Source organism: Chryseobacterium sp. X308 (assembly GCF_020733145.1).
In the GTDB taxonomy this organism is placed as follows: Bacteria; Bacteroidota; Bacteroidia; order Flavobacteriales; family Weeksellaceae; genus Chryseobacterium; species Chryseobacterium cupriresistens.
The window spans coordinates 519044-575362 of record NZ_JAJFZH010000002.1 but is presented as its reverse complement, the minus strand read 5'-3'; the positions used below and the strand labels follow the sequence as shown (position 1 = coordinate 575362).

Sequence of the window (56319 nt, the reverse complement as noted above, 5' to 3'; positions counted from 1 at the left end):
TCTAAAAGGAATAAAGAAGTGAGGACATTTCTAAAGCACAATATACTTCCTGAGTTATTTAGCCAAAACTGTTCTCTCACCCCTTTTGCTTTGTATGTAAATTTATTCTTTTGCAAACATAGGAGCCCAAACTTAAAATAACCATAGCTTTAATATACCGGATAATGCATCGCCTTATCAATTTCAATCGGATTGTTGTATTTTCTGATGACCTCCTGCATGCTTTTGGCCTGGGTATTCAGTTCATCCACATTATGAATTTCCTTTCCGTTGATATTAATTCTAAGGTCATTATTGGATTTGCTGATATTATTTCTTTCAAAAGCAAAAGGATCATTATAAAACTCCATAAGCAGCTTATGTTTTTGCTTTTCGTTAATAGAGATTGCCTTATTGCCAAAGCTGGATTCCAGGAAATCTGAAGTAGAGGAGACTTCCGGAAGTTCTCTGCTTTTAACGAGAGTATATATGAAATTTTTCTTAGCATCTGATAGCTCAAAGATTAAACCAGGTAATCCACGCAGTTTAAATGGTCCTTCATTAAATGGAATGTCTTTACAGAACCAGGCCGTCCAGCTTCTCCCTCCAAATTTTGTAGTTGCTTTTTGTAAAGTATAGTTTTCTACCTTTTTTATCTCATCAGCAATCGTCCAATTGATCTTATCCGTTGTTTTAAATGTATAATATCCATTTTTAATATTGATGAAATTTTCATTATCAAAAGAATTGATCTTTCTTTTAACCACCTGTCCGGTCATATCAGTATAGCTGAAGTTCGTTCCGAATTTTTTATTCAGTGAGTCTCTGATGGCGAGATCTTTTCCATAGAATTTTACCTCCTTCGGGGTGATATCCAGGATCATATTCACTTTTTCATATCCAGCCTCGGTAGAATCCATTTTATACTGAAGCTCATAAATAAACCGGTGTGTCTGAGACTGCACCAAAGCTATTACAAGCAATGCTGTTAAAGTAAAAAAACTTTTCATATCATGTGATTGGTTGTTTTTTGTTACTGGTTTCCCAAAATCTTAAACCTTAAACCTTAAACCTTAAACCTTGAACTTTAAACTTTGAACCTTAAATCTCGCATCCCGAAATCTGTTCTTACAAAAAAGGTTTCATTTCATCTTCAATCTGCGTTCTCAGCTCCATCAGGCGTTTGGCATACATTTCAAGCTGTTTTTCTTCCTCTGTTTCCGGTGTCCATTTTGGAACAGGGAGTTTTTTTCCATTTTCATCCACAGCTACAAATACGATAATACAATGTGTTTTCTTCTCAAAGTTGGGCTGTTTTAAATTTCTTGAAAAAACATTGATGGCGATATGCATGCTTGAAGTTCCGGTATAGATCACCTGGGCATCTACTTTTACTACTTCCCCGATTTTGATGGGATCATAAAAACGGATTCCACCAACATAGACTGTAACAGAATAATTACCACTCCAGGTTGTCGCGCATGCATAACCGGCCTGATCAATCCATTTCATAACACTTCCTCCATGTACATTTCCTCCGTAATTAACATCTGAAGGCTCCGAAATAAACTGAAAAGTAATAGGCTTGTTCTGCATCTTTATAAAATTTGAATAAAGTTATTTAATAATTTCCAAATTTTTGGATTAAATCCTACTTTTGAAAGACGAAACTTTCAATGAAAGGGAATTTTAACCAACAACAGATTTAGAAAACGTAATGAAGAAAGTATTTTATCTCAATACATGTGATACCTGCAGAAAAATTTTATCTCAATTTGATCTTACTGACTGGGAACTTCGCGAAATTAAAAAAGAGCCCATCACGAAAGAGGAATTGGCAGAAATGCATAAGAAAACAAAATCGTACGAAGCATTATTCAGTAAAAAATCTACTCAGATCAAACTGAGAGGACTGGATGTAAAGTCTTTGACAGAAAAAGATTTTAAAGAATTGCTGCTGGACCACTATACTTTCCTGAAAAGACCTGTTTTTATTACAGATAAAGAGATTTTCGTGGGTAATGACAAAAAAAATGTTGAAGAACTGCAGAAGTTCTTTGGGGTAAATGAATAAATTTAACTGGAAACTAATTTTGCAAATAATAAACCTTATAGGTTTTTAAAACCTATAAGGTTTGGATATAAACCCAAAAGAGGCTGTGATTTGTTCACAGCCTCTTTTTACTATTTTTTTTCAATTATACAAAAGGAGCTTTCACCACTTTTGCAGGAATGTTCTTGTTTCTTACCTGAATAAAGATTTCAGATCCTAATTTGAAGTGAGGTTTGTCTACGTAAGCAAGACCTAATCCTACTTTTTTCATTGGAGACTGTGTCCCTGAAGTTACTTTTCCAATCACGTTTCCTTCAGCATCCACCACAGGATAGTCATGTCTTGGAACTCCTTTGTCTGTCAGTTCGAAGCCAACTAATTTTCTTGTAACTCCTTCTTCTTTCTGTTTTGCGAAAACATCTTTGGAAACAAAGTCTTTATCAAATTTAGTGATCCATCCTAAACCGGCTTCAATCGGAGACGTTGTATCATCGATATCGTTTCCGTACAGGCAGAATCCTTTTTCTAATCTTAAAGTATCTCTGGCAGCCAATCCGCAAGGAATAATTCCTTCTTCTTTACCAGCTTCCATTACGGCATCCCAAAGTTTTTCAGCACTTCCGTTATTGAAATAAATCTCAAAACCACCGCTTCCTGTGTATCCTGTGTTTGAAATAATCACATCATTTTCTCCGGCAACAGTTCCTACAGTAAAATGATAGTAAGGAATTTCTGAAAGATTTACGTCCGTAAGCTTTTGAAGAATTTCAGTAGCTTTAGGCCCCTGAACTGCCAATAATGACATCTCATCAGAAGCATTGGTCATTTTAGCCCCGAAAGTATTGTATTTTGAAATATGATTCCAGTCTTTGTCGATGTTGGATGCGTTGACTACTACAAAATATTTGTCATCTTCCATTTTGTAAACGATAAGGTCATCTACAATTCCGCCGTTTTCGTTCGGAAGGCAGGAATATTGAGCTTTTCCGTTTTCAAGTGCATCCACATTATTGGTAGTTACATACTGCAAAAGGTCTTTTGAACCCGGCCCTTCGATGAAAAACTGTCCCATGTGGGAAACATCAAATAAGCCTGCTTTTTCTCTTACTGCAAAATGCTCCTCTGTAACCCCTGAATATTGAACAGGCATTTCAAAACCTGCGAAAGGTACGATCTTAGCTCCCAAAGAAACATGTTTGTCGTACAAGGCTGTTTTCTTCATATTTAATTTTTATTTCTTTATTTTAAAACTGTTAAAAGTCTCATTGAATAGGGTCATATAGTTTCCGTTCCAGTATTTCTGGCCACAGTTGATGGAAACCAAATATAAGTTTTTATCTTTTTGAAAAGCTTTGGTTACCCAGAACAGCTTCTCTTTTTCATCGAAATGCTCATAAGAATATTCTGTATATCCTTTCTGGCTCTTTTTTTCTTTTACTTTATCCTCCGGGTCTTGTGATTGATAAAGTGCCAGCATAAATTTTTTTACCTCCTCTTTGGGAAGGGGAAGATCATGATATTCCGAAATGGTAACCGCGCCTATCTGGCTGGTAGGAAAAATATTAACAATTTCACTGTCGTTGGTAGATTTCCAGCCTTCAGGAACATTAATAGAATAATTGGAATTTTCATAGACCTTTGCTTTTTGGGCAAAAAACAGACTTCCCATCAAAAGTGCAGAAAAAAGCAATATTTTTTTCATCGTTAAAAATGGTGTTTATATTCTTCGAGGATGATTTTAAACCATTCCGTAAAGTTTTCAGGATGTTCAGAAATTTCCTTATCCAGATCTTCCATGGAAATGAATCTTACTTCTTCCACTTCTTCCTTATTCAAATTGAAATCAGTTTCATGATTTCCCACAAATACATGATCAAGCTCGTGTTCCCAAAGACCACCGCCTACGTCTGCCTTGTAAATAAAATTGAATTTTTCTGAAAGCTCTGCTTCAATTCCCAGTTCTTCCTTTAGTCTGCGTACCGCTCCTTGCTGATAAGTTTCCCCGTCACGTGGGTGTGAGCATACCGCATTGGTCCATTGGTTAGGAGAATGATATTTTCCTGAAGCTCTTTTCTGAAGAAGCATTTCTCCTTTACTGTTGAAAAGAAATACAGAAAAAGCACGGTGTAACAGGCCATTGATGTGAGCCTGCTGCTTTTCCATCAGTCCTAAAACCTCATCTTCAGGATTTACTAAAACAACATATTCTTCCATTCCTACAAATGTAAGAGTAATAAATGTATTTTGGAAATTTTTAGATAAACATCATGCTTTTTGTAATCATGGCAATGAAATTGAGGAAGTCAGAAAAGACTGGCAGGTAAATTTGTCCATTCACTGAGTAGTTGCTTTTCAGATCTCCACTTTATGATGTAAAAATAAAATGTGAAATGAAAATTTTTAACTAATTCGGCTTGAATGGTTGATAAAATATTGATATTATTCTTTGAAAACCAGTTTTTATAGTAAAATATTAATGTAAAGCAAGATTAATATGCCTGATAATTGTAAAAACGCTAACTTTGTTTTTTAATATTTAGTAATGGAATTAGAATACATTGAACACATTAGTCCTATTCTAAAGGATGGAATAAAAAATTACTTAATAGATATCGACGGAACCATTACCGATGACGTTCCCAATGAAGAGCCGGAAAGAATGGTTACCTGCGAACCCTACCCGGATGCTCTGGAAACGATCAACAGATGGTATGACGAAGGACATCAGATCTGCTTTTTTACTTCAAGAACCGAAAATCTGAAACAAATTACGATCGACTGGCTGGATAAGCATGGCTTCAAATACCACAGCGTGCTTTGCGGAAAACCAAGAGGAGGAAATTATCACTGGATAGACAACCACCTGGTAAGAGCTACAAGATACAAAGGAAGATTTACGGATTTGGTAGAAAAACAAGTGACCATTGAGGTATTCAAAGAAGACGGCGAATAAAAATATAATTCAAAGATTTAAAGATTAAATGTGAACCAGTACCTTTAATTTTTAAATCTTTCATTTTTTAATATACTTGATATTTTATGAAAGTTTTAGCAAACGACGGCCTGGATCAATCTGGAATAGATGCATTGACAGAAAAAGGCTTTGAGGTGATTACTACAAAAGTTCCCCAGGAATTTTTAGTAGATTATATTAATGAGCACAAAATCCGCACATTATTGGTGAGAAGTGCCACACAGGTAAGAAAAGATATTATTGATGGATGTCCGTCCATCGACATTATTGGAAGAGGAGGTGTTGGTATGGATAATATTGACGTAGATTATGCAAGAGAAAAAGGGATTCATGTGATCAACACTCCTTCAGCATCATCGGAATCTGTGGCTGAGCTTGTTTTCGCCCATTTGTTTTCCGGGGCGAGATTTCTTCAGGATTCTAACAGAAAAATGCCTGTTGTAGGAGATACAGAATTTGCAGGTCTTAAAAAAGCATATGCTGCAGGTATCGAACTGAGAGGAAAAACCATCGGTATTGTAGGAATGGGAAGAATCGGCCAGGAAGTGGCAAGAATTGCTTTAGGACTTGGGATGAGAGTGATTGCTGCTGATAATAACGTCGGAAGAGCAAGTATCAAAGTGAAATTTTACAACAACCAGTTCATCAATGTTGATATCGAAACAGAGCCGTTACAGGATGTTTTAAAACATTCAGACTTCATTACTTTACACGTTCCTGCACAGAAGGACGGTTATATGATCGGAAAGGATGAGTTTGAAATAATGAAAGACGGAGTAGCTGTTGTCAACTGTTCAAGAGGTGGAGTTATTGATGAAGCAGCTTTAATTCAGGCTTTGGATTCGGGTAAAGTACGATTTGCCGGTTTGGATGTTTTCATTAATGAACCCACACCATCCAAAGAGATCCTTACTCACCCTAAAATTTCTCTTACCCCTCACACGGGAGCTTCTACTCTTGAAGCGCAGGATAGAATAGGGCTTTCCCTGGCAGAGCAGATTTCAAGTATCTTACAGATTCAATAAGTTGAAAATGATCATAAATAAAGCACTCCAGCCTTAGACCGGAGTGCTTTTTTATTTTTAAAACTGTTGTTTAAAAGATTAGATATTTTTGCTTTTCAGCAAATCTCTGATCTCCATCAGTAATTTTTGATCTTCTGTAGGTCCGGCAGGAGCTGGAGCCTCTTTTTTGTTTACTTTATTGGCGAATTTAATGATCCAGAAAAGAACCATCGCAATACAAAGGAAACTGATTACTGCTGAAAGGAAATTTCCGTAAGCAACGCCATTCCAAGAAAGTTTTGCAATGTTTTCTGCACCGGCGGCTTTCAATGCCGGGTTGAGTATAAGAGGAGTGATTACATCTTCCACTAATGAGGAAACAATTTTACCAAATGCTGCCCCAATGATCACACCGACAGCAAGATCGAGAACATTGCCCTTAAAGGCAAACTCTTTAAATTCTTTTACAAATCCCATAATTTATATTTTTTTAATTAGTATATACACAAAAATATAATTAAAAAATGTAAAAAACACTACGTTTAATCGTTTTTTATTCCCAAAATATTGAAATTTACGCTCATTTCCTGCTAACAGTTTTAATTAATATTTCAGCATTGTAACAATACATTATGCCATTAATGATGACTTTTTATTTTTATTAATGAGGTGATAGCATAATGAAAAATCTTTTGTAATTTGCTTAAAAGTTTGTTTCACCTATGAAAATTTTCACCGCAGAACAGATACGAAGCTGGGATCAGTTTACGATTTCCCATGAGCCGGTTTCTTCTATTCAATTAATGGAAAGAGCTTCAATGGCTGCTACTCATTGGATTTCGGAACACTGTAAAAACCATAAAAAACTGGCTGTATTTTGTGGTAACGGAAATAACGGAGGTGACGGCCTGGCTGTCGCAAGGCTACTTTATCTGAAAGGTTTTGATGTAGATGTATTTGTTAGCGATTCCAAAAGGAAATTTTCAGAAGATGCTTCTGTTAACCTGAAAAGACTCCGCGATTTGTCGGGAATTTCAGTCAGAAAATTTGATCCCGAAGAACAGTATAATTTTGATGAGAAAACCATTATTGTAGATGCCCTTTTCGGAACGGGATTATCCAGACCGTTGGAAGGTGATTATAAAAAGCTTGTTGAACAATTGAACAGCAAAAAAAATAGTAAAATATCCATCGATATTCCTTCCGGATTGTCTGCAGATGAAATGTTTGATAATAATCCGGTTATTCTGAAAGCTGATTATACACTGACCTTTCAATGTTGGAAAAGAACCTTCCTTCATCCTGAAACAGGGAAATATACCGGAAAAGTAGTACAGCTGGATATTGATTTAAGCAAAATATACGCAGATACAACTGATTCTGATTACTCTGTAATTGATGATCAGCTGGTGGGATCGATATTTATTCCAAGACAGGAATTTTCCCATAAAGGCAGTTATGGTAAGGCAGCCATCATAGGAGGAAGCTATGGAAAAATAGGAGCGGCAGTGCTGGCAACACGATCAGCTCTCAAAACCGGAGCAGGGCTGACCTTTACACTCGCTCCGGAATGCGGATACAATATTTTGCAGACCTCATGCCCCGAAGCTATGTTTATAAAAGGAGGGGAGCAGTTTATCACAAATTTTGAAATGGACAAAGATGTTACCTGTGGTGCCGGTCCTGGTTTGGGAACGCATTCCGGTACAGAGAAAGGCTTTTTGAGTTTTCTTAAAAACTATTCTCAGCCATTGGTTCTCGATGCAGATGCATTGAATATTATTTCAAATGATCCAAAAAATTTGAAACTCATTCCCAAAAAATCAATCATAACTCCTCATCCGAAAGAGTTTGAAAGACTTTTCGGAAGTACAGATAATTCTTTTGAAAGACTTGAACTGGCAAGGAAAAAGGCAAAAGAACTTGATCTTTATATTGTCCTTAAAGACCACCATACCCAGGTTGTTACTCCGCAGGGAAAAGTATTCTATAATATAACCGGAAATGCAGGTCTTGCGAAAGGAGGAAGCGGAGATATTCTTACCGGAATTCTCACTTCGCTTCTGGCTCAGAAGTACTCTGAAGAGGAGACTTGTATTCTTGGGGTATGGCTGCATGGCAGAGCGGCCGATATTGCTTCAGAAAAACATTCAAAAGAATCGATGCTGCCTACTGATGTCATTGATGCCTTTGGGTCTGTTTTCGAAGAACTGAACAGAAAGGCGGAGAGAAATCTGTAAGTAAACAGCTAATAAAAAAGGCAAATCTGTATTTCTACAAATTTGCCTTTTTATTTTTCAGCTTAAATGGCTTATTCCGGTTTTTCGTTTTCTGCCTCAGTGATCTTAAATTTCTTGGAAACGATCATGATGACAACACCTGCAATCATAAAAGGAATCGAAAGAACCTGACCTGTATTCAGACCGCCAATCTGGATGAATTCATCTCCCTGTGGCTCCTTAAGAAACTCAACAAAGAACCTGATCGCCCAAAGAATGATGAAAAACAGACCGAATAACCATCCCTGCTGGTATTTTTTATTTGTTTTTCTGTACAATATCCATAGTAAAATGAAGAGAAGAACATATCCTACTGCTTCAAATAACTGGCTTGGGTAACGGGGTACAGTAAGACCATACTCACTGCTTTGTTGTGGGAAAAGCAAAGCAAACGGAGAATTCGGGTCAGCTGGTTTACCAACGATTTCAGAATTGAAAAAATTCCCCATTCTTACAAACGCTCCTCCTAAAGCTACGACAATACCTAGTCTGTCATATACCCAAAAAGGGTTTTTCTTAATGATTTTAAATGAATAATAAAGCGTGGTAAAGATCAGGGCAATCGTAGCACCGTGGCTCGCCAGTCCTGAAAAACCTGTGAATTTTAAACCGTTTTTTGTGCTTATCGGTAAAAATACACTCCAGAAATCCTCTTTAAATAGTTCCGGCTGATAAAAGATAACATGTCCTAATCTTGCTCCCAGAATAGTCCCTATCAATGTCCATGTGAACAGAGGTTCTAGGTATTTCTGGTTCACATTATCAATCTTAAAGATTCTCGTCATCAAAACATATCCGAATCCAAAGGCAAAAACAAACATCAAACTATAAAAGTGAAGCGTAAATGATCCGATGTGAATACCTTTTGAAGGATCCCAGATTTTAAATGAAGTCTTGAGTTCTACTTTATCAGAATCAGTGATAGGTTTTACAGTCTTTACTGCATATTTAAAAGTGGTGATATTTTCTTTGGTAACACCAGTATCAATCAACTTAAAGTTTTTATCAAAAAACTGATACCTGGAATCCTTATACTTTGCTAAAGTGGAAGCCCCATAATTGTAATAAGCAGGTTCAAAATTGGATTCATTAAGAATCACAACGAAAGACTGGTTCTTGTCTGATTCTCTGTCCGGAAAAGCTGTAAGGTCTCCCATCTCTGTGGTAGAATAGATTTTTACAGGAACATTACTTCCATTGATATCTAAAGTTCCGTCAGATAAACCTCCAGGGTATTCCTGTGCAAAAAGAAGCTGCGTGATGAACGCAAACAGCACAAGATAAATTCTGAAAAAGATAGTATTCATTTTTCTATTGATTTAATAGTTTGATTATTGACATTTATGTTTGGGGGGAACAGGATCATAACCGCTTCCTCCCCAGGGATGGCATCTTAAAATTCTTTTAAATCCCAGCCAGAAACCTTTAAAAACACCATGTACCTGAAGCGACTCAATCATATAGTGGGAACAGGTAGGTTCGTAACGGCAGTTTTTGGGAAGTAAGGGCGAGATGAACCATTGGTAAAATTTGATCAAAATTACCAGCGGAAATGTAATGATTTTATTGAATGTAAGTTTCAAAACAATGCAAAAATAGGGTAAAAAAATGAAAATTAGTTTAATTTTGTTATAAGTTTCGGAGATCGGAAATCCGGGACATTGATCTTAAAAAATAGAATTACTTTGAATCAAAATATCCCATTAGCTGAAAAATTAAGACCCAAAACCCTGAACGATGTTCTGGGGCAGGAGCACCTTACCGGCGACAAAGGAACAATCAGAAAGATGATTGAAAACAATACCCTGAATTCGCTGATATTCTGGGGGCCTCCAGGCACGGGGAAAACAACACTTGCTGAAATTATCTCTGAGCAGTCGGGGAGAAAGTTTTATAAGCTTTCTGCAGTTTCTTCCGGGGTGAAAGATGTGCGCGATGTAATTGAAGATGCCAAAAAGCAGAACTTATTTTCCGGAAAATCACCGATCTTGTTTATTGACGAGATCCACAGGTTTAATAAGTCGCAGCAGGATTCATTATTGCATGCGGTAGAAAAAGGTTGGATTGTTTTGATTGGCGCCACCACGGAGAATCCAAGTTTTGAGGTGGTTTCAGCACTGCTTTCAAGAAGCCAGATCTATGTTTTAAAAGCTTTGAGCTATGAAAAACTGGAAGAACTGATTGATATCGCATCAGACAGATACAATAAAGATGAAGGAACAGATTTTAAAATCCTTGAAAAAGAAGCTTTCATTCAGTATTCCGGTGGTGATGCCAGAAAACTGATCAATTCCGTAGAACTGGTTTTGAACCAATATAAAAATTCGGGTACAACGGAAATCCTGAATTCTGATGTTCTTGAAGTTCTTCAGGAAACGATGGCTTTGTATGATAAAAACGGAGAGCAGCATTATGATATCATCTCAGCTTTTATCAAGTCTATGCGTGGAGGTGATCCGAACGGAGCGGTGTATTGGCTGGCAAGAATGATTGCCGGGGGAGAAGATATTAAGTTCATTGCAAGGAGAATGCTGATTTTAGCTGCTGAGGATGTAGGGCTGGCTAACCCCAATGCTTTGGTAGTTGCCAATAATTGTTTTCAGGCGATCAATGTGATCGGTAATCCTGAGGCAAGGATTATCTTGAGCGAAACAGCGGTGTATCTTGCGGTTTCCCCTAAAAGCAATTCTGCGTATATGGCCATCAATGAGGCTCTGGCTTTGGTAAAACAGACGGGAAACCTGCCTGTTCCCCTTCATTTGAGAAATGCTCCTACCAAACTGATGAAAGACCTGGATTATGGAAAAGAATACAAGTACGCTCATTCCTATGAAGGAAACTTTGTAGAACAGGATTTTCTTCCGGAAGAAATCCGAAATGTGAAACTATATGAGCCGGGAAATAATTCTACTGAGAAGAAAATCTATGAAGAGCTCAAGAAAAAATGGAATAATAAATATTAGAATTGAAAAAGGATGCTGAAAAAACGGCATCCTTTTTATATTAAATCGGTTTTTTTAACCTATAACATTTCAGCTATTATAAAGTGAAAATGGTGGTAAATATTTTTAAACCATTAAGGAGACTGAAGAATTAAAGTATAGTTAAGATAAAACATGCTGATTTTAAGTTAAAGCGAAGCTTATCTTAATAATCTTAACAGCTTAATACGATCTTAATGTTTCAAAAAATCAAATTATTCGGTAGTGTAAATAAACAATGTTTTCTTACCGTTGTAATCTTTTGTTTCAGCTTTTTTCTTAATCTCAGGATATATCAAAGTATTGGTGTCCGTAAATTCATATCCTTCAATAAATACAGGGTTATCTGCCGGAATATTGTATTGTGCATTCATATTGGATAACGTCATTCTGTCAAGTACATTTTCTCCGTTTTTAAACTTATATTCAGTTACGCCTTTTGTAAAAACAGAACTGTATTTTTTTAAGCTTTGGGGAAGACTCGCTGGAGTATTGTATACTTTAGAAACCTGTAATACGTTCTTTTTTGTATTGAACAATTCTACTGTCCCAATGGCATTGTCAGCCACTGCAAACTTTACAGCAGGATTTTTTTGCTGGGCCAATAAAGTAGCAGAGGATAGAAGTAAAAAAGAATAGAATAGTTTTTTCATAATTGGAATATGTAACTGTTAAAAACGTGATAAATATAGTTATTTTTTATAAAATCTGAATAAAATCTTGAATTGTTTTACATTCTATTTATAAATAAAAACTTTTTTTCTGATTATCAGTCTGTGCTTTCATCTTTTTTATCCTTTTTATCTACCATATTTCTGATCATATTTTTCAGTCGCTGGAAAGTAAAAGAGCTTAATAATAAAATAACCCCGAGAGCAATAAAGGCACTGATTCTTGAGATATTATCCATTTGCCATACATCATAACCATAAAGTTTCAATACCATCAGGCCAACCAACGCAAAGCCAATCTTGTTATATTCCTGAATATTCTTTTTCAAACCGGTATAAATAAAAATGCTGGCAAGAATTGTCCAGATAACAGGCAGATAAAGAATATTGAAATGTTCACTTGCTTTATAAGAATGCGGGAGATCATTGGAAACCATTAAAATATAAGAATGATGCAGCTCGCAGCTTACAGAAATGATTAGTGCCAGAGCCTGTATCCAGTAAGAAATCTTTTGCTTATGAAACGCTGAAGTAGGAATAATTCTGTATCCTATATATATAAAAGGAATCCATTGCAGTAGATGAAGGAAATAAAAACTTAAATGGAGCTTTTTTGTTAAGACAGCGGTCACAACCGGAAGAGTCGAAACCGATGTATTTATTACGATCAGGAAAAAAAACAGATAAATCAGTAGGTTTTGAACATCATTTCTGATGCTCAGCAGTTTTCTGAAAAGCAATAAAATAAAAATATAATAAATACTGAATAAAAGTCCTGTGCTGGTAATGGCTGACCATGGCATTCCCGAAATATGATAAGTGATTTCAAGAAGAAAAGTAATATAGATAACCCCATAACTGATCAAGGTAATAAGATCTTCAAAAAAGTTATTGCTTTTTTCCTGTGTCTCTTTCACGGTATTCCTTAGCAAATACAGATTAATCATGATGGAAACAATAGTAAAGGAACTGGTGATGAATGGAGGATTGAATATGATATTGAAATCTTTTGTTCCAAAATATTCAGTCCAGGTTATAAGCTGGGCGATCATCACCAATGGAAACAGGATATAAAAGAAAGTTTTGAAAATCTTATGACCTGTTTTTTTCCAGATAAAAAGAAGGAGGGTGGTTTCTATGGCCCAGATGCTGGTGATGAGATGCGTTTTAAACTGAATAGCAATCGCAATGGTTATAAGGCTGGTAACAAGCCCTGCAAATACAGAGTAAGCTACTCCAAAGCTTTTGCGGGTATATTCTCTGAAAAGTAAAATAGCATTTACAGCAGCAAAAATAAGCGGGAAAACAATCGGGGGTTCATATTTTAATGTATCAAAAATGTAAAGAAGCCCCAGAATACTTGAAAAATTAGCGAGAGCAAGTATTAAAATATCAGAGGTTGAAAGGATATTTCTTCTGAAGTAATCATACAGAGCAAAAATGTAGAAAATCGCATAACTGATCAGATAAAAAGTAATGCTTAAAAGCTCCGGGCTTTCATGGGTCCAGAATAAAAGGTAGCCTGTTGTAAAAATATAAGCTGTCCATCCCACACTTTTCCAGTGCTGCAGAAAAGAGGCTGCCAGCATTCCCGTATTTAAAAGAGTAATATAAATAAAAAGGAAAAGATAATTACTTTGTCCTGTACTGATCATGAAAGGAGCTGCAAAACCTCCTATCAGTGAAAATATAATCAATACTTCACTTTTATAGTAATAGGACAGGATAATAGAGGCTGCGGTAATCAGTGCCGTTATAATAAAAGCTGTATTTTGGGTAAACAGATGATATTCACGAAAGGCAATGGTGGCTGTGAAATACAGAACAGCAATACCGCCTCCTGTAATGATGGAAGAAAAAGCCGGGTAATTTTTTCTAAGAAAATGTCCGGTGATGATGATTCCTGCTCCGGTACAAAAACCGATTCCCGCTCTTGCTGCTTCACCAATCCAGTTTTTATCAATGGCATACTTTACAAAATAACCAATTCCGAGAACAAGGGTAAAAATACCGATAATGGTAAGAACATTTTGTTTTAAAAAATCAGAAACAGGAGCAAGCCAGTCTTTTTGAACTGGTGTTGAGGTTTTTTCGCTTTTTTCACTGTATTGTATATCTTCATGCTGAGGTTGCTCTTGCTGCGGAATCAAACTATCTTCCGTTGAGGTTGTCTTATGAATTACTTCTGTCTGAGCCTGAGCAGTCTCGTTGATTTTATAATGAAGATCTGAAATCTCCTTTTCCAATTTTCTGATTTTGGTGTTCAGATTATTGAAAATGATGAAGATAATGATAAAGATGATAACTGCAACAAACTCATTCATTTCATTAGTTTTTATCAAATATAAAGAAATGTTTCAAATGCTATTTAAAAATTAACCCATCGCGGTATAAGCGATGGGTTAAATGGTATAGATAACTAACAATATGTTTTTACTAGTTTGATACTTTGTAAATGTAGAATGATGCAATACTGGATCCTAATAATCCTGCCGTAATAACACCGGAATCTACAAGTCCGAAAGAAACTTTGTCACCCGCCTGGAATGAATACAAAGAATTAATGCTGGAATCGGAAAGTGTTAAGTTAACTGCTAATGCAAGATTAACTCCACTGAATGGACGAGTGTCTATCAAAGTGGTTACTGCAGATCTCGTTCTTGCAATAGCAATACCAGGTGCTCCAGACAATAAGGAAGCCTGTAAACCTGTACCATATCTGAATGCAAACCCAACCGCATATACTCCCGTAGAAGGAATATTATAAGAACCATCAGCATTGGTAAATAACGCAGCGGTTCCTATAGTTCTGTCGGCTTGTACAAAGCTGACAGGCTGGTAATCAGAAGGCAAAACACCTAAGTTCAAAAGGGTTATACCAGTTGTTTTTTTCGCAGAATAAACAGAAGTGTTGGTTCCGGCAGCTGCAGTTATTAATGACGGGTCAACTGAGAATACCTGAGTGGTTCCCTGATTAATTCCTAAAATCTGATATCCGGGTAGGGATGTAGCTGCAGGGGTATCACGAACTTTCAAGGTTCCATTAACATCTAGGGTTGCAGATGGGTTTGGTGTATTGATACCCACCTGTGAGAATAATGGTAACGCTGCACATGCTAACATTAAGCTGTAAAGTTTAGTTTTCATGATCAAGATTTTTAAATTAGTTGCTAAGCAAATATACAACAAAAATTATACCCTGCATTGTGAAATCTTTAAAATTAACATTATTATGATGTAATATATTTAAACATATGTTTGTATTTTAGTTAATATTTTGACATAATTTAGTTACGACTTATTATATTTATTTTTAATTTAATGTATTGTTTATCAGTGTTTTGTTAAAAGATAATTCTCCCTGTTGTGTGGGTTATTTGTTGATTAAAACAGAAGGGTGCTATTCATAGAATTTATCATAAAAGTTTTTTTGAATTTGATATTTTTTAATAGAATAAAAAAAACACTGCCTTAACGACAGTGTTTTTGAACAGATTTATTTGTTTTTTTTCTAGCTTTCCAACAGGAATTCTTTATAATTCCCAAGAAAATCTACATTAGCGTTGATTGATTCGAGCTCTTTGAGTGCATTTTCATGCAAAACCTCCTCCCATGGTCCTTCAACATTGATAAAAAAGAAATAATTTCCCAAACCTGTTTTTAAGGTTCTGGATTCTATTTTGCTAAGATTCATTTTTCTCCATGCAAAAACCGATAGAACCTGATGTAAACCTCCGGGATGATCTTCCGGAAGCGTGATGAGCATTCCTGATTTCTCACCCAGTGTTTCCAGTTGATCATTTTGATACTTGTTCTGTTCTTTGGAAATAATGATAAACCGGGTATGGTTTTGTTCAAAATCCTGAATATTACGGTTCACAATTTTTAAGCCATATAAATTGGCAGCAAACTGATTGGCTACGGCGGCAATAAGAGTCTCCGGATTCTCGGAAACAAATTTTGCGGCCGCTGCAGTGGAGGAAAAATCCTGTTTCGGAATCTCTTTGTAATGAGTGTCCAGAAAATGGAAGCTCTGTGCGAGAGCCTGTGGGTGAGAATATATTCTTTCAATAGTCTCAACAGAATTTTCCGGATGAATCATCAGATGATGTGCAATAGGCATTACTGCTTCTGCTTCTATCTTAATAGACGGAGTCTTATATAAATAATCCAGCGTCATCGATACGGTTCCTTCGATTGAGTTTTCCAAAGGCACTACTGCTTTCACTACCTCTCCGTTTTCAACGGCATTAAAACAATCCAGAATACTGGCTTGCGGTACTATTTCGTCATCAGGGAAAAGCTGTGCTGTAGCGAGCTGGGTAAAACTGGCATGAGGTCCCAAAAATGCAATCTTCATAGTGTAATATATAAGGGATGATTAAAATAATGGTACAAAGGTGCGAATTAATTCATAAACAGAGAGGGTGTAGAGTTTAAAGTGTAATGTTTTTAGTTGCGGGTTACGGGTTACGGGTTACGAGTTGCGGGTTTATTTTGTGACCGGATAATTTGAGATAGATATTTTAACTCTATTGAAAATTCACCCTTCACCTTTACAAAACCTCTACCCGATATTTTGTCGGGTATCTCCCTAATTCCTGCAACCTACTACCTGCTACCTATCCTTTCCAGTTCTTCTCAATCAGTTCCATCAGAAAATCCGGACACCTGATCACTTTGTTGGTTTTTGAATCTAAAAAGAATAGAGTAGTGGAAGCTTCTGTTATTTTAATATGCTCTTCATTGTAAATTTCATATTCAAACTCGATCCTTACCCCCGGAATTTTTTTAACATAAGTATGGATTTCTAATTTTTGGTCATACAAAGCAGGTCGGATATATTTAATTTTGTAGTCCGAAACGGGAAGCCAAATTCCTTGGTTTTCAATTTCATCGTATGAAATTCCTATGCTTCTGAAGAGTTCAACTCTCGCTACTTCGAAGTACGTTGCATAGTTTCCGTAGTATACGTATTTCATTGGATCTGTTTCTGCGTAACGTACTCGTATTGAGTGTGTTGTGTGTATCATTTTAGGTGTTAAATTATACATACAAATATATTTTTAAATAATCAATACCTGCAATATTTTTTTTTGAAAAGAAAAAATTGGACCTTTGTCTTCCTTCTAAACACAGTACAAACAAAGAATAATCGGGGCTTAAAAAATGGATGACAATTTAATGATGATATGGCAGAAATGCCTTCAGTTTATGCGCGATAACCTGAACGCTGCTGAAGACAATTCTGACCTTAAAAAACTTGAAAAATCTTTCGATATGCTATTCGATAAGGTTCAGCCGCTTTCATTGGTGGCCAACAACCTTACGTTGATCGTGCCGAGTGATTTTTACAAGGAATATATAGAGGATAATTACCTGTCCTTACTTTCTGCTGCCCTGAAGAAAAATATTGGAAAAGGAGTTAAATTATGGTATTCTGTGATGGAAAACAGGCCAAAAGGTGAAGAAAAACCTGTTACCATGAACATCAAGGGACAAAGCGTTCCTACTCCGAAAACACAGGAAACAATGCCGCAAGGTTTTTCTGCTAATATTGTAAACCCGTTTGTCGTTCCCGGAATTAGAAAAGTAAACATAGATTCTAACCTGAAGCCTGACTATTCGTTTGATAGTTATGTAGAAGGAGAAAGCAATAAATTTGCAGCCACTGTAGCCAGATCCATTGCCAAAAGACCTGGAGCAACAGCTTTCAACCCGTTATTCCTATATGGAGGTTATGGAGTTGGAAAAACCCACCTGGGACAGGCTGTTGGTCTTGAAGTAAAAAATCAGTTTCCTGATAAAGTAGTTCTTTATCTGTCTTCTGAAAAGTTTATCCAGCAGTTTATCTCTGCGGCAAAGGCTCATAAGCAGACTGAGTTTGCGAATTTCTATCAAATGGTAGATGTACTGATTATTGATGATATTCAGTTCCTATCCGGAAAATCGGCAACACAGGACAGTTTCTTCCATATTTTTGATCATCTGCATCAGAATGGAAAACAGATTATCCTTACTTCAGATAAGGCTCCTGCAGATATTATGGATATCCAGGACAGAATTGTTTCCCGTTTCAAATGGGGGCTTTCTGCAGAAATCAAATCTCCGGATCTATCTACAAGAAGACAGATCATTGAAGATAAGCTAAGCAGAGACGGAATTGTTCTTCCTGGCGATATGCTTGACTTCCTTGCTGCTGAAGCCAAAACAAATGTAAGAGAACTTATCGGGGTTATCAACTCAGTGATTGCTTACTCTACAGTATATAAAAGAGACCTTAGTCTTGAGTTGCTTAAAGAAACCATCAACAGAATTGCAGCTAACCAGAAGAAAGTTATCAATATTCCTTACATTCAGGAAGTGGTTTGTGATTATTTTGGAATCAAAAAAGAGCAGCTGCTTTCAAAAACAAGAAAAAGAGAGATTGCATTACCACGACAGCTTGCGATGTACTTCTCCAAAGAGTTTACCAATTCTACATTTACTAAGATTGGTGAGGAAATGGGAGGAAAAGATCACTCTACAGTAATGTATGCTTGTGATACGATCAAAGATGTTTCGAAAATCGATAAAGAAATCAAGAAATACGTAAAAGACCTTACTGAAAGAATCAAACAATAAATAAGGTTGAGCTTACATAAATTAAAATGAAGGATAGTTTTATTCTTCATTTTTTATTTAGTTTTGTCGTAGCAAAAGACTTTTTTAAAAAAACAGGATATGAAAATTTTAATGGTTTGTCTGGGAAATATATGCAGAAGTCCATTGGCGGAAGGAATTATGAAAACGAAACTACCGGATCATTATTGGGTAGATTCTGCCGGAACTATTTCAATGCATGAAGGCGAACATCCGGATAAAAGAGCCATTAAGACTGCAGCTAATCATCATATTGATATATCGCAGCAAAGATCAAGACCTATCACCAGGAAAGATTTTGAAACCTTTGATAAGATCTACTGTATGGATGTTGATGTACTCGGAGATGTTGTTTCTAAAACTAAAAATGAAGAAGAACGTCAGAAAGTATCCTTGTTTTTAGAGGTATTGGGAGATCACAAAAATGCTGAAGTGCCGGATCCTTATTGGGGCGATATGAACGATTTTGAAAAGGTTTTCCAGCTTTTGGATAAAGGTTGTGAAGCTATCAAAAATCAATTATCAAAATAATGAGCATGAACATGCTGAATATTTCCAACACCTTCACTTAAAAAGAACTAAAAAATAATACAATGCTTTTTTTACTCCCTGCTTACTTATCAGAAAATACTTCTATCAACCACTTTTCACCTGTTGTGAAGGATTATATCATGCAGACAGATTATTTCTTTGTGGAAAATGAGAAAACTGCCCGAAAGGTTGTGAAATTTTTTGCTCCTGAAAAAAAGCAGTCTGATCTGAAGTTGTTTTTGTTAGATAAATACACGGAAAACGCAGATATTAAAGAAGCTCAGGAGCTGATGCTTAAAGGGCAGGACTTCGGATTGCTGTCAGAAGCAGGATTACCATGTATTGCAGATCCGGGAAATCTGATGGTGAAATGGTGTCATGAGAAAAACATCAGAGTGATCCCGATTTCGGGGCCTTCATCTATTATTCTTGCTTTGATTTCCAGTGGTTTTAATGGACAGGAATTTACTTTCCACGGCTATCTTCCCATTGAAAAAGGGGAGAAAAAGAAACAGATCATGAACCTGGAAAGTCTTGTACAGAAAACAGGATATTCTCAGATTTTCATGGAAACACCTTACCGGAATAACCAGCTGTTTGAAGATTTGTGTAAGTTTTTGTCACCGAATACAAAGCTTTGTATTGCAGCTAATATCAACGATCCGGAACACGAATTCATCAAAACAAAAACCATAAAAGACTGGCAGAAACAAAAGCCGGAACTTCATAAAATTCCTGCAGTCTTCGTACTTGGGAAATAACCCGGATTCTTTGTGAATATAATCTACTGGCTGAAAGAATGATCAATTCTTTCAGCTTTTTTATTAAATAGTTTTCAGTACTGCTTACAAATTATATAACTGATATCATTTTATATTCCCATTTTCTCTCTACCCTCTGTTGTCAATCAATTCATATAAAAAATATTTCAATAAAGTGTGATTAATTATGTTTTTTTTGTATCTTTATGTTTTAACATTTTGTGATTATATGTTAAGGATAAGATGTTATGAATGGTAATTTTATGTTTTAATATGAAATATTGACTAATTCATTTAGTTTAATTTGTCTTTTTATTAAAAATTCTACAATTCAAATTATTTAATGAATTAAAGCTGTTTTCTTTTCCATTTCTTTAGTTATATCGAGGGAAAGGTTTTCAGAAAATAGTTTTACAGAAGATTGATCAATAACACCAAAATATTTAGTTATGAAAACAAGTAAATTTTTTTTTGCGCTATTGCTGATGCTGGCAATGCTGGTACCATCTTTAATTCATCTGTCTGCGCACGGATATGTACTGAGTCCTGCCTCCAGAGGATATCAGGGAAGCCTTGATAAGGCTGCACTAGGTTATTCTGCTGCATTTAGTATCTATGGATCTGTTATTAATGAACCTGGATCTCTTGAAGCCCCAAAAGGGTTTCCTGCGGCGGGTCCTGCAGATGGAAAGATCGCCTCTGCTAATGGAAGCATCGGTGGAGACACTACACTGGATATCCAGACTGCCGACCGTTGGAAGAAAACCAATATTTCCACGGGTGTGAATGCCTTTATCTGGAAATATTCGGCGTATCATGCGACAGCAAAATGGCATTATTATATGACAAAGCAGGGCTGGAATCCCAATCAACCTCTTTCCCGTCAGGATCTTGAGCTGATTGGAACTGTTGCACATAATGGGACACCTCCGCAGGATAATGTTTCTCATCAGATTACCGTTCCTGCAAACCGTAGCGGCTATCATATTATTTTAGCGGTCTGGGATGTAGCAGATACCACCAATGCATTTTATAATGTAATTGATGTTAACGTAACCGCCGGAACAGGAGTTTCTGCACCTGCCACCCCGACAGGCTTAGCACAGGTAGGAATAACAAGCACTTCTGCCAAAATAAGCTGGAATGCACAGTCTGACGCGGTATCCTATAACGTTTTCCGCAACGGACAAAACATTCAGCAGGTAACTACGGCTACATTCCAGGATACTGGTTTAACAGCCAATACGACATATACCTATGAAATACAGGCGAAGGGATCTTCAGGGCTTACTTCAGCGAAAAGTGCGCCACTCAATGTAAAGACAAACAGTGAAGGCACTCCTGAAAAGCCTACAGCACCCTCCAACCTGCATTCAATGGCAGTTACTGAAAACTCTGTTTCATTAATGTGGACAGCTTCCACCCATTCGCAGGGAATCAAAAATTACCAGGTATTTGAGAATGGAATCAAAGTAGGAGAGACTGTACAAACAAGCTTTTTACGAACCGGATTGACACAGGACACAGAATATTCTTATACGGTAAAATCTGTTGCAATGAACGATCAGCTTTCTGATGTAAGTAATGAATTAAAAGTCAGAACAAAAAAAATTACATCAGGAAATGGCCAGACCTACTGTGGAGCAGAGCAGTATAATGCTGCCAATGCTTATCCTGCAGCCGGAACGAAAGTTTTTTACTCCTGTAAAATCTGGAAAAACAAATGGTACGCAAATCCGGGAGAAATGCCTGGAATCAATATGGTATGGGAGGAAATAAGTACATGTACTGAAGGGACAGGCTGTGAATCAGGCGGTGCGGTTACCTATTGTGGCGCACAGGAATATAACCCTGCGAAAACGTATTCAACTACAGGAACAAAGGTTTTCTATACCTGCAAAATCTGGGAAAACAAATGGTACGCAAATCCGGGGGAAACACCGGGAAATAATGCTGTCTGGAAAATTGTAAGCGACTGCAATGAAGGACAGAACTGTCAGGCATCAGCTCTTACCAATAAAGAAAATGATCTTTCAGTAATTGTATCCGAACATATGATCAATTTTGCACCGGAAACGTATTATGCTGAAATAAGCAGGGTAGATGTCATTACCCCTCACGGACTTCAGATCATGACTTTTATGAATCCCGATAAAAACAGTATGAACATCAGCCGTCTTCAATCCGGAATCTATTTTGTGAAAATTCTTTATAAGGACGGAAAAAATAGTACTAAAACCATCAGAAAATAACAAAAACGATCTGAAACATTAAAAAAGCCGTCCTTATTTTGTGGACGGCTTTTTTGGCAGAATTTATAAAAATATTTAACAGCCCTTAACAAGACTATTGCATTATTCTTGTTTTTTAGTATTCATCACTTAAAATTATATGATTATGTCTGATAAAAAATTAGCAGGAATCTGGATTGATACAGAGAAAGCCATTGTAGCCAGGAATCACGATGCACAAAATGTTTCTGAATTTATCCTTTGCAAACCGGTGAAAGCAGAGATACAGCATGGAAACTCCAGTGAAAATGCAGGAAATAATGCTGAAATTACCAACAGAAACAAGTTTTTTAAAGAAATTGAAAAGTTACTGACCAATTCTCAGGAAGTGTATATTACAGGACCGGGTGTAACACAAGAGGAGCTTAAGCACTTCCTTCATGATACGGCTCAGTTCAGAGATTTGAAAATTACATTGGGAACCTCACAGAAAATGGCAGATGAAAAGGTCCTCGAAACAGTAAAAGAATATTTTAATAGTTAAATTGTAGATAATGCAGTGAAAATCCGGGCATCTTCGATGCCCGGATTTTTAATAAGTTAATTTTAATCCTTTTTCTTTGATCTCCATTTCCTCCAAATAAAAATAATAACAGGAATAAGCAAAAAGAAAGGCCACAGAGAAATGATTCCAAGCATAAAGCTTACAAAACTGTTCCAGCCTTCCGTTACCGAATCTACAAAACGGCTTCCAAAACCTATTTTTGAAGTGGCTGAACTTCTCACTTTTTCTTTGTATAAATTCAAATTCAGAGTACTGTAATTTACCCGGTCATCAATAAAACGAAGTCTGCCTTCGGCCACATCAATCTCATCTTCCAGTTCACGGATATTTTCCTGGATCTCCAGCATATCTTTTGTGGTAGCAGCACTTTTAAGCATATCTCGGTATTTTTCAAGATATATCTTTTTGTTGGCCAGCTTTATCGCGACATCAGTATATTCTTCAGTAACGTCATTGGATGAAATGTTTTTAGACAAAACGGTTCCAACGCCATCTGAAAAAGAGTTAATCAATGCATCAAAGTTTTTATGAGGTACACGGATAATCAGATTAAGATTATCATCCATATCCGTATTTTGAAATTCTTCTTTCTGGATATAAGCACTGTTTTTCCTGATGATTTCATTGACCTGGCTCTGTGCTTTTTGTATATCGCCCACCTGAATTTTCATATCTCCGTTTTTGATGATTTTTTTGGAGATTGTATCTGTTTTCTTTGAGGAGTGAACATCTTTGTTGGTTCCATTTTCATCAGATACCAGCTTTTCGGAAACAGAAATTGGTGAATAGGAAGCTGCGGAAGAAGGCGCTTTATCCTCGGTTATAACTTCCATCAGGTCGGCTTTCGCTTCGTGTTTTTCGCCGCCTGGTTTGCTGCAGTTGATCAGAATAAGACCTGATAACAGGAAAATAATTTTTTTCATAAGTTAGTTAGTTTTTTATAAGTATGATCAAAAAGTGTGCTCAAAAAATGATTATAAGGTAAGATTGATTAAAATTTAAAAATAATTCGCTGTAAAACCAATCTGAAAATTGCTGAGACTGGTAAATAATTTCTATTTTTAATTCATGAAAAAAAGTCTTTTAGCATTCGCATTTTCTCCATTTCTGATGTATGCCCAGGAAGCTCCGAAACTTACAGACGAAATGGCAATGAAATTATCCGACAAACCTCTTCATTGTATCAACCAGGAATATCCTAATAAAACTGCCCATATCATCAATAACGCAGGCGAAGTTCCTTTGACTCCAAAAGATCTTCACCCTAGTTTTTATGGATGTTTCGACTGGCATAGCTCTGTTCATGGGCATTGGATGCTGACAAGACTTTTGAAAACGAAACCCAATCTCTCCAATGCCAAAGAGATTGAAAAAATTCTGGATGAATCATTTCAAAAAGAAAAACTTCAGACAGAAGCGGATTACTTTACAAAATATCAGCTGACGGGAACTTTTGAAAGAACCTATGGCTGGGCGTGGATTTTAAAGCTGGATGAAGAACTCACAACCTGGGATCATCCGAGAGCCAAAATATGGCATCAGAATCTGAAACCGCTGACAGATCAGATCCTGAAATCCTGGAAAACCTATCTTCCGAAGCAAACCTATCCCAACAGAACCGGAGTTCACCCTAACACGGCATTTGCGATGTCTTTTGCTATCGATTGGGCAAGAGCCAATAAAGATAAGGAGTTTGAAAATCAGCTGGTAGAAAAGGCGAAATACTTTTTCTTAAAAGAACAGAAAACACCTGCTTATCTGGAACCTGACGGATCCGATTTCTTTTCGCCAAGTCTTGAAATTGCAGATCTGATGCGACGAGTGCTTCCTCAAAAAGAATTTGTACAGTGGCTGAATGCTTTCTACGAAAAGAGAAGTCTTGAAAATGTTGAAAAAATTCCTGTGGTAAGTGATCTGAGCGATTACCAAACCGTTCACCTCGTAGGACTATCTTTTTCTAAAGCATGGTGTATGAAAGGAATCTCAAATGCACTTCCTGCTAATCATCCGCTGAAAAAGGATTTCAGAAAAACGGCAGATGTATTTCTTGCCAATGGATTGCCACTGCTTTTCCAGGGGAATTATGGCGGAGATCACTGGCTGGCCAGTTTTGCGGTATATGCGCTGGAAGATTAATATCTGATTCCTGTCTTTTTAAGAACAAAGCCTAAAAGCCATATGGGTCCTATCAGAAGAAACTGGAGATCTTTAAGGAAAGTAGGCTTTTTTCCTTCAATTTTATGCCCAATAAACTGAAAAATCCATGTGATGATAAACACAGAAAGGTAAACCATCCATGATTGTCTTCCGAAACTGATATTGGCCAGATAGATGAAATGTTCCATCATGAGCATGATCACGATCATGATCACAGCGATCAATAAAGACAGCCTTATATAGAAAAGGGTGATCAGAATAATCACAATAAGGCTTACGATACTGGCACATCCGAAATAGGAAGCGCAGAAATGAGGGGAAGGAATCAGGGAGGCGAACCCCAGAATCGTCCAGAAAATTAAGGGTACACAAATCCAGTGAATGAACTTGTTGGTCGGGTTTCTATGGCTTTTACTGTATTCTGCAAATAATAGATCAACCTTTCTCATACTAAAGGGAAATTGGATTCCTGCTAAAATAATAAAATTTTGTAATCACTGGTAAGATTGCTTACATTTGTCTTATGTCTGCCCTGGAAAAATTTGGCGTTGATATTTTTACGGAACGGAATATTTTCGAGCGAATCGCTGTAGGTAAACCGTTTCGTCCCGAAAATCCTGCATTTATATTTATTAAATCAGGGACTATAAAACTCCGCCAGCACTTTAGTGATCTGGAGGTTTCTGCCAACATGTTTATGGTAACCGATCCCCAAACTATTTATGAAGTGGTGGGAGTAACGGATGATTTTCAGTCGAGGATGGTTTCTTATAAAAGAGAATTTATTTCTGCCTTATCATTAAAATTTAATCGTCTGATTACTTACCGATATTTCAGACAGCAGATGAATAAAGGAGTTCCTTTTCCTGAGGATGAAATGGAAGTCGTATGGAAAAGTGTCAATTTCCTGAAATATATCCTGGATTCTGATACCGAAATGCTTTATAAGAAGGAAATGGTAGAGCACCTTTTTTCTGTTTTCTGCTATCAGATGGCAGGAATTATTTCCAAGGAGGATAACAGCTCTATGAACCAGATGTCCAGGCAGGAAGAAATTGTATTTGTCTTTCTTACAGACCTTGCAGAGCATCATCTTACTGAAAGAACTGTTGAGTTCTACGCCGAACGGCAGTCAATTACAACCAGACATCTTTCTTCTGTAGTAAAGACCATTACAGGAAAATCTGCAAGTCAGATCATTGCTTTAATTGTCATTAATGAAGCGAAAGTACTCTTAAACTCTTCCAATAAACCGGTTTCGGAGATTTCCTCTATTCTCGGATTCAGTGATCAATACTCATTTTCTCATTTTTTTAAGAAGCATCTTGAGGTAAGCCCTAGACAGTACAGACATCAGTTCGAAAATTAAAATCTTACATTTGAACATCTTTTTCCAAAAATCAAACATTTGATTGATTTTGTTGCTGACCTAACTTTGCATCTGTAAAACAAGGTAAAATGACAAAGAAAATAAAAACAGCACTATCAGTATTGATAGCAGCTTTTCCTGCGCTGTTTTTTTCACAACAGATCAAACAGATGACCGCAGGTGAGGTGGCGGAACTCGCTGTTCAGAATCACCAGCAACTCAAAGTCTCCGCACAGAATATTGATATTGCAAAGCAGAACATTAATGTGGTTAAGCTTCAGAAACTTCCTACAATTACAGCTTCTACAAGCCAGTTCTATTTAGGAGATGCAGTAGCCATTGATAAAGATTTTTCAAATTCTACAAACGTTCCAATGCCGCATTACGGAAGTTCGTATGCGGTACAGGCAACACAGCTGATCTTCAAGGGAGGATTGGTGAATAAATCCATCGAAATGGCTGGGCTTCGCGAACAACTTTCGGAACTGGATTTAGAGAAAAATAAACAGGATGTGAAATTTTTAGTGATTTCCAATTATCTGGATGTCTATAAAATCATCAATCAGGAAGAAGTATTTCAGAATAACAAAAAACTGGCTCTGGAACGTCTGAAAAATATCCAGAAGTTCTATCAGCAGGGAATGGTAACCCGAAACGAAGTAATTCGTGGAGAATTGGCCATCAAAAACCTGGATCAGGGAATTCTTACCCTTACGAATAATAAGAAAATCCTTAATTATAATCTGAATATTGCTTTAGGTTTAGCTTCTGACACGGAGATTGTTCCTACAGAAAGTCTGGAGAATAAAGAATCCGGAATTGGCATGGAGTATTATACAGATCTTGCACACGAAAGCAATCCTTTGCTGAAATCTGCTCAAAAAAACATTGCGGTAGCAGATAAGAATATTGAAATCATCAAAACAGACAATTCACCTACGCTGGCCGGATTTGGCGGATATACGCTGCAAAGACCGATCACGACGAGAAATCCTGTTTTGGATATGTATTCAGGGGGCTGGCAGACTGGGGTTTCTCTGAGCTACAACATCGATACCCTCTATAAAACAAAAGAAAAAGTAAAATTAGGGGAATTGCAAAAGAATCAGGCGAATGATGCCATGACTCTGGTGCAGCAGAATGTAGACATGGCAGTGAATGCAGCCTATACCAAATATCAGGAAGCGATTCAGCAGGCAGATATTCTGAATGATTCCAAAAGACTGGCGGAAGAAAACTACAAGATTACGGAAGCCAAATATCTGAATCAGCTGGCCGTGCAGGCGGAAATGATTGATGCACAGAACCAGAAACTGCAGGCAGAGCTTGATTACGCCAATGCTGAAATCAATGTTTTATATCACTATTACAACCTTTTGAAATCTACAGGAACACTTTAATTTAAAACTGAAAATCAACACAATGGAAAACAAGGGACAAACTACTCAAAATACAACACCTGCTCCGGCAACATCTGCTGCAGAGCATAAGAAAAAGAAAAATAAAACCAATAAAATCAGAGCCATTATATCTAATATCATCGTTTTTCTGGTGATCGGTTTCGGATTATTCTGGTTAATACGCGAATATTTCCATATCGGAAGTAAAACCTATACGGAAGCGGCACAGGTAGAAGAATTTATCAATCCTATCAATACCAGAGTTTCTGCCTATATCAAAGAAATTAAGTTTATTGAACATCAGCATGTAAAAAAAGGCGATACTTTGGTCATCCTTGACGACCGTGAAATTCTTACGCAACTGGGACAGGCTGAAGCTGCCTATCAGAATGCTATGGCTCAAAAAACAGCTACAAGCTCTTCTGTGAACACGGTTTCCAACAATATCAACGTGATGCAGTCCAATATCGCAGGAGCAAAAGCAAGATTGTGGAATGCTGAACAGAATTTAAACCGATATAAAAACCTTTTGGCAGCTGAAGCCGTTACGAGACAACAGTATGATCAGGTGAAGACAGAATATGATGCTCAGAAGGCTGCTTATGAAACCTTAGTCAATCAAAAGCAATCTGCAAACCTTTCTACAACAGAAGTAAAAAGCAGGTTGGGAATCAATGATGCTGAAATTAAAAGAACAAAATCTGCTCTGGATATGGCGAGGATCAATCTTTCATATACTGTTATTACAGCGCCTTATGATGGAGTAATGGGAAGAAGAACAATTTCTGAAGGTCAGCTGATCCAACCAGGACAGCAGGTTGCAACAATCGTTCTGAACGGTCAGAAGTGGGTAACTGCCAACTTCCTGGAAAGCCAGATGCCGAATATCAAAGTAGGAGAAAAAATTTCTATGACAGCCGATGCTTTAGGAGGGAAAAAATTCGAAGGAATTGTGACTGCTGTTTCAGCGGCTACCGGATCAAGATACTCAAGCGTGCCTACGGACAATTCTACCGGAAACTTTATCAAAGTACAGCAGAGAATCCCTGTAAGAATTGAGTTTACAGCTTCCAACAAAAAAGAAGATCTGGATAAGCTGAGCGCCGGAATGAATATGAATGTGAATATTAATAAAGACTAAAAGATGGAAGATATCAGATTTCAGACATCATGCGTATGGGAAGCTAAGGTTGAATGTCGAAAGTCTGCCATCTGATATCTGAAGTCTATTCCCTAAAAAATCATGTACAACAAAGGATTATATAGCGATTGGGTACCGAAACCCGTACAACTGCTGCTGATTGTATTACTGCTTGCCGTGGTAATGCCCATCGGCGGGGTGTATACAGGAAATATCAGTTCTCTGGTAAGCGGTACCGGCGCCATGACAGAATATTTTATGTGGGCCAATTACGCCACTACTATTGGGATGGGAGCGTGTATGCCTGTTGTCCTCAGAATCAAAATGAGATTCAAAGTAAGGGACAAGATGGTGTTGCTCCTGGTACTTTTAGGGTTGCTGAGCTACGTGAACGGGACTACTTTACAGCCAATGATTTTTATTTTTACTTCTTTAATGATTGGCTTTATGAAAATGATGGTTACCATAGAGCTGTTTCTGCCATTAATGGTTATGATCGGAAATCGTGGAGTATTTTACGGAGCTTTCTATACCTTCGTTCTTGTCATGAACCAGGTGGCAACCTATTATGCCGCTGAGTTTGCCCTTCTTTACAACTGGCAGCAGTTCTACCTGCTCACAGCAGTTTTATGCTTTATTTTAGCACTGATACACTGGATTTTTATGCATGACAAATATTTTGCATTAAAAGTTCCCCTGCATTATATTGACTGGCTGAGTATTTTGCTTTTCATCTCAACATTCATGTTTTCGGCATATGTGTATTCATTTGGAAGACAGCAGGACTGGTTCAACTCCAGGAACATCATCTATGGAAGTATTGCAGCTTTTGTCAGTTTTGCACTACTTTCTATCCGTCAGCTGACTTTAAAACGACCCTACCTTTCGTTTAAAATTTTCACAAAAAATAATGTGCAGCACGGTTTGTTCATGCTTTTCTGGCTGGGAATGTTTCTGGGAACAGCTTCTATTCAGAATACGTTTGCGGTAGGAGTTTTGGGATATGATCAATTGACCAATACCAGGCTGAGTCTACTGATGATTCCCGGAATTATCTTAGCCGGAGCTCTTGCTATTTTCTGGTTCAAAAAAGAAAAGCCATTGAAAATGTATATTTTTTCCGGTTTTGCCGCCATGGTTGGATATGCTATTATTATGTACTTTTCCATGGTGTTGGAGTTCAGTTATGACAACTGGTATCTGCCCATGTTTTTAAAAGGCTACGGAATGTGTTCATTGTTTATCTCCGTATGGTTTTATACGCTGGATAAGCTTGAAATGGATGAAATGCTGGCGGCCATCGGGCTTGTATTGGTTTGGAGAACTTTCCTTGCCGTAGGAATTTTTTCAACTTTATATTCCTGGTTTCAATACCGTTTTCAGGTTACGGCAATAGGAGATCTTGCTGTTTATATGGATGGAATGACTGTGACTCCTCAGAATGTAGCAGCCAATATGAAAGCCATTCAGCTTAATGCGATTATCATCGCTACCAAAAAGATATTCGGATATATTATTTTAGTCGGATTTGGGGTACTGATTTATGTTGCTACCCACCATTTTGGAGCAAAACGATTCCAATATTTCAGATTTGTAAGAGTTCTTGGCGGTAAATCGGTCATAGCGAGAAGAAGACTTCGCGAAAGAAAAAAATTATTGGAAGAGATAAAAGATGCTGCAGGACCTGCAGTATAAAAAGAAACCTTGTTTTTACCAGTAAAATCCTGGTCCTTAGTTGGGCTGGGATTTTACGTTTTTGCTAAGGAAGCTGGATGCTGGAAGAAGGAAGTTCTAAAAGACGATTTATAACTATTTGTTTTAATTTAACATTTTATTCCAAAAGAGGTTCTTAAAACTTATCTTGATTTACAGGTCATCAATAACTTCCAGCTTCCATCTTCCTCCTTCCATCAAAAAAATGAAAAATCTCCTATTTTATTATTTTTATTCTTTCTAAATAAGAATTATCTTTGTAGAATTATAAAACGTTGAGTAGAAAGAATGAAAAAGCAGTATGCATTCATAGGTCTTTTGGTTTCGGGATTGATGCTTTCCCAGACCGTAAAAGATTCTATTGCCTCTAAAGGTATTGAAGATGTGGTAATCGTAGCCTCCAGAAAACCTACAAAAATCTCTGAAGTTCCGGGAACGGTCTGGGTGGTACAGAAAGAAAAAATTCAGGAACAGGCGAAAAGCGGAGTTCCTATCAAAGAAATGTTGTCGATTCTGATTCCTTCCATGGATATTGGTCCACAGGGAAGAACCAATTATGGTCAGAATATGAGAGGACGTTCTGCCTTGGTGATGATAGACGGTGTTTCTCTGAACAGTATCCGTGCGATCAGTCGCCAGCTGGATGCCATTGATCCTTTTAATATTGAAAGAATCGAAGTGCTTTCAGGAGCAAGCTCAATTTACGGAGGTAACGCTACCGGTGGGATTATCAATATAATTACAAAAACACCTTCCAAAAAAGGAATCAGTGGAGAGACAGAATTAGGAGCACGTTCAGGTTTTATGGGAAAAGATGACCATGATTTCCGTGCTGCTCAGTCTATTGCTGCTAAAGGAGACAAGTTCTTCGGAAGATTGGGAGTAGCTTATCAGCAGAATGGTGGAGTGTATGGAGCAGATCAGAAACAGCTTTTTACGGATATTACCCAGACTGACCTTCAGTATAATCAGTCTATTGATATCCTGGCTACCGGAGGATATCAGTTTAACAATAAACATAAAATAACAGCCTCTGTTCAGTATTACAATTCTAAATTTAATGGCGACAGAAGCTTATTTTTAGGAGAAAATCTGAGTGCATTTACAACAAAAAATGCTTCATTACTCGAGATGAGAGATGGGTTTTCATCAGATAAAAATGTAGGTACAGAACGTTATATGGCAACTGTAGCTTATAACGCAAACGGAATTTTAGGCGGACAGGATTTATATGTGCAATTGGCTACCCGAGGTGAAAAATTAGGATTCTATCCATTCCCGGGAAATGTTACCTTACAGACGGGAAAAATACCTTATATGTCTTCTTCTCAGCAGGATACTTATTATTCCGGGATTAAAGCTTTATTGTCAAAATCATGGAGAGGACTGAATGTTACTTATGGAGCAGACTTCGATTTTGAAAAATTTGAAGGAACACAGTCTGTTTATGATATAGCCAAAACAATGTCCAGCGGTGGTTTAGTGAATGAAACAAAGTACAGCTTGGGAAGATATCCGACCAATCATTCACAGAGCTATGCAGGATATGTTCAGGCAAAATATAATATTCTTCCCAAATTGCAATTGAATGCAGGAATCCGTTATCAGCATATCAACGTAAAAATGGATGATTTTGTAGGTTCTGAACAGCAGACCCAGATTGCAATGGGCTATGGAAGTTCAGCATCTGCAATTCCGGGAGGTGAAAGTTCTTATAATGTAACCTTAGCTAATGCAGGGCTATTATACAAATTTAATGAGCAGCATCAGGTTTGGGGAACTTTTTCCCAGGGAGCAAGTTTAGCGGATCCGGCTAAGTTTTATGGTATCGGACAGTATAAGCTTGTGGGAACAAACTGGAATGTTGTATCCAGCATCAATGTTAAAGAACAGCCGCTGCAGGCCATCAAAACCAATCAGTTTGAAGTAGGATATCGTGTGAACAGAGGAGGTTTAAGAGCGCAGATTGCCGGATTTTTAAGTAATTCTGATAAAACGGTTACTGTAGATAAAAAGACCTTCCAAATCCTGGTGAATGATTTAAAATTAAGAAACATGGGAATTGAAGCTGAGGTTTCCTATTCTTTAAGCAATGGAGTGTATTTCGGTGCCAGCGGACTTTTGATCAAATCTGAAGTGGATAAAGAGGGAGAATGGCAGAAGCAGGAAATTTACAATGCTTCTCCTTCCAAATTGGTGACGTATATCGGGTATAATATTAAGAACTGGTCATTCAGATTCCAGTCGTTACAGAATTTCAAGCAGAAAGACGAGCTTAATAATGTTGTTGAAGGCTACAATACCTCAGATCTGATGATGGGATACCGTTTCAACTGGGGAAAATTCAACTTAGGAATTCAGAACCTGTTTAATACCGATTATCAGACGATCTGGAGCAAGCGTTCCCAGGTTTTATATGCCACTTACGGACTTCCGGAACTTTTTAATTATAAAGGAAGAGGAAGAACATTCAACCTTTCCTACACTTTTGAATTTTAAAAAAATGATCGGGATTTAAAATACCCTGATCTGAAAACATATTGTATTTCAAATCCGGTTTCTGAGTTTGATCGGAAACCGGATTTTAATTTAAAAAATCAGTTATGGCTAAAATTTCAACAGGGCAGATCGTTGCCGAAGTCACCAGAAAAGAATACATTACTGACCATTTTATCAGAGTGTATCTCTACTCGCCGGAAGTTCAGGTATTCAAAAATACGGTGGTGGGTGATAATAATAAAATTGCAGTTCCTCCGGCTGGTCTCAATGAGATTCATTTTCCGACGCTGGATGAAAACCATCAGTGGGTGTATCCGCCAAAAGATGTGGCTCCTTCCATCAGAACCTATACCCACAGAGGAATTGATCTGGAAAAAAATGAGCTGATCATCGATTTTGTAGATCATGGAGACGGCGGACCTGCTTCCAGATGGGTAAGAGAAGCTAAAGCAGGCTCCAAACTGGGAGTGATGATGCGCGTGGAAGGTAAAGAGCTGTACCCTGCAGCAGATTGGTACCTGCTGGCCGGTGATGCTACGGCCATTCCGGTGATCAGCGCTATTCTGGAAACACTTTCCGAAACAGCAAAAGGAACCTGTATTATTGAAGTTCATGGAAAAGAAGACGAACAGCTGCTTGAAACCAAAGCACAGATTGATTTTAAGTGGCTGCACAATGCGCAGCCTCAGGTCAGCAGTGAAATTGCCCATGCGGTAAAAAGTATTGAGATCCCTGAAACTTCAAAATTCGGTTACGTTGCCTGTGAGTTTTCAAGTGTAAAAGAAATCCGAACTTATCTGAGAAAAGAGAAAAACTGGACTTCACAGGAATTGTACGCCTATTCTTACTGGAAGGCAGGTGTAGCAGAAAACGAATCTCAGGCAGACAGACATAAGGAGAAGGAATCGATGGAGTAGAAAGCAGGGGTTTTGAGTTTGAGAGTTTGAGAGTGGGAGGGTTTGAGAGTTTAAGGTTTAAGGTTGTAGGAACACCGAATCTTGTACCTCGAAACTCGTGACCCGTACCTCGCAAACCCGCACCTCGCAAACCCGCAACATTCCATCAAAAACTTTGAACTTTGAACATTGAACTACTATCTTTGCACTATGAAAGATTTAATGGGCAGAGCGATCTGGGATTATTACCACAATGAAAATCCGGAGGATCTGCAGACTGAAACGTCAATTTCTGAGCTGGATGAACTTCCGGTGGATTATTTATTCAGAGATTTTGAAGAAATGAATGATATTGAGCAGAAAGCACTGCAGTTATCCAACGGAAAAGTTCTGGATATCGGAGCGGGTGCAGGTTCTCATTCTTTATACCTTCAGAATGAAAGAAATCTTGAGGTGACCGCATTGGATATTTCACCAAAATCTGTTGAGGTTTGTAAGCTGAGAGGGATTAAAAAGGCAGTTTGCGAAAATATGCTTGATTTCTCCGGAGAGACTTTTGATACGATTTTACTGTTAATGAACGGTACCGGAGTTTTTGAAAGCCTGGCAAAAATTGATACTTATCTTCAGAAACTGCATACTTTACTTAATGATAAAGGGCAGGTCCTGATCGACAGTACAGATATCCTGTATATGTTTGATCGTGATAAAGATGGCGGAGTATACATTCCTGCAGGCGGATATTATGGCGAGCTGGATTATGTGGTTCATTATAAAGGCGAATCTGAAGAACCGATCACCTGGCTGTATCTTGACTTCAATACTTTGAAAAATGCTGCCACAAATAATGGTTTCAAAATAGAAAGAGTGTTGAAAGATGAGGATTCTTATTTAGCGAAGCTTACTAAGAGATAACCAGAAAACCATTCGGGGTAATTGATGATAATTGCTAACATTATCAGACAAATAATACCTGGTAAGATATACGAAGCTGCCCTATAAGGTAGCTTTTTTGGTGTAAACAAAACCCATAATACCAGTAAAATTAAAGCACCTACAGCAGCCATGAAAAATTCTGGACTTTTTCTATAAGTAAAAAAGCCTTGTGTACTTTCTTTATAAATGAGAGGAACTAAAAAATTCTGAATAGGCAAAAAGACAATTCCGAAAACAAATGTTAGAATTGCTGCTCCATACTTTTTAAGCTTAACAAAATTCAGTCCTAACAATAAAGCTCCTGGAATCGTTCCCAAAAGTCCTCCAGCAAGTAAAATAAGATCTCTCGGAAAAAGTTTAACAGTATTCGTATCTTCAGTGATATGATCTTTCCAAAGTTCACGTTCTTCTGTAAATTTTGCTTCTTCAACTTCTTGTTTACGCTGAATTAATTGCTGAACAGCTGTTTTTTCCTGCTCATTGAAAACCCGTCCTCTTTCTTCCAGAATTTCAAAAGCGGTCTGAACAGCCTCCGGAACAAAGGGGTTGCCTTCTTTTAAATATCCTTCTAATTCCAGATTGGAAAGCTTTCTTAAAACATTTTTGTTAACCATAAGCTGTAGATAAAAGAAAGGCTGCTTCCGGAGAAACAGCCTGTGATCTTTATAAGGATTTTAATTATCCGATTTCAATACCGTTTTCAACATTGTTGTCGTCCGGTGTGACGAAAGATAATTTTCCGTCTGGTTTTGTTGTTAATAATAACATTCCCTGAGATTCAATTCCTCTGATTTTTCTTGGCGCAAGGTTCAGAAGGATCATAACCTGCTTCCCGATTAATTCTTCAGGCGTGAAACTTTCTGCAATCCCGGAAACAACAGTTCTTACATCTACTCCTGTATCTACAGTAAGTTTTAGTAATTTATCTGCTTTTTCTACTTTTTCAGCTTCTAAAATGGTTGCTGTTCTAAGGTCTATTTTAGTAAAGTCATCAAACGTGATCTCCTCTTTCATAGGGTTTGCGTTAGGGTTTGTTTTTTTATTGTTTTGTTTTGTGTTCTCCAGTTTTTGGATCTGAGCCTCGATGACATCGTCTTCAATTTTTGAGAAAAGAAGGGAAGATTCATTGATTTTGTGACCTGTCTCAATTAATACAGATTGGTTTTCAATAGAGCTCCAGTCTTTCTTCTCAACATTGAACATGTTCAATAGCTTTTCAGAGCTGAATGGCATGAAAGGTTCACATAACTGAGCTAAAGCAACAGCTATTTGCGCCCCAACGAATAAAGATTGAGCCGCTTTTTCAGGATTATCTTTAATCGTTTTCCAAGGCTCTTCAGTCTGAAGATACTGGTTTCCAAAACGGGCAAGGTTCATTAAGGCTGTTAATGAATTTCTGAACTCGTAATTTTCAAGGAATGTGGAAATTTCTTTTGCCGATTTACTTATTTCCTGCAGTTCAGGGCTGTTTACATCTCCTTGTGGAACAACACCGTCATAATATTTATGAATAAGAACAGCAACTCTGTTGATAAAGTTTCCGAAGATCCCTACCAATTCAGAATTATTCTTAGTCTGGAAATCTTTCCATGTAAAGTTGTTATCCTTTGTTTCCGGAGCCGATGAAAGAAGAGCATATCTTAAAACATCCTGCTGTCCGGGGAAGTCTTCCACATATTCATGAGCCCATACCGCCCAGTTTCTTGACGTTGAGATCTTGTCGTTCTCAAGGTTCAGGAATTCAAAAGCAGGAACATTTTTAGGCATAATATAATCTCCGTGAGCCTTCATCATTGAAGGGAAAATAATACAGTGGAATACAATATTATCCTTTCCGATAAAATGTACAAGGTCACTTTCTGGACTCTGCCAGTAGTCTTTCCAGTCTTTTCCGTTTTTCTCTGCCCATTCTTTGGTGAAAGAGATATACCCGATAGGAGCATCAAACCATACGTACAATACTTTTCCTTCTGCATTCGGAAGTGGAACAGGAACACCCCAGTTCAGGTCTCTGGTCATGGCACGAGGCTTAAGGCCATCATTCAGCCAGGATTTAACCTGTCCGTATACATTAGGTTTCCAGTCATCTTTGTGGCCTTCAATAATCCATTCGTTTAAGAAATCTTCATATTCATTTAATGGAAGATACCAGTTTTTGGTTTCTTTAAGGATAGGAACATTTCCGCTAAGCATTGATTTCGGATTGATCAGCTCAGAAGGAGAAAGGGTAGAACCACATTTCTCACACTGGTCTCCGTAAGCATTTTCGTTACCACAATTAGGACATGTTCCTACAATATAACGGTCGGCAAGGAATTCTCCTGCCTGCTCATCAAAATACTGCTCAGAAACTTCTTCCGTGAATTTTCCTTTCTCGTATAAAACCTTGAAGAAATCCTGGCTGGTTTCATAATGCTTCTTAGATGTTGTTCTGGAATATTCATCAAATGAAATTCCCAGATCAGAAAAAGACTTTTTGATGATTTCGTGATATTTGTCCACGATATCCTGAGGAGTTACTCCTTCTTTTTTAGCTCTTATGGTGATAGGAATCCCGTGCTCATCTGAACCACAGATAAACGCTACATCTTTTCCTAATCTTCTCTGAAATCTTGCGTAAACATCCGCAGGAATATAAACACCTGCCAAATGTCCTATATGAACCGGCCCGTTTGCGTAAGGCAAAGCTGCCGTAATCATCTTTCTGTTTGACATTTATAGTAAAGTTTTGACTGCAAAGATAAGGAATATCTGTTGAATACCGCTATTGGTGGTGTTATTATGCTGCAGAATACAAATTTTAAGGGCCCAACACCAAATTAAGTTAAACAAGTGTTTAACATTTTCTTAAATTAAAACAAATGTTATGTAATGCATAAGACGTTGTAAAATATTGTATCTTAAAAAACTAACTAAAATGGGTTTCGTAATATACATAATTTTAACTAAAATTATATTAAATTTATAATAATTCTAATTTTTTTTTAAATTGCGAGTCTGGCTTGAGGCCTGAACATGACTAAAAAAACGAAACTATAAAAAAATAAGATTGTGAAGAATTTTACAACAGTATTAAAAATCGCGCCCGCTTTTTTACTGGCCAGTACAGTAATGCACGCGCAGAAAAAAGATTCTCTTCCTCAGGAGAAGAAGATTGACGAGGTTGTATTAATCGGATATGGAAAACAGAAAAAATCTGACCTTACCGGTTCAATAACTTCTGTTACGGCTAAAGACTTCAACGGAGGAGCTACTTCTGCCGGGCAGCTGATCCAGGGTAAAACGCCGGGGGTACAGATTACCAACAACAGTGGAGCGCCGGGTTCGGGTACAAAAATCAGAATCAGGGGTACTTCTTCTTTGAATGGTGAAAACTCACCATTAATTGTTATTGATGGTGTTCCTCAGGATTTTTCAGGTGTAAACGGTGCATCAGATCCTCTATCACTTATTAATCCAAATGATATAGAGAGTTTTGATATTCTGAAAGATGCTTCAGCTACTGCCATTTATGGTAACAGAGCTTCGAACGGAGTAATCTTAATTACCACAAAGAAAGGAACTGCTGGTAGATTTAAAGTGAATTTTTCAACACTTACATCTGTTTCAACAAAAATGGGCAATGTAGATGTCCTTAATGCCGATGAATACAGATCTTTTGTAAATGATCTGGCAAAAACAAATGCTGCTGTTGCAACAAATGCATCAAGGCTTGGCAATGCCAATACAAACTGGCAGAATCAGATTTATCAGAAAGCATGGGGAACAGATAACAACCTTGCATTCTCAGGGGGAGTTAAATGGTTACCATATCGTTTATCACTTGGATATAATGATCAAAATGGTATTGTAAAAACAAACTCTTTCAGAAGAACATCTGTGGGGTTAAATTTAAATCCTAAGTTTTTTGATAATCACCTTGCCATAAATGTTAATGCAAAAGGTACTTTTACGGATAACAGATTTGTGGATGGTGGAGTTATTAAAGCTGCTACTTATTTTGATCCAACTCAGCCTGTATATTCAGGGAATTCAAAATATGGAGGATATTATGAATGGACAGATCCTAATAATAATGTTACCGGACTGAATGTAAATGGTACATCAAACCCATTAGGTCTTTTAAATGGGGTACATGATGTATCTTCTGTTTGGAGAGGTTTAGGAAATATTCAATTGGACTATAAACTACACTTCCTGCCTGATCTGCATGTAAATGTTAATGCAGGATACGATTATTCTAAGAGTAACGGGGCAAAAACCGTAAGTCCTATATATAGAGCAGGTATCGTTGATTTGGGAACCTATAACCAATATACGATGGAGAAAAAGAATAAATTGTTGGAAACATATTTAAATTATTTAAAAACAATTACCTCTATTTCTACAACAGTTGATCTTACAGCAGGTTACGCATACCAGGACTTTCATACAATTATTCCCGGTTCTACTACACTTAAAGGAAGAGGGCAGAATACATTTACCAATGACTTTGAAACCAAAAATGTGCTTCTGTCATTCTACGGAAGAGGAATCTTTACAATCGCTAATAAATATATCCTTTCCGCTTCAATCAGAAGAGATGGATCTTCAAGATTTTATAATGGTACAAAAAGCAATGTTTGGGGGAACTTTCCTGGAGTATCCATTGCCTGGAAAATTAATGAAGAAAACTTCCTGAAAGATACAGGTATTAATACTTTAAAATTAAGAGCTGGGTGGGGGAAAACAGGGCAACAAGAACTACCTGCTCTGGATACCAATAAACCACGAAATTATCCCTCTTATGCTGCTTATAATTTAAGTTCTAGCGGAGCTGAATATCAATTTGGAGATCAGTTCTTTTTCATGATGAGACCAGAGATTTACAATCCGAATCTGGGCTGGGAAATTACAACAACGAAAAATGCAGGTATTGATTTTGGTTTCGCAAAAAATAGAATCACAGGTTCCATTGATGTTTATCAGAAAGATACAAAAGACCTGATCGTAGATTCGCCCATTGCAGCAGGAGATTTAAGTAATCATAACCTTTTGAACGTAGGTAACATGCAGACAAAAGGTATTGAGGCTGCAATCACTTTTGTCCCAATAAAAAGAGAGAATACTACATGGGAAGTATCCTTCAATGCTACACATTATAAATCAAAAATTACGAAACTGATTAATGGAGCAGATGATACGTACAGAATTTTAGTAGGAGGAATTGAAGGTGGTGTTAATAATACAATTCAAGCTCACACCGTAGGGCGTCAGCCTAATGCATTTTATGTATTCCAACAAGTTTATGATGTTAATGGAAAGCCTTTGGATGGTGTATATTTAGATAGAAATGGAGATGGTAAAATTGATGTTAATGACAGATATTATTATAAGTCTACACAGCCTGATGCTATTATAGGTTTTAACACCAAGTTTTCTCACAATAACTGGGATATTGGTTTGAGCGCAAGAGCTGTATTAGGAAATTATGTATATAATAATGCTGCTTCCAATAGTTCTATTCAATCGTTAACAACCAATAATTATCTGCAGAATACATATTCTACAGCAGCAGATTATAGATTTTCAAGTCCTCAATATTTCTCTGACCTTTTTGTAGAGAATGCTTCATTCTTTAGATTAGATAATATCAATGCCGGATATAATTTTAAAGATATCTTCTATAAAGGTAGTAATGTAAGAGTATATGCAATGCTGCAAAATGTATTTGTGATTACCAAATATTCCGGAATAGACCCCGAAGTATTTGGAAATATTGACAATGGATATTATCAAATGCCAAAAGTGTATTCTTTAGGATTTAACTTTCAATTTTAAGAGAAATGAAAAAATTTAAAACAAATATAATTGCTGTTGCAGCATTATTTAGTATTCTTACAGTAACATCTTGTGTTAACGATTTAGAACAGCAGCCTATTACAGATGTAACTTCTGCAAGTGTTTTTACGGACTTTGCAAATTACCCTATGGCTTTAGCAAAAATTTATGGAGGTTTTGCAAATGGAGGACAGAGTGCAAATGGAGGAAACTCTGATATCAACGGAATTGATGGAAACTTTTCACAATATACAAGGGTACTATACACCTTACAAACATTGCCAACAGATGAAGCTGTAATTGCTTGGAACGATGGTACTTTGCAAACAATTCATAAAATGACCTGGGATTCTTCCAGTGAATTTGTTGAAGGTGCATATTACAGAATCTTTACACAAATTGCTACCAGTAACGAATTTTTAAGAAATGTAACTGATGAAAAGTTAGCATCGAATAATATTACAGGAGCAAATCTAACTGAAGCTAAATATATGAGGGCAGAAGTAAGGTATCTGCGTGCTTTATCTTATTATTATGCTTTGGATTTATTTGGTAATGTTCCATTTGTGGACGAAAGCTATTTACCAGGTTCGGTAAATCCACCTAAAAGAATTACTCGTGCAGAACTTTTTAATTTTGTTGAAAGTGAATTAATGGCAGTAGCAGGAGAACTTAAAGATCCAAAAGCGAATGCTTATGGAAGAGTTGATAAAGCTGCGGCTTGGTCTTTACTTGCTCGTCTTTATCTCAACTCACAGGTATATAATGGGTCGAACCATTATACCGATTGTATAACATATTGTAACAAAGTAATACAGGCAGGATACTCTCTGAAAACAAAATATGCTGATTTATTCCTTGCGGATAATGATAAAAATAATCCTGAAGTTATATTTCCAATTGCTTTCGATGGTGTTCATATCCAAACATCGGGAGGTACAACATATCTTATCCATGCTGGAGTAGGAGGAAGTATGCCTGGTTCTAGTTTCGGTATCAGTGGTGGCTGGGGTGGTCTAAGAACTACAAAAGCTTATGTTAATTTATTTGCAGGATCAGCTTCTGACCAAAGAAAAAGTTTTTATACAGATGGTCAGAATCTTGAAATTAATGATTTGGGAGTCTTTACAGACGGTTATGCATTTGTTAAATATAAAAATTTAACAAGTGATGGGAAACCAGGATCTGATGCCTCAGGAAACTTCTGTGATACAGATATTCCAATCTTTAGATTAGCAGATATTTATCTGATGTATGCAGAAGCTACATTAAGAGGTGGAAGTGGCGGAAGCGCAACTACAGCACTAGGATATGTAAATGCTTTAAGAACCCGCGCAAGTGCAGGAACAGTAGCGTCAATCAATCTAGACTATATATTAGACGAAAGAGGTAGAGAACTGGGCTGGGAAATGACCAGAAGAACTGATCTTATACGTTATGGTAAATTTACTACGGGAGCATATTTATGGCCATGGAAAGGAGGTGTTAAAGACGGAAAAAATGTTGAAGACTACAGAAACCTTTATCCTATTCCTGCAAAAGATATTATTGCTAACCCAAATTTGGTTCAGAATCCTGGGTATTAATTTTAAATACTATTTAAAATGAAAAATTTATTCAAAATATTAGCCCTGGTTTTTACCGGACTTTTAGTTCTTTCTTGTGAAAAAGATGAAGATCAGGCGGTTGTTAATGAAACATCTGCAGGTAAAATAGCTGCTGATAAGAGTTCAATAGTTCTTAATGAGCTTAATGCCAATGATGCTGTAATTACTTTTACATGGACAAAACCAACCTTTAGTATTGCTGTAGTTCCCAACCAAAAATTAGAATTTGGAATCAAGGGAAATAGTTTCAAAAAAAGTGCTACTATTGACTTTTCCAATGATATGACCTCAGGAGCTGTTACCCATGCAGCAATGAATGCAGCAATGTTTTCTATTGGCGCGGTACCGGATGCTGTAAATGATATTGAGGTAAGATTGAAAACCTCTATAGGTCCCGCAGCTTTTTATTCGAATGTAATCACAGTTAAGGTAACTCCTTATACCCCAAATCCGGACTTGGTTTATCCTAAGATCAATGTACCAGGTAGTTATGCAGGAGCTGCAGGTTATGCCAATTGGACTCCGAGTAACTCACCGAATTTATTTTCTCCTGAGAAAAATGATAAATACAGAGGATTTATATGGATCAATACTGTTACTGGTGTTGATGATGGAAAATATAAGTTTTCTATCAATGAGGACTGGCCAGGAAACAAAGGAGATGATGGTACCAATTCCGGAAAATTGAAAGCTGATGGAGAAAATATAAAAGCTCCTGCAGCAGGAACATACTACATTAAAGTAGACTGGGCTGCCAATACCTACTCTTCAGTTTTAGCCAACTTCGGAGTTATCGGAGATGCAACACCTACAGGATGGGGATCAGATACGGACTTTGTGTATAATCCTGCAACCAAAACGTATGTTATCAACTCAATTGCTTTATCCAATACGGGAGTATTTAAATTCAGAGCCAATGATGATTGGGCAATAAAGTTCCAGCCAAAAGATGCAGATCAGACTTTGGTTTCAGGAACAGGTGTTCAGTCCTATTTAAGCTCAGAAGGAACTGTTACAGGAGATCCTGGGTATAAAGTTTCTCAGGCAGGAAATTATAAAATTGAACTGGATTTACACAATTCAGCATATTACAAATTAACCGTTACTAAATTGTAAATCAAACTCAACTCAAATAAAGCAAAGTGCTGCTTTACCGCAGCACTTTATTTTTTAAGTTAATAAATAGTCATTATGAAGAAAATTACAGTTGGAGCGCTTTTGCTCTCAATGATGTTTACAGGTGTGAAAGCCCAATCTTTAAAGTCTCCGGACGGGAAGTTCGAAATGAACTTTCAGCTGAAAGAAGGAGTACCTTACTATAACCTAAAGTATAATGGTGCGGTAGTGGTGGAAGATTCTAAATTGGGATTGCGATTATTTAAAGACACAGCCATAAAGTTCGCTTCTGAGATTGCCAAACCAGAAGATGCAAAATACGACCTGAACAACGGTTTTGCAAAGACAGATGAAAAAAGAGACTCCAAAAATGAAACCTGGCAGCCGGTTTTAGGAGAAAAGAAAAATTATATCAATAACTACAACGAGCTGGCTGTTACCCTGAACCAGGCTTCTACAGACAGAAGCATTGTGGTAAAGTTCAGATTATTCAATGATGGATTGGGTTTCAGATATGAATTCCCACAGCAGAAAAATCTTAATTACTTTGTGATCAGAGAAGAAGACTCTGAAATCGATTTCCCTACCGACATGAAGGCATGGTGGATGGTTGCCGATTACGACTCTCAGGAGTATCAGTATCAGGAGACAAAAGTATCTGAGATTCCTTCAAAATGGGATAAGGCATATGATGCCAACGCTTCCCAGTCACTGGTGAAAAATGCAGTTCAGTCTCCTTTAATGCTTAAAAAAGAAGGAAAAGAGCCATTGTATATCAATGTTGCAGAAGCAGCCGTATTGGATTATCCGGCTTCACATCTTGAAGTAGATGCACAGAATTATAAATTCAAAACGCATTTGACTGCCGACAGACAGGGAGCGAAAGGATATATTCAAACTCCTTCAGTAACTCCGTGGAGAACGATTATTGTGGCTCCGAAAGCTGAACAGGTAATGGATTCTAAAATGATCTTCAATCTTAATGAGCCTACAAAATATACCGACACTTCTTACATTCACCCTACAAAATACATGGGAGTCTGGTGGGAAATGATTATCGGAAAATCACAATGGGCTTATTCTACTGCTGAAAATGTGCATTTAGGTAAAACGGACTTTGCAAAATTAACTCCAAACGGAAAACATGCTGCCAACAATACAAAAGTTAAAGAATATATTGACTTTGCGGCAGAAAACGGATTCCAGGGATTACTGATCGAAGGATGGAACATCGGTTGGGAAGACTGGTTCGGACACTCAAAAGAGTTTGTTTTCGATTTCATCACTCCTTACCCGGACTTTGACATCAAAATGTTGAATGAATATGCGCATTCAAAAGGAATCAAGCTTATCATGCACCATGAAACTTCAGGTTCTGCCACAAACTATGAAAGATGGGCTGATAAAGCTTTCCAAACCATGAATAAATATGGATATGATGCCGTAAAAACAGGATATGTAGGAGATATCATTCCTAGAGGAGAACATCATTACTCTCAATGGACCATTAATCATTATTATAGAATTGCAGAAAAAGCAAACGACTATAAAATCATGGTGAATTCTCACGAATCTGTACGTCCAACAGGAGAAAGCCGTACCTATCCGAACTACATCTCTGCAGAAGCAGCACGTGGAACAGAATATGAAGCATTCGGAGGAAATAAGCCAGATCATCAGACCGTTCTTCCGTTTACAAGATGGATGGGAGGTTCTATGGACTATACACCGGGAATTTTCCAGACAAAACTGGACTATTATTTCCCTGGAGATAACCGTTTTGTAAAAACTACGCTGGTAAAACAGCTGGCGCTTTATGTAACGATGTATATGCCGCTTCAGATGGCTGCAGACCTTCCTGAAAACTACAAAAAGCATATGGATGCGTTCCAGTTTATCAAGGATGTGGCAGCAGATTGGGATGATACAAAAATATTATCTGCAGAACCTGGTGATTATGTGGTGACAGCAAGAAAAGCAAAAGGAACTGAAAACTGGTTTGTAGGAGGTATTACCGATGAAAACAAACGTGAGTATACAGTAGATTTCTCATTCCTGGATAAAGGAAAGAAATATGAGGCAACCATTTATGAAGATGGAAAAGATGCCGATTATATCGATAATCCTCAAAGCTATAACATCTACAAGAAAGAGATTACAGGAAAATCGAAAATTAATTTTAAAATGGCAAGAAGCGGCGGTTTCGCAATTTCTATTAAACCAGTAAAATAATTGTAAGATACACTAAGGTGCCCCGGTTCATTGATTTTTTAATGTTCCGGGGTATTTTTTTAATATTTATTCGCTATCTGGCTGATTTTCCCATTTTGTCCCAATCCAATTATTCATTATGAAAGCTATATGAAGATACTTAATCTTATCGTTGTTGTAAAAAGAGATCAAAAAATAGATTTTCTCTTATATTTTTCGATGTATATATAAAAATTTAATGCTAAATTGAACACTAATATGAAGACAATATATGCAGCATTCGCCATTTCGATAGCTTCTTTCGCTTTTTCCCAGAAAAATCTGGAAAGAGTAGAGCCGGCTTTTTGGTGGAAAGGAATGAAAAATCCTGAACTTCAGATTCTTGTGTACGGAAAAGAAGTGGCTAAAAACGAGATTACGCTTTCAGATGGTATACAGATCAAAGACATCCGGAAAGTGGATAATCCTAACTATGTTTTTATTACAGTCAATACCAACGAAATAAACGTTCCGAAGTTTGCTATCAATATTAAAAAAGGCAAAAAGAATCTTGGTTCATACACTTATGAACTAAAGCAAAGAAATCCCGGATCTGCCAGCCGCGAGTCTTTTACTTCAAAAGATTTTATGTATCTGATCATGCCGGACCGATTTGCCAACGGGGATGAAAAGAATGATTCAAAACCGGAACTTACTGAAAAAGCAGATCGTAGTCTTCCCAACGGCAGACATGGAGGAGATCTCCGTGGAATTATCAACAACCTTGATTATATTCAGAATCTGGGAGCAACAGCCGTCTGGCTTACTCCTGTGAATGAGGATAACGAAAAAGTGTATTCCTACCACGGCTATGCCCAGACTGATCTCTACAAAATAGATAGCCGCTACGGTACCAATGAAGACTATAAAACATTATCCCAGGAGTTGAATAAACGAAATATGAAACTGGTGATGGATTATGTAACCAACCACTGGGGCGGATCACACTGGATGATCAAAGACCTTCCTTCAAAAGACTGGATTCATTGGTTTGATGAAGGAGAGAAAGGGTTTAAACGATCCAACTATAAAACGACAACACAGTTTGATACCAATGCCTCTGATATTGATAAAAAATACGCACTGGACGGATGGTTTGATACGACCATGCCTGATATCAACCAAAAAAATCCATTGGTTCTGAAGTATCTGATTCAAAATGCAATCTGGTGGATAGAATATGCAGAACTGGGAGGATTTCGTGTAGATACTTATCCCTACAATGATAAAGATGCCATGGCCAAATGGGCCAAAGCGATCACCGATGAATATCCGAAATTCAATATCGTAGGAGAAACCTGGCTTTATACGGCAGCACAAATTGCAGCATGGCAGAAAAATTCGAAAATAGGAGAAATAGAAGGGTACAATTCAAATTTACCTTCTGTGATGGATTTTATGCTGTTTGAAAACATGCCTAAAGCACTCAAAGAAAAAGAAAGCTGGGATAAAGGAATGATCCGTATTTACGATTCTTTTACCAGCGATTTCCTTTATCCGGATATCAATAATATCCTTGTTTTCTTTGAAAATCATGATACCGAAAGATGGAACGAAATCTTTAATGCAAATCCAGATGCCTATAAAATGGCGCTCACTCTGATCTCGACAGTAAGAGGAATTCCGCAGATTTATTACGGATCTGAAATAGGAATGAGAGGAGATAAAAAGACCGGTGGTGATGCAGATATCCGCAGAGACTTTCCTGGTGGCTGGAAATCTGATGCACAAAACGCTTTCAATCTATCCGGTCAAACTGCGGAGCAGAAAGAGTTTTTCCGGTTTACTCAGAAATTATTGAACTGGAGAAAAGGCAAAGACGTGATACATCATGGAAAAACTAAAAATTTCGTACCTCAGGATGGCGTTTTTGTTTATTTCAGATACAATGAAAAAGAAAGTGTAATGGTCATCATCAACAATAATGAAAAAGATCAGACGTTAGATCTGAAACGGTTTGCGGAATCACTGAATGGATTTACAAAAGGAAAAGAAATCATTTCAGACAAAGAAATTTCATTGCAAAATACAATGAATATTCCTGCAAAAACTCCACTGATTATTGAACTGGAAAAATAATAATTACCTATGAAAAAACTAACGACTGCTTATACACTAATCCTTTTTTTACTGGGATTTTCTTTACTTACAGCACAGTCGAAGACCGGATTTGAGAAAGAAAAATCGGAAATCACTACCATGCTTGATACCTTCAATGCAATGGCGGCAAAGGCGGATTATGATGCCTATTTTAATCTGTTTGCAGATGAATCTACCTTTATCGGTACAGATGCTACTGAAATCTGGGACAAAAAAGCATTTATGGTTTGGGCAAAACCTTATTTCGATAAAAAGAAAACCTGGAATTTTAAAGCCCTTAAAAGAAATATTTATTTCAGCAAAGACGGAAAACTGGCATGGTTTGATGAATTACTGGATACCCAGATGAAGATCTGCAGAGGCTCCGGAGTGGTAGAGAAAATCAACGGAAACTGGAAGGTTAAGCAATATGTTCTTTCTGTGACAGTGCCTAATGAGGTGGTAGATAAAGTGGTTATTGAGAAGACCCCTATCGAAGATGCATTAATTCAAAAACTAAAGTTGTAATGGCAATAATGATGGGGAAATATGATACAGGGAAGGTAGGAAAAAGGAAAAAACCAGACCTATCCATGCTCCAGATTATCAATATGAGCATGGGATTCCTGGGAATTCAAATGGCATTCGGGTTACAAAATGGAAATGCGAGCCGTATTCTGGGTAATTTAGGAGCTGATGTTCACGAGTTATCCTGGTTCTGGCTGGTGGCTCCTATTACAGGACTCATTGTTCAGCCTATTATCGGCCATATGGGTGATAATACATGGAGTCCGCTGGGAAGAAGAAAACCTTATTTCCTGATTGGCGCTGTTTTGTGTGCGATAGGATTGGTTCTCCTTCCTAATGCAGCATCCGTTACTCAGATGTTTGCTGCCAATGCACTTTTGTTAGCGGTAATATTTCTGGCCATGATGGATGCTTCGGTGAATATTGCCATGGAGCCATTCAGAGCTTTGGTAGGAGATATGCTTCCTAAACATCAGGGTACGATAGGATTTTCTGTACAAACAATTCTGATTGGAATCGGTGCGGTACTAGGCTCTTATCTGCCGGATTGGTTAACGAAAATGGGGATTTCCAATGTAGCTCCAGAAGGATTTGTAGCAGATAATGTCATTTATTCTTTTTATATCGGTGCGGGATTGCTTATCATATCAATTCTATACACCATCATGACAACCAGAGAATATTCCCCACAGGAATTTGCCGATTTTGAAGATGGAAAAGAAGTAGAAAAACATGAGTCTAAGTTTTCAGATATTTTCAAAGACTTTGCAGCAATTCCTTTGCAGATGAAAAAGCTGGGAGTTGTTCAGTTTTTCTCATGGTTTGCATTGTTTACGATGTGGGTGTTCACAACCAGTGCACTGGCAACTCATCATTTTGGACTTTCCCCGGAAGATACCCATTCAAAAGCATTCAATGATGCTGGAGACCTTACCGGAAAGCTTTTCGGAATGTACAATCTCTGGGCGATTCCGTTTGCATTTCTGCTGACTCCAATAGCAAAAATGATTGGTAAAAAGCAGACTCATGCTTTAGCCTTATTGTGTGGAGGTTTGGGACTGGTTTCCATGTATTTCATTAAAGATGTCAACAACCTATGGATTTCAATGATCGGATTAGGCTTTGCCTGGGCAAGTATTTTAGCAATGCCTTATGCAATGCTTATTGAGGTGATTCCACAACGGAAAATGGGCGTTTATATGGGAATATTCAATTTTTTTATTGTGATTCCTCAGATCATCAATGGTTTGTTCGGAGGTCCCATCGTAAGCGGGATTTTCGGAAAACAGGCGATGGATTATGTTGTGGTAGGAGGCGTTTGCATGCTGATTGGAGCTGTAGTAACCATGATTTTTGTGAAATCCGAAGATGAAACGCCTAAGGAAATTGAAGAAGAAATCAAGCAGGTACATTTTTAACTAGAAATTAGAAGTTAGAAATTAGAAGTTGCATTGAAAACTTTAATTTAGATTTAATACTATAATGAAATTCAATAGAAGCGGGCTTTAGCCCGCTTTCTTTTTAAACATCCATCAATTGGCTTTAGAGCCAAAACTTAAAATCTATCCTTCGTATGCTTATTATTTTTTTTGATCTTAAGATTGCAATAATCTCCCGCAGATTTTCACAGATATCACAGATGCTTGCACTTGTTTAATCATTGGAAGAAAAAATATCCAGTATAAAATTTTATCCCAGATAAAATCCTTGCGCCCTAAAAACATATCAAATGCAAAAAATCGCGTCTTTGCGTAATCCAACCTAGCCTATATTTTCACTTTTTCACCATTTTTACTTCTCCAATTTCCTTTCTTAACCTACATCAACTTTTTAAACACCCACATCCCGTACATTTGTACCATAAATAATCACAGAAAATGAAAACAGTATATCATAAAGCAGATTCAAGAGGCCATGCCAACCACGGATGGTTAAATTCTTACCATACATTCAGTTTTGCCAACTATCAAAACAGAGATAGAACCAACTTCGGCGTTTTAAGAGTATTGAACGATGACACCGTTTCGCAGGGAATGGGCTTCGGGACACACCCGCACAGAGATATGGAAATTATATCCATTCCTTTGGAAGGAGATCTGGAACATAAAGACTCCATGGGAACCACAGCGGTGATCAGAAAAGGAGAAATCCAGGTGATGAGTGCCGGAACCGGTGTTATGCACAGCGAATACAATAAAAATAAAGATGAAGAAGTAAAATTCCTTCAGATCTGGGTGTTCCCAAAAGAACAGAATGTTGAACCGAGATACGATCAGAAAAGTATCAAAGAAGGAGAAAAAATCAATGGATTCCAACAGATCTTATCTCCCAATAAAAATGATGACGGAGTTTGGATTCATCAGGATGCATGGTTCAACTTGGCCAACTTTAAAAAAGGAAACGGTAAAAATTATATGCTCAACAAAAAAGGAAACGGAGTGTATGCGTTTGTTTTAAAAGGAAGCGCAAAAATCGGAGACCGTGTCCTGAATGAAAGAGACGGATTAGGAATCTGGGATACACAGAGCTTTAATATTGAAGCGGTAGAAGACACTGAAGTATTATTAATGGAAGTACCAATGGAATTACCGTCTTATCTTAAATAAAAAACTAAATTTGTAATCTTAAAAATAAACCTCACCTATGAAAATTTTAGCAATAGCAGGAAGTAATTCAGAAGTTTCAATGAACAAGCAGTTGGTAGCCTATGCATCAACGTTATTTGAAAATGCAGAAGTAGAAGTAATCGATTTAAACCCTTTCGAAATGCCTATCTATAAACACGAAAGAGAATTAGCAGGCGGTGTTCCACAGGAAGCTCATGATTTCGCAGCAAAAATTGACGGTGCTGATGTATTACTGGTTTCTTTGGGAGAGCACAACGGAACGTATTCTACAGCATTCAAAAATGTGTTCGACTGGGTATCCAGAATCAAAGACAGAACTGTCTGGAACGAAGTACCAATGCTATTGATGTCTACATCTCCGGGCGGTAGAGGTGGAGCAGGTGTTTTGGAAGCAGCATCAAAGCGTTTCCCTTTCCACGGAGGAAATGTGGTGGAAACATTTTCACTTCCTTTCTTTAATGATAACTTTGATAAAGCCGCTCAGAAAATTTCTAATGAAGAGAAAGACAGTGAGTTAAAAGAAAAAATTAAGAAGATTGCAGCCATTGAAACAATCCTTGAAAAATAGAATTTGAATATTCATTTAAAATTACTATTTTTGCAAAAAGAAAAGAGATGAAAATTCAGACCTCCTATAAACAATGTTTTTCTCATAAAGGGAAAGTTGTGGGCTCTGAAATTCTGAGATAAAATAACGGCCGATAATCTGAAAAGATTGTCGGCTTTTTTGTTTTCTAAAATCGAGTATAAAAGTAAATATATAATGTACCAATTGATCAATGTATCAATCTAACAATTCAATTTATTGTTACACTAATTAGATTATTACATTGTTAGATTATTATAAATTATTAGACATGAGCAACACTTACAAATCAGCAGGAGTAGACAAAGAAGAAGGATACAAAACGGTTGACAAGATCAAAAAAGCGGTCGGTGAAACCCACAATTCCAATGTACTGAACCACTTGGGAAGTTTTGGTGCTTTCTATGAAATCGGAGGATACAAAAATCCGGTTCTTGTATCAGGAACAGATGGAGTAGGAACAAAGCTGAAGGTAGCTTTAGATACTAAAAAATATGATTCTATCGGGGTAGATTGCTTCGCAATGTGTGCCAACGATATTCTTTGTCACGGAGCAAAACCTTTATTCTTCTTAGATTATCTGGCTTGTGGAAAGCTGGATTCAGAAATCGCTGCAGAAATCGTTTTAGGAATGGTTGCTGCTTGTAAGGATAACAACTGTGCACTGATTGGTGGTGAAACTGCTGAAATGCCAGGGATGTACCAGCCTGGAGATTATGATGTTGCAGGATTCTGTGTAGGAATCGTAGAAAAAGACCAGATCATTGACGGTTCTAAGATCAAAGCTGGAAACAAAATTATTGCATTACCAAGCTCAGGATTCCACTCAAACGGATTCTCCTTAGTAAGAAAAGTATTCCCGGATTTTGAAGAAGAGTTTGAAGGAAAACCATTATATGAAACACTTCTGGTTCCTACAAGACTATACTACAAAGATATTCATAAAGTACTGGAAGAAGTAAGAGTAGAAGGAATTGCCCACATCACAGGAGGTGGTCTTTACGAAAACGTTCCTAGAATTATTCCGGAAGGACTTTGTGCTTCTATCGACGAATCAAAAATCAGAATTCCTAGTGTAATGCTTGAGCTTGAAAAAAGAGGTGGAGTGGCACGTAAAGAAATGCACGGAACATTCAATATGGGTGTAGGAATGGTAATTGTTGTAGATGCTGAACATGCTGAAAAAGTATTACACCTTTTAGATGACGCTTACGAAATCGGAGAAATCACTGAAGGAGCAGAGAAAATTAATTTATCAATATAATAATATAACAATATAACAATGTACCGGTGTACCAATTAAATCATTGTTACATTGATAGACTGATACATTGTTACATTATTAATATGAAGAACATTGTTGTACTCGTATCCGGTTCAGGAACCAATCTGCAGAGAATCATTGATACTATCGATTCAGGAGAAATCCAGAATGCAAAAGTAACTTTGGTGGTAGCAGACAGAGAATGTTTCGGACTGGAAAGAGCAAAAAATCACAATATAGAAAACATACTCATTCCGAGAGGAAAGAACTTCAGCAGCGAATTGGCCAAAGTAATCCCTGAAAATACAGATCTGATTGTATTGGCAGGATTTTTATCCATCTTAAAATCTGAATTCTGTGAAAACTGGAATGGTAAAATAATCAATATTCACCCGGCTTTGCTTCCGAAATTCGGAGGAAAAGGAATGTGGGGAATGAACGTTCACAATGCAGTTATTGAAGCCAAAGAAGTAGAGAGTGGGGCAACTGTACATTTTGTGACACCAGGGATTGATGAAGGAGAAGCTATTCTTCAGAAGTCTTTCGAAGTAACCGCTGAGGATACTCCTGAAACCCTGGCTCAGAAAGTTCACCAGATTGAATATGAAATATTTCCGATAGCGATCAATAAGGTCCTGGGAAATGAATAAATATAACAATGTACCAGTGTACCAATTTACCAATGTTGAAGGTATTGTTACATTGCTGGACTGATACATTGTTACATTAATAAAAAGAAATCTAAGTAAAATAAAAGTAAGTTCGGAGGTGAAAGACCCGGACACAGTTTGAAATAGCTGTAAAAAGTAAAAAATTGAAAGTAAAATGAGTAAAAAGAGAGTTTTAATCAGTGTTTCTGACAAAAGTGGATTAATTGAATTCGCGCAGTTTTTGGAAGCTCAGAATTATGAGTTGATCTCTACAGGAGGAACGTTCAAACATTTGAAAGACGCTGGTTTAAATCCTATTCAGATTGATGAGGTTACCAATTTCCCTGAAATGTTGGATGGAAGAGTGAAAACTTTACACCCGAAAGTTCACGGTGGATTGCTGGCTGTTCGTAACAATGAAGAGCACATGAAAACCGTTCAGGAACACGGAATTGGTCTGATTGACATGGTGATCGTAAATCTTTATCCTTTCTTTGAAAATGTAAACAAAGACATTTCTTTACATGAGAAAGTAGAGTTTATCGATATCGGAGGTCCTTCAATGCTTCGTTCTGCAGCGAAAAACTTTGATTCTGTAACGGTAATCACTGATGTGGAAGACTATGCAGCAGTGAAAATTGAAATGGAGCAAAACGGTGATACATACATCGAAACCCGTAAAAAACTTGCAGGAAAAGTATTCAACCTTACCTCTGCGTATGATGCGGCTATTTCCAGAATGCTTTTAGATGAAGAATATCCTACTTACCTGAATGCTTCTTATAAAAAAGTAGCAGATCTAAGATATGGAGAGAATCCTCACCAGACAGCAGCTTACTACGTTTCTACTTTCGAAAACGGAGCAATGAAAGATTTCGAACAGCTTGGAGGTAAAGAACTTTCTTTCAACAATCTTCGTGATATGGACCTTTGCTGGAAAGTGGTAACGGAGTTCAAAGAAGAAATGGCTTGTTGTGCCGTAAAACACTCTACCCCTTGTGGCGTTGCGATCGGAACTTCAGCTTTGGAAACGTATCAGAAAACTTTCGAATGTGATCCGGTTTCCATCTTTGGCGGAATTGTTGCAATGAACTATACAATTGATGCAGCTACAGCTGAAGAATTAAATAAAACTTTCCTTGAAATTGTAATGGCTCCTGAATTTGATGAAGAAGCCCTAGAAATTTTAAGAAAAAAGAAAAACCTGAGAATCATCAAAATCGTAAACCCTGTTTCAGACAAACAGACCTGGGTGAAAGTAGACGGAGGTATCCTTGTTCAGGATAATGACCTTCACTTCTCAGATGATATCAAAGTGGTAACGGAAGTACAGCCTACAGAAGAACAGAAAAAAGCATTACTTTTCTCTCAGAGAGTAGTAAAATATGTGAAGTCAAATGCGATTGTAGTTTCCAACGGAATTCAGGCATTCGGAATCGGAGGCGGTCAGGTAAACAGAATCTGGGCAACTCAGCAGGCTATCGAAAGAGCAAAAGAAAAATTCTCCGGAGATCTGGTATTGGCTTCAGATGCATTTTTCCCTTTCCGCGATGTGGTAGATTTCTGCGCTCAGGAAGGTATCAAGGCGATTATTCAGCCGGGTGGAAGTGTAAAAGATCAGGATAGTATTGAGGCTGCCAACGAGCACAAAATCCCGATGATGTTTACAGGTGTCAGACACTTTTTCCACTAATTAAAATAGAATTAAAAAATAATTAGGGATTGTATTTTTAGCATTCAAAATTATATATTTGTAAAATAAGACTAGATAATAAATAAAGTATGAGAATATTAATCATAGGTGAAGGCGGTAGAGAATCTGCTTTAGCGGCAAAGCTTCAGAATGACCCAAGAATTTCTAAAATGTTTTTTGCCAACGGGAATGCTACTACCGATGTAATAGGGAAAAATGTTCATTTATCAGAAATCAAAGAACTTAGAGATTTCGCGATTAAAGAAAAAATTGATCTTACGATCGTAGGTCCTGAAGCTCCTCTTGTAGCGGGTATCAAGGACGAATTTAAAAAGCATGATCTTAAGGTTTTCGGGCCTACTCAGAAAGTAGCGAGCCTGGAAGGAAGTAAAGCTTTCTCTAAGAAATTTATGCAGACCTATGATATCAAAACAGCTAAGGCTGTCGTATTTGATTCATACAATGATGCTAAAGAATATGTGCAGACACAGCAGTATCCTTTGGTAATCAAAGCTAGTGGTTTAGCAGGCGGAAAAGGGGTGGTTATCTGTGACAACCTTGAAGAAGCTGAAGCTACAATCCACGATTTCATGATCAGAAGAATCTATGGTGATGCCGGTATTCGTTTAGTTATTGAAGAATATTTACAAGGTTTTGAAGCGTCTATTATTGCTTTCTCTAACGGGGAAAAATTATTCCCTTGTGTAGCGGCAAAAGATTATAAAAAAGCTGGAAACGGAGATACAGGACCTAACACAGGAGGTATGGGTTCAGTAGCGCCAAGTCCGGAATTTACTCAGGAGCACTATGCAGATTTTGAGAAAAACATCTTAGAACCTACTGTTAAAGGTCTTAAAGCTGAAGGTTTCGGATTTAAAGGAATCATCTTCTTCGGATTGATGGTAACGAAAAACGGAGCTTACCTTCTTGAATACAACATGAGATTCGGAGATCCTGAAACTCAGGTATTGATGGCATTAATGGAAAACAATCTTTTAGATGTAATCCAGGACTGTATGGAAGGGAAAGACATTGAGCTTAAGTTTAAAGACGAAAAAGCAGTTTGCCTTGTTATGTGTTCAGGAGGGTATCCGAGAAATATCGAAATAGGTTTCGAAATTACAGGAGAAGACAAACTGAAACATAGTAAACTTTTATATGCAGGAGCAGTCACGAAAGGTGATAAAGTGGTTTCCAATGGCGGTAGAGTACTGAACATTGTGGCTACAGGAGCTACCTACGAAGATGCCCGCAAAAAAGTTTACGAAGATGCAGCGCACGTACATTTCGATTACGGCTTCTACAGAGAAGACATCG

General features: G+C 37.3%; 48 protein-coding genes (1 of these 48 running past the window's edge). 31 read left to right on the top strand and 17 right to left on the bottom strand.

All coding sequences use genetic code 11. From position 1 onward, the window contains the following. Positions 1-149: 149 nt before the first annotated feature. Positions 150-989: a GLPGLI family protein gene (locus LIV57_RS05535; protein ID WP_227941775.1), complete on the bottom strand. Its 840-nt coding sequence runs from the start codon at positions 987-989 to the stop codon at positions 150-152. Positions 990-1107: 118 nt separating this feature from the next. Next, positions 1108-1575: an acyl-CoA thioesterase gene (locus LIV57_RS05530; RefSeq protein ID WP_002980508.1), complete on the bottom strand. Its 468-nt coding sequence runs from the start codon at positions 1573-1575 to the stop codon at positions 1108-1110. Positions 1576-1696: 121 nt separating this feature from the next. Here LIV57_RS05530 and LIV57_RS05525 point away from each other — a divergent pair, with 121 nt between their 5' ends. Beyond that, positions 1697-2053: an arsenate reductase family protein gene (locus tag LIV57_RS05525; protein ID WP_227941774.1), complete on the top strand. Its 357-nt coding sequence runs from the start codon at positions 1697-1699 to the stop codon at positions 2051-2053. Positions 2054-2177: 124 nt separating this feature from the next. Here LIV57_RS05525 and gcvT read toward each other — a convergent pair whose 3' ends face one another. From gcvT to idi, 3 genes are read right to left on the bottom strand one after another with little or no spacing between them, the layout of a single operon-like run. Beyond that, a complete protein-coding gene (gene gcvT, locus LIV57_RS05520; protein ID WP_120230545.1) occupies positions 2178-3254 on the bottom strand; it encodes a glycine cleavage system aminomethyltransferase GcvT in 1077 nt (358 codons plus the stop codon). Between the two features lie 9 nt (positions 3255-3263). Continuing rightward, entirely contained in the window at positions 3264-3734 is a 471-nt protein-coding gene (locus tag LIV57_RS05515) for a hypothetical protein (protein WP_227941773.1), read from the bottom strand. 2 nt (positions 3735-3736) lie between these two features. After that, the gene (gene idi, locus LIV57_RS05510; RefSeq protein ID WP_227941772.1) at positions 3737-4246 is read right to left on the bottom strand and encodes an isopentenyl-diphosphate Delta-isomerase; all 510 of its coding nucleotides are present in this window, start codon (positions 4244-4246) and stop codon (positions 3737-3739) included. 328 nt (positions 4247-4574) lie between these two features. On the opposite strand from idi, the gene LIV57_RS05505 reads away from it, so the two are divergent. Together LIV57_RS05505 and LIV57_RS05500 are read left to right on the top strand one after the other, a co-directional pair. Then, positions 4575-4985, top strand: coding sequence for a phosphoheptose isomerase (locus LIV57_RS05505; protein ID WP_002980498.1), 411 nt, complete (start codon positions 4575-4577; stop codon positions 4983-4985). A gap of 86 nt (positions 4986-5071) precedes the next feature. Next, a complete protein-coding gene (locus LIV57_RS05500; RefSeq protein ID WP_227941771.1) occupies positions 5072-6031 on the top strand; it encodes a D-2-hydroxyacid dehydrogenase in 960 nt (319 codons plus the stop codon). Positions 6032-6109: 78 nt separating this feature from the next. On the opposite strand, the gene mscL is transcribed toward LIV57_RS05500, so the two are convergent. Continuing rightward, on the bottom strand, positions 6110-6487 hold the full coding sequence (gene mscL / locus LIV57_RS05495) for a large conductance mechanosensitive channel protein MscL (RefSeq protein WP_002980494.1): 378 nt from the start codon (positions 6485-6487) through the stop codon (positions 6110-6112). Positions 6488-6732: 245 nt separating this feature from the next. Here mscL and LIV57_RS05490 point away from each other — a divergent pair, with 245 nt between their 5' ends. Beyond that, complete coding sequence (locus LIV57_RS05490; protein WP_227941770.1) at positions 6733-8250, top strand: NAD(P)H-hydrate dehydratase; 1518 nt, start codon at positions 6733-6735, stop codon at positions 8248-8250. 71 nt (positions 8251-8321) lie between these two features. On the opposite strand, the gene lgt is transcribed toward LIV57_RS05490, so the two are convergent. Both lgt and yidD read right to left on the bottom strand, forming a co-directional pair. Continuing rightward, on the bottom strand, positions 8322-9170 hold the full coding sequence (lgt, locus tag LIV57_RS05485; protein WP_227941783.1) for a prolipoprotein diacylglyceryl transferase: 849 nt from the start codon (positions 9168-9170) through the stop codon (positions 8322-8324). Between the two features lie 450 nt (positions 9171-9620). Further along, the gene (gene yidD / locus LIV57_RS05480) at positions 9621-9872 is read right to left on the bottom strand and encodes a membrane protein insertion efficiency factor YidD (RefSeq protein ID WP_034695943.1); all 252 of its coding nucleotides are present in this window, start codon (positions 9870-9872) and stop codon (positions 9621-9623) included. 102 nt (positions 9873-9974) lie between these two features. Between yidD and LIV57_RS05475 the strand changes: the two genes are divergently transcribed. Next, the gene (locus LIV57_RS05475) at positions 9975-11252 is read left to right on the top strand and encodes a replication-associated recombination protein A (protein WP_227941769.1); all 1278 of its coding nucleotides are present in this window, start codon (positions 9975-9977) and stop codon (positions 11250-11252) included. 233 nt (positions 11253-11485) lie between these two features. Here LIV57_RS05475 and LIV57_RS05470 read toward each other — a convergent pair whose 3' ends face one another. From LIV57_RS05470 to LIV57_RS05450, 5 genes are all read right to left on the bottom strand, one after another. Then, on the bottom strand, positions 11486-11923 hold the full coding sequence (locus LIV57_RS05470) for a hypothetical protein (protein ID WP_227941768.1): 438 nt from the start codon (positions 11921-11923) through the stop codon (positions 11486-11488). 116 nt (positions 11924-12039) lie between these two features. Beyond that, entirely contained in the window at positions 12040-14265 is a 2226-nt protein-coding gene (locus LIV57_RS05465) for a DUF2339 domain-containing protein (RefSeq protein ID WP_227941767.1), read from the bottom strand. A 112-nt stretch (positions 14266-14377) separates the two neighbouring features. After that, positions 14378-15088, bottom strand: a complete 711-nt coding sequence (locus LIV57_RS05460; RefSeq protein WP_227941766.1) for a hypothetical protein — start codon at positions 15086-15088, stop codon at positions 14378-14380. A 364-nt stretch (positions 15089-15452) separates the two neighbouring features. Further along, positions 15453-16301, bottom strand: a complete 849-nt coding sequence (gene pheA / locus LIV57_RS05455; protein ID WP_227941765.1) for a prephenate dehydratase — start codon at positions 16299-16301, stop codon at positions 15453-15455. Positions 16302-16563: 262 nt separating this feature from the next. Next, positions 16564-16974 carry an acyl-CoA thioesterase gene (locus tag LIV57_RS05450; protein ID WP_202844268.1) on the bottom strand — a complete coding sequence of 137 codons (411 nt, stop codon included), beginning with the start codon at positions 16972-16974 and terminating at the stop codon, positions 16564-16566. Between the two features lie 136 nt (positions 16975-17110). Between LIV57_RS05450 and dnaA the strand changes: the two genes are divergently transcribed. From dnaA to LIV57_RS05425, 5 genes are all read left to right on the top strand, one after another. Beyond that, complete coding sequence (gene dnaA, locus LIV57_RS05445; RefSeq protein WP_002980474.1) at positions 17111-18565, top strand: chromosomal replication initiator protein DnaA; 1455 nt, start codon at positions 17111-17113, stop codon at positions 18563-18565. A gap of 99 nt (positions 18566-18664) precedes the next feature. After that, positions 18665-19114 (top strand): low molecular weight protein-tyrosine-phosphatase, encoded by a 450-nt coding sequence (locus LIV57_RS05440; protein WP_227941764.1) that lies wholly within the window; start codon positions 18665-18667, stop codon positions 19112-19114. Between the two features lie 62 nt (positions 19115-19176). Beyond that, entirely contained in the window at positions 19177-19875 is a 699-nt protein-coding gene (locus LIV57_RS05435; RefSeq protein ID WP_227941763.1) for an SAM-dependent methyltransferase, read from the top strand. 449 nt (positions 19876-20324) lie between these two features. Continuing rightward, positions 20325-22127, top strand: coding sequence for a lytic polysaccharide monooxygenase (locus LIV57_RS05430; RefSeq protein ID WP_227941762.1), 1803 nt, complete (start codon positions 20325-20327; stop codon positions 22125-22127). A 145-nt stretch (positions 22128-22272) separates the two neighbouring features. Further along, a complete protein-coding gene (locus LIV57_RS05425; RefSeq protein WP_110009374.1) occupies positions 22273-22650 on the top strand; it encodes a hypothetical protein in 378 nt (125 codons plus the stop codon). A gap of 62 nt (positions 22651-22712) precedes the next feature. On the opposite strand, the gene LIV57_RS05420 is transcribed toward LIV57_RS05425, so the two are convergent. Beyond that, a complete protein-coding gene (locus LIV57_RS05420) occupies positions 22713-23594 on the bottom strand; it encodes a DUF4349 domain-containing protein (protein WP_227941761.1) in 882 nt (293 codons plus the stop codon). Positions 23595-23739: 145 nt separating this feature from the next. Here LIV57_RS05420 and LIV57_RS05415 point away from each other — a divergent pair, with 145 nt between their 5' ends. Next, positions 23740-24807, top strand: coding sequence for a DUF2891 domain-containing protein (locus tag LIV57_RS05415; protein ID WP_227941760.1), 1068 nt, complete (start codon positions 23740-23742; stop codon positions 24805-24807). Here LIV57_RS05415 and LIV57_RS05410 read toward each other — a convergent pair. Further along, positions 24804-25277 (bottom strand): DUF962 domain-containing protein, encoded by a 474-nt coding sequence (locus LIV57_RS05410; protein WP_227941759.1) that lies wholly within the window; start codon positions 25275-25277, stop codon positions 24804-24806. The two genes, LIV57_RS05415 and LIV57_RS05410, sit on opposite strands and share 4 nt — an antisense overlap. A 74-nt stretch (positions 25278-25351) precedes the next feature. On the opposite strand from LIV57_RS05410, the gene LIV57_RS05405 reads away from it, so the two are divergent. The 7 genes from LIV57_RS05405 (at position 25352) to LIV57_RS05375 (ending at position 34761) form a co-directional block, all read left to right on the top strand. After that, on the top strand, positions 25352-26197 hold the full coding sequence (locus LIV57_RS05405) for a helix-turn-helix domain-containing protein (RefSeq protein ID WP_227941758.1): 846 nt from the start codon (positions 25352-25354) through the stop codon (positions 26195-26197). 89 nt (positions 26198-26286) lie between these two features. Further along, on the top strand, positions 26287-27597 hold the full coding sequence (locus LIV57_RS05400) for a TolC family protein (RefSeq protein WP_227941757.1): 1311 nt from the start codon (positions 26287-26289) through the stop codon (positions 27595-27597). 22 nt (positions 27598-27619) lie between these two features. Next, on the top strand, positions 27620-28738 hold the full coding sequence (locus LIV57_RS05395) for an HlyD family secretion protein (RefSeq protein WP_227941756.1): 1119 nt from the start codon (positions 27620-27622) through the stop codon (positions 28736-28738). A gap of 102 nt (positions 28739-28840) precedes the next feature. Continuing rightward, positions 28841-30433, top strand: a complete 1593-nt coding sequence (locus LIV57_RS05390) for an MFS transporter (RefSeq protein WP_227941755.1) — start codon at positions 28841-28843, stop codon at positions 30431-30433. A gap of 306 nt (positions 30434-30739) precedes the next feature. Then, positions 30740-32950, top strand: a complete 2211-nt coding sequence (locus LIV57_RS05385) for a TonB-dependent receptor (protein ID WP_227941754.1) — start codon at positions 30740-30742, stop codon at positions 32948-32950. Between the two features lie 104 nt (positions 32951-33054). After that, positions 33055-33867, top strand: coding sequence for a siderophore-interacting protein (locus tag LIV57_RS05380; protein WP_227941753.1), 813 nt, complete (start codon positions 33055-33057; stop codon positions 33865-33867). 189 nt (positions 33868-34056) lie between these two features. Beyond that, entirely contained in the window at positions 34057-34761 is a 705-nt protein-coding gene (locus LIV57_RS05375; protein ID WP_227941752.1) for a class I SAM-dependent methyltransferase, read from the top strand. On the opposite strand, the gene LIV57_RS05370 is transcribed toward LIV57_RS05375, so the two are convergent. Together LIV57_RS05370 and metG are read right to left on the bottom strand one after the other, a co-directional pair. Then, complete coding sequence (locus tag LIV57_RS05370) at positions 34734-35396, bottom strand: hypothetical protein (protein WP_227941751.1); 663 nt, start codon at positions 35394-35396, stop codon at positions 34734-34736. The two genes, LIV57_RS05375 and LIV57_RS05370, sit on opposite strands and share 28 nt — an antisense overlap. Before the next feature lie 64 nt (positions 35397-35460). Then, positions 35461-37497: a methionine--tRNA ligase gene (metG, locus tag LIV57_RS05365; RefSeq protein ID WP_227941750.1), complete on the bottom strand. Its 2037-nt coding sequence runs from the start codon at positions 37495-37497 to the stop codon at positions 35461-35463. A gap of 336 nt (positions 37498-37833) precedes the next feature. Between metG and LIV57_RS05360 the strand changes: the two genes are divergently transcribed. The 13 genes from LIV57_RS05360 to purD all read left to right on the top strand — a co-directional run. After that, positions 37834-40602 (top strand): SusC/RagA family TonB-linked outer membrane protein, encoded by a 2769-nt coding sequence (locus tag LIV57_RS05360; RefSeq protein ID WP_227941749.1) that lies wholly within the window; start codon positions 37834-37836, stop codon positions 40600-40602. 5 nt (positions 40603-40607) lie between these two features. Continuing rightward, entirely contained in the window at positions 40608-42188 is a 1581-nt protein-coding gene (locus LIV57_RS05355; RefSeq protein WP_227941748.1) for a RagB/SusD family nutrient uptake outer membrane protein, read from the top strand. Positions 42189-42206: 18 nt separating this feature from the next. Further along, complete coding sequence (locus LIV57_RS05350; protein WP_227941747.1) at positions 42207-43325, top strand: SusE domain-containing protein; 1119 nt, start codon at positions 42207-42209, stop codon at positions 43323-43325. Positions 43326-43400: 75 nt separating this feature from the next. After that, the gene (locus tag LIV57_RS05345; RefSeq protein ID WP_227941746.1) at positions 43401-45557 is read left to right on the top strand and encodes a glycoside hydrolase family 97 protein; all 2157 of its coding nucleotides are present in this window, start codon (positions 43401-43403) and stop codon (positions 45555-45557) included. A 237-nt stretch (positions 45558-45794) separates the two neighbouring features. Beyond that, a complete protein-coding gene (locus LIV57_RS05340) occupies positions 45795-47654 on the top strand; it encodes a glycoside hydrolase family 13 protein (RefSeq protein WP_227941745.1) in 1860 nt (619 codons plus the stop codon). Between the two features lie 9 nt (positions 47655-47663). Continuing rightward, positions 47664-48182 (top strand): nuclear transport factor 2 family protein, encoded by a 519-nt coding sequence (locus tag LIV57_RS05335; RefSeq protein ID WP_227941744.1) that lies wholly within the window; start codon positions 47664-47666, stop codon positions 48180-48182. Further along, the gene (locus tag LIV57_RS05330) at positions 48182-49600 is read left to right on the top strand and encodes an MFS transporter (RefSeq protein ID WP_227941743.1); all 1419 of its coding nucleotides are present in this window, start codon (positions 48182-48184) and stop codon (positions 49598-49600) included. The genes LIV57_RS05335 and LIV57_RS05330 overlap by 1 nt, the downstream gene beginning before the upstream one ends. Positions 49601-50059: 459 nt before the next feature. Further along, positions 50060-50788: a pirin family protein gene (locus LIV57_RS05325; RefSeq protein ID WP_034696330.1), complete on the top strand. Its 729-nt coding sequence runs from the start codon at positions 50060-50062 to the stop codon at positions 50786-50788. 37 nt (positions 50789-50825) lie between these two features. Then, a complete protein-coding gene (locus LIV57_RS05320) occupies positions 50826-51377 on the top strand; it encodes an NADPH-dependent FMN reductase (protein ID WP_062670816.1) in 552 nt (183 codons plus the stop codon). A 289-nt stretch (positions 51378-51666) separates the two neighbouring features. Then, positions 51667-52659: a phosphoribosylformylglycinamidine cyclo-ligase gene (purM, locus tag LIV57_RS05315; RefSeq protein ID WP_227941742.1), complete on the top strand. Its 993-nt coding sequence runs from the start codon at positions 51667-51669 to the stop codon at positions 52657-52659. A gap of 83 nt (positions 52660-52742) precedes the next feature. Then, the gene (gene purN / locus LIV57_RS05310) at positions 52743-53309 is read left to right on the top strand and encodes a phosphoribosylglycinamide formyltransferase (RefSeq protein WP_110009351.1); all 567 of its coding nucleotides are present in this window, start codon (positions 52743-52745) and stop codon (positions 53307-53309) included. 175 nt (positions 53310-53484) lie between these two features. After that, on the top strand, positions 53485-55002 hold the full coding sequence (purH, locus tag LIV57_RS05305; RefSeq protein ID WP_202843950.1) for a bifunctional phosphoribosylaminoimidazolecarboxamide formyltransferase/IMP cyclohydrolase: 1518 nt from the start codon (positions 53485-53487) through the stop codon (positions 55000-55002). Between the two features lie 89 nt (positions 55003-55091). After that, a protein-coding gene (gene purD / locus LIV57_RS05300) for a phosphoribosylamine--glycine ligase (protein ID WP_137904208.1) crosses the window boundary here: on the top strand, positions 55092-56319 show its 5' portion. It continues 11 nt past the right edge of the window; 1228 of the gene's 1239 nt are visible here — the first part of the coding sequence; the start codon lies at positions 55092-55094; the stop codon falls past the right edge of the window.

Excerpts from the sequence above, each read along its gene's own strand:
- LIV57_RS05535 (WP_227941775.1), bottom strand. The coding sequence starts at position 989 with ATGAAAAGTTTTTTTACTTTAACAGCATTGCTTGTAATAGCTTTGGTG.
- LIV57_RS05530 (WP_002980508.1), bottom strand. The coding sequence starts at position 1,575 with ATGCAGAACAAGCCTATTACTTTTCAGTTTATTTCGGAGCCTTCAGAT.
- LIV57_RS05525 (WP_227941774.1), top strand. The coding sequence starts at position 1,697 with ATGAAGAAAGTATTTTATCTCAATACATGTGATACCTGCAGAAAAATT.
- gcvT (WP_120230545.1), bottom strand. The coding sequence starts at position 3,254 with ATGAAGAAAACAGCCTTGTACGACAAACATGTTTCTTTGGGAGCTAAG.
- LIV57_RS05515 (WP_227941773.1), bottom strand. The coding sequence starts at position 3,734 with ATGAAAAAAATATTGCTTTTTTCTGCACTTTTGATGGGAAGTCTGTTT.
- idi (WP_227941772.1), bottom strand. The coding sequence starts at position 4,246 with ATGGAAGAATATGTTGTTTTAGTAAATCCTGAAGATGAGGTTTTAGGA.
- LIV57_RS05505 (WP_002980498.1), top strand. The coding sequence starts at position 4,575 with ATGGAATTAGAATACATTGAACACATTAGTCCTATTCTAAAGGATGGA.
- LIV57_RS05500 (WP_227941771.1), top strand. The coding sequence starts at position 5,072 with ATGAAAGTTTTAGCAAACGACGGCCTGGATCAATCTGGAATAGATGCA.
- mscL (WP_002980494.1), bottom strand. The coding sequence starts at position 6,487 with ATGGGATTTGTAAAAGAATTTAAAGAGTTTGCCTTTAAGGGCAATGTT.
- LIV57_RS05490 (WP_227941770.1), top strand. The coding sequence starts at position 6,733 with ATGAAAATTTTCACCGCAGAACAGATACGAAGCTGGGATCAGTTTACG.
- LIV57_RS05470 (WP_227941768.1), bottom strand. The coding sequence starts at position 11,923 with ATGAAAAAACTATTCTATTCTTTTTTACTTCTATCCTCTGCTACTTTA.
- LIV57_RS05465 (WP_227941767.1), bottom strand. The coding sequence starts at position 14,265 with ATGAATGAGTTTGTTGCAGTTATCATCTTTATCATTATCTTCATCATT.
- LIV57_RS05460 (WP_227941766.1), bottom strand. The coding sequence starts at position 15,088 with ATGAAAACTAAACTTTACAGCTTAATGTTAGCATGTGCAGCGTTACCA.
- pheA (WP_227941765.1), bottom strand. The coding sequence starts at position 16,301 with ATGAAGATTGCATTTTTGGGACCTCATGCCAGTTTTACCCAGCTCGCT.
- LIV57_RS05450 (WP_202844268.1), bottom strand. The coding sequence starts at position 16,974 with ATGATACACACAACACACTCAATACGAGTACGTTACGCAGAAACAGAT.
- dnaA (WP_002980474.1), top strand. The coding sequence starts at position 17,111 with ATGGATGACAATTTAATGATGATATGGCAGAAATGCCTTCAGTTTATG.
- LIV57_RS05440 (WP_227941764.1), top strand. The coding sequence starts at position 18,665 with ATGAAAATTTTAATGGTTTGTCTGGGAAATATATGCAGAAGTCCATTG.
- LIV57_RS05435 (WP_227941763.1), top strand. The coding sequence starts at position 19,177 with ATGCTTTTTTTACTCCCTGCTTACTTATCAGAAAATACTTCTATCAAC.
- LIV57_RS05430 (WP_227941762.1), top strand. The coding sequence starts at position 20,325 with ATGAAAACAAGTAAATTTTTTTTTGCGCTATTGCTGATGCTGGCAATG.
- LIV57_RS05425 (WP_110009374.1), top strand. The coding sequence starts at position 22,273 with ATGTCTGATAAAAAATTAGCAGGAATCTGGATTGATACAGAGAAAGCC.
- LIV57_RS05420 (WP_227941761.1), bottom strand. The coding sequence starts at position 23,594 with ATGAAAAAAATTATTTTCCTGTTATCAGGTCTTATTCTGATCAACTGC.
- LIV57_RS05415 (WP_227941760.1), top strand. The coding sequence starts at position 23,740 with ATGAAAAAAAGTCTTTTAGCATTCGCATTTTCTCCATTTCTGATGTAT.
- LIV57_RS05410 (WP_227941759.1), bottom strand. The coding sequence starts at position 25,277 with ATGAGAAAGGTTGATCTATTATTTGCAGAATACAGTAAAAGCCATAGA.
- LIV57_RS05405 (WP_227941758.1), top strand. The coding sequence starts at position 25,352 with ATGTCTGCCCTGGAAAAATTTGGCGTTGATATTTTTACGGAACGGAAT.
- LIV57_RS05400 (WP_227941757.1), top strand. The coding sequence starts at position 26,287 with ATGACAAAGAAAATAAAAACAGCACTATCAGTATTGATAGCAGCTTTT.
- LIV57_RS05395 (WP_227941756.1), top strand. The coding sequence starts at position 27,620 with ATGGAAAACAAGGGACAAACTACTCAAAATACAACACCTGCTCCGGCA.
- LIV57_RS05390 (WP_227941755.1), top strand. The coding sequence starts at position 28,841 with ATGTACAACAAAGGATTATATAGCGATTGGGTACCGAAACCCGTACAA.
- LIV57_RS05385 (WP_227941754.1), top strand. The coding sequence starts at position 30,740 with ATGAAAAAGCAGTATGCATTCATAGGTCTTTTGGTTTCGGGATTGATG.
- LIV57_RS05380 (WP_227941753.1), top strand. The coding sequence starts at position 33,055 with ATGGCTAAAATTTCAACAGGGCAGATCGTTGCCGAAGTCACCAGAAAA.
- LIV57_RS05375 (WP_227941752.1), top strand. The coding sequence starts at position 34,057 with ATGAAAGATTTAATGGGCAGAGCGATCTGGGATTATTACCACAATGAA.
- LIV57_RS05370 (WP_227941751.1), bottom strand. The coding sequence starts at position 35,396 with ATGGTTAACAAAAATGTTTTAAGAAAGCTTTCCAATCTGGAATTAGAA.
- metG (WP_227941750.1), bottom strand. The coding sequence starts at position 37,497 with ATGTCAAACAGAAAGATGATTACGGCAGCTTTGCCTTACGCAAACGGG.
- LIV57_RS05355 (WP_227941748.1), top strand. The coding sequence starts at position 40,608 with ATGAAAAAATTTAAAACAAATATAATTGCTGTTGCAGCATTATTTAGT.
- LIV57_RS05350 (WP_227941747.1), top strand. The coding sequence starts at position 42,207 with ATGAAAAATTTATTCAAAATATTAGCCCTGGTTTTTACCGGACTTTTA.
- LIV57_RS05345 (WP_227941746.1), top strand. The coding sequence starts at position 43,401 with ATGAAGAAAATTACAGTTGGAGCGCTTTTGCTCTCAATGATGTTTACA.
- LIV57_RS05340 (WP_227941745.1), top strand. The coding sequence starts at position 45,795 with ATGAAGACAATATATGCAGCATTCGCCATTTCGATAGCTTCTTTCGCT.
- LIV57_RS05335 (WP_227941744.1), top strand. The coding sequence starts at position 47,664 with ATGAAAAAACTAACGACTGCTTATACACTAATCCTTTTTTTACTGGGA.
- LIV57_RS05330 (WP_227941743.1), top strand. The coding sequence starts at position 48,182 with ATGGCAATAATGATGGGGAAATATGATACAGGGAAGGTAGGAAAAAGG.
- LIV57_RS05325 (WP_034696330.1), top strand. The coding sequence starts at position 50,060 with ATGAAAACAGTATATCATAAAGCAGATTCAAGAGGCCATGCCAACCAC.
- LIV57_RS05320 (WP_062670816.1), top strand. The coding sequence starts at position 50,826 with ATGAAAATTTTAGCAATAGCAGGAAGTAATTCAGAAGTTTCAATGAAC.
- purM (WP_227941742.1), top strand. The coding sequence starts at position 51,667 with ATGAGCAACACTTACAAATCAGCAGGAGTAGACAAAGAAGAAGGATAC.
- purN (WP_110009351.1), top strand. The coding sequence starts at position 52,743 with ATGAAGAACATTGTTGTACTCGTATCCGGTTCAGGAACCAATCTGCAG.
- purH (WP_202843950.1), top strand. The coding sequence starts at position 53,485 with ATGAGTAAAAAGAGAGTTTTAATCAGTGTTTCTGACAAAAGTGGATTA.